General features: G+C 61.3%; 52 protein-coding genes (2 of these 52 only partly in view). 27 read left to right on the forward strand and 25 right to left on the reverse strand.

What is annotated here, in order from left to right:
- Both ubiX and ACV8MC_RS10095 read left to right on the forward strand, forming a co-directional pair.
- On the forward strand, positions 1 to 237 hold the 3' end of the coding sequence (gene ubiX / locus ACV8MC_RS10090) for a flavin prenyltransferase UbiX (RefSeq protein WP_110646092.1). It extends 411 nt beyond the left edge of the window; the window shows 237 of its 648 coding nt (coding positions 412–648); its start codon lies beyond the left edge, outside the window; its stop codon occupies positions 235 to 237.
- On the forward strand, positions 230 to 514 hold the full coding sequence (locus ACV8MC_RS10095; protein WP_122603834.1) for a YceK/YidQ family lipoprotein: 285 nt from the start codon (positions 230 to 232) through the stop codon (positions 512 to 514). The genes ubiX and ACV8MC_RS10095 overlap by 8 nt, the downstream gene beginning before the upstream one ends.
- A gap of 133 nt (positions 515 to 647) precedes the next feature.
- On the opposite strand, the gene ACV8MC_RS10100 is transcribed toward ACV8MC_RS10095, so the two are convergent.
- The 3 genes from ACV8MC_RS10100 to ACV8MC_RS10110 form a co-directional block, all read right to left on the reverse strand.
- A complete protein-coding gene (locus ACV8MC_RS10100) occupies positions 648 to 1,289 on the reverse strand; it encodes an oxidoreductase (RefSeq protein WP_016773010.1) in 642 nt (213 codons plus the stop codon).
- A gap of 27 nt (positions 1,290 to 1,316) precedes the next feature.
- Complete coding sequence (locus ACV8MC_RS10105; RefSeq protein ID WP_336342515.1) at positions 1,317 to 3,044, reverse strand: C13 family peptidase; 1,728 nt, start codon at positions 3,042 to 3,044, stop codon at positions 1,317 to 1,319.
- Positions 3,045 to 3,146: 102 nt separating this feature from the next.
- Complete coding sequence (locus ACV8MC_RS10110) at positions 3,147 to 3,602, reverse strand: MaoC family dehydratase (protein WP_016773011.1); 456 nt, start codon at positions 3,600 to 3,602, stop codon at positions 3,147 to 3,149.
- Positions 3,603 to 3,795: 193 nt separating this feature from the next.
- Here ACV8MC_RS10110 and ACV8MC_RS10115 point away from each other — a divergent pair, with 193 nt between their 5' ends.
- From ACV8MC_RS10115 to ACV8MC_RS10125, 3 genes are read left to right on the forward strand one after another with little or no spacing between them, the layout of a single operon-like run.
- A complete protein-coding gene (locus ACV8MC_RS10115; RefSeq protein ID WP_016773012.1) occupies positions 3,796 to 4,158 on the forward strand; it encodes a CidA/LrgA family protein in 363 nt (120 codons plus the stop codon).
- Positions 4,158 to 4,874: an LrgB family protein gene (locus ACV8MC_RS10120; RefSeq protein ID WP_016773013.1), complete on the forward strand. Its 717-nt coding sequence runs from the start codon at positions 4,158 to 4,160 to the stop codon at positions 4,872 to 4,874. Before ACV8MC_RS10115 ends, ACV8MC_RS10120 begins: the two co-directional genes overlap by 1 nt.
- Positions 4,875 to 4,884: 10 nt before the next feature.
- Entirely contained in the window at positions 4,885 to 5,475 is a 591-nt protein-coding gene (locus ACV8MC_RS10125; RefSeq protein WP_457265163.1) for an LON peptidase substrate-binding domain-containing protein, read from the forward strand.
- An 87-nt stretch (positions 5,476 to 5,562) separates the two neighbouring features.
- Here ACV8MC_RS10125 and ACV8MC_RS10130 read toward each other — a convergent pair whose 3' ends face one another.
- The 4 genes from ACV8MC_RS10130 to ACV8MC_RS10145 form a co-directional block, all read right to left on the reverse strand.
- Positions 5,563 to 9,033, reverse strand: a complete 3,471-nt coding sequence (locus tag ACV8MC_RS10130) for a calcium-binding protein (RefSeq protein ID WP_457265164.1) — start codon at positions 9,031 to 9,033, stop codon at positions 5,563 to 5,565.
- Between the two features lie 69 nt (positions 9,034 to 9,102).
- Positions 9,103 to 11,055 carry a hypothetical protein gene (locus ACV8MC_RS10135; protein WP_457265166.1) on the reverse strand — a complete coding sequence of 651 codons (1,953 nt, stop codon included), beginning with the start codon at positions 11,053 to 11,055 and terminating at the stop codon, positions 9,103 to 9,105.
- Between the two features lie 321 nt (positions 11,056 to 11,376).
- Complete coding sequence (locus ACV8MC_RS10140; RefSeq protein WP_252876959.1) at positions 11,377 to 12,693, reverse strand: bifunctional DedA family/phosphatase PAP2 family protein; 1,317 nt, start codon at positions 12,691 to 12,693, stop codon at positions 11,377 to 11,379.
- Positions 12,694 to 12,819: 126 nt separating this feature from the next.
- Positions 12,820 to 13,515, reverse strand: a complete 696-nt coding sequence (locus ACV8MC_RS10145; protein WP_457265168.1) for a DNA-3-methyladenine glycosylase — start codon at positions 13,513 to 13,515, stop codon at positions 12,820 to 12,822.
- A 177-nt stretch (positions 13,516 to 13,692) separates the two neighbouring features.
- Here ACV8MC_RS10145 and ACV8MC_RS10150 point away from each other — a divergent pair, with 177 nt between their 5' ends.
- From ACV8MC_RS10150 to ACV8MC_RS10210, 13 genes are all read left to right on the forward strand, one after another.
- A complete protein-coding gene (locus tag ACV8MC_RS10150) occupies positions 13,693 to 14,964 on the forward strand; it encodes a glutamate-5-semialdehyde dehydrogenase (RefSeq protein WP_252868345.1) in 1,272 nt (423 codons plus the stop codon).
- Positions 14,933 to 15,655 carry a nicotinate-nucleotide adenylyltransferase gene (gene nadD / locus ACV8MC_RS10155; protein ID WP_024014451.1) on the forward strand — a complete coding sequence of 241 codons (723 nt, stop codon included), beginning with the start codon at positions 14,933 to 14,935 and terminating at the stop codon, positions 15,653 to 15,655. Before ACV8MC_RS10150 ends, nadD begins: the two co-directional genes overlap by 32 nt.
- Before the next feature lie 72 nt (positions 15,656 to 15,727).
- Entirely contained in the window at positions 15,728 to 16,222 is a 495-nt protein-coding gene (gene rsfS / locus ACV8MC_RS10160) for a ribosome silencing factor (protein WP_016773024.1), read from the forward strand.
- Positions 16,223 to 16,231: 9 nt separating this feature from the next.
- The gene (rlmH, locus tag ACV8MC_RS10165) at positions 16,232 to 16,699 is read left to right on the forward strand and encodes a 23S rRNA (pseudouridine(1915)-N(3))-methyltransferase RlmH (protein WP_011063671.1); all 468 of its coding nucleotides are present in this window, start codon (positions 16,232 to 16,234) and stop codon (positions 16,697 to 16,699) included.
- A gap of 10 nt (positions 16,700 to 16,709) precedes the next feature.
- Positions 16,710 to 18,605 (forward strand): penicillin-binding protein 2, encoded by a 1,896-nt coding sequence (mrdA, locus tag ACV8MC_RS10170; RefSeq protein WP_071173699.1) that lies wholly within the window; start codon positions 16,710 to 16,712, stop codon positions 18,603 to 18,605.
- Between the two features lie 31 nt (positions 18,606 to 18,636).
- Positions 18,637 to 19,740, forward strand: coding sequence for a rod shape-determining protein RodA (gene rodA, locus ACV8MC_RS10175; protein WP_050977864.1), 1,104 nt, complete (start codon positions 18,637 to 18,639; stop codon positions 19,738 to 19,740).
- Positions 19,741 to 19,757: 17 nt separating this feature from the next.
- Positions 19,758 to 20,768: a lytic murein transglycosylase B gene (mltB, locus tag ACV8MC_RS10180; protein ID WP_041477722.1), complete on the forward strand. Its 1,011-nt coding sequence runs from the start codon at positions 19,758 to 19,760 to the stop codon at positions 20,766 to 20,768.
- On the forward strand, positions 20,768 to 21,778 hold the full coding sequence (locus tag ACV8MC_RS10185) for a septal ring lytic transglycosylase RlpA family protein (RefSeq protein WP_016773027.1): 1,011 nt from the start codon (positions 20,768 to 20,770) through the stop codon (positions 21,776 to 21,778). The genes mltB and ACV8MC_RS10185 overlap by 1 nt, the downstream gene beginning before the upstream one ends.
- A gap of 187 nt (positions 21,779 to 21,965) precedes the next feature.
- Positions 21,966 to 23,123, forward strand: a complete 1,158-nt coding sequence (locus ACV8MC_RS10190) for a D-alanyl-D-alanine carboxypeptidase family protein (RefSeq protein WP_016773028.1) — start codon at positions 21,966 to 21,968, stop codon at positions 23,121 to 23,123.
- 86 nt (positions 23,124 to 23,209) lie between these two features.
- Positions 23,210 to 23,485: a DUF493 domain-containing protein gene (locus ACV8MC_RS10195; RefSeq protein WP_024014446.1), complete on the forward strand. Its 276-nt coding sequence runs from the start codon at positions 23,210 to 23,212 to the stop codon at positions 23,483 to 23,485.
- On the forward strand, positions 23,485 to 24,132 hold the full coding sequence (gene lipB / locus ACV8MC_RS10200; protein ID WP_457265173.1) for a lipoyl(octanoyl) transferase LipB: 648 nt from the start codon (positions 23,485 to 23,487) through the stop codon (positions 24,130 to 24,132). The genes ACV8MC_RS10195 and lipB overlap by 1 nt, the downstream gene beginning before the upstream one ends.
- Positions 24,133 to 24,157: 25 nt before the next feature.
- Positions 24,158 to 25,156 (forward strand): lipoyl synthase, encoded by a 999-nt coding sequence (gene lipA / locus ACV8MC_RS10205; protein WP_160768663.1) that lies wholly within the window; start codon positions 24,158 to 24,160, stop codon positions 25,154 to 25,156.
- A gap of 132 nt (positions 25,157 to 25,288) precedes the next feature.
- Positions 25,289 to 26,236: a S66 peptidase family protein gene (locus ACV8MC_RS10210; RefSeq protein WP_406227567.1), complete on the forward strand. Its 948-nt coding sequence runs from the start codon at positions 25,289 to 25,291 to the stop codon at positions 26,234 to 26,236.
- A 96-nt stretch (positions 26,237 to 26,332) separates the two neighbouring features.
- Here the strand turns inward: ACV8MC_RS10210 and ACV8MC_RS10215 are convergent, their stop codons facing one another.
- The 5 genes from ACV8MC_RS10215 to leuS form a co-directional block, all read right to left on the reverse strand.
- Positions 26,333 to 27,655: a lytic murein transglycosylase gene (locus tag ACV8MC_RS10215; RefSeq protein ID WP_041477725.1), complete on the reverse strand. Its 1,323-nt coding sequence runs from the start codon at positions 27,653 to 27,655 to the stop codon at positions 26,333 to 26,335.
- Between the two features lie 61 nt (positions 27,656 to 27,716).
- Complete coding sequence (gene arfA / locus ACV8MC_RS10220) at positions 27,717 to 27,881, reverse strand: alternative ribosome rescue factor ArfA (RefSeq protein ID WP_016773035.1); 165 nt, start codon at positions 27,879 to 27,881, stop codon at positions 27,717 to 27,719.
- Positions 27,882 to 28,063: 182 nt separating this feature from the next.
- Positions 28,064 to 29,101, reverse strand: a complete 1,038-nt coding sequence (holA, locus tag ACV8MC_RS10225) for a DNA polymerase III subunit delta (protein WP_041477726.1) — start codon at positions 29,099 to 29,101, stop codon at positions 28,064 to 28,066.
- Between the two features lie 39 nt (positions 29,102 to 29,140).
- Positions 29,141 to 29,746, reverse strand: a complete 606-nt coding sequence (locus ACV8MC_RS10230; RefSeq protein WP_073475660.1) for an LPS-assembly lipoprotein LptE — start codon at positions 29,744 to 29,746, stop codon at positions 29,141 to 29,143.
- Positions 29,747 to 29,834: 88 nt separating this feature from the next.
- The gene (gene leuS, locus ACV8MC_RS10235) at positions 29,835 to 32,441 is read right to left on the reverse strand and encodes a leucine--tRNA ligase (RefSeq protein WP_041477728.1); all 2,607 of its coding nucleotides are present in this window, start codon (positions 32,439 to 32,441) and stop codon (positions 29,835 to 29,837) included.
- 255 nt (positions 32,442 to 32,696) lie between these two features.
- Between leuS and ACV8MC_RS10240 the strand changes: the two genes are divergently transcribed.
- Together ACV8MC_RS10240 and ACV8MC_RS10245 are read left to right on the forward strand one after the other, a co-directional pair.
- Positions 32,697 to 33,020 (forward strand): hypothetical protein, encoded by a 324-nt coding sequence (locus ACV8MC_RS10240; protein ID WP_024014441.1) that lies wholly within the window; start codon positions 32,697 to 32,699, stop codon positions 33,018 to 33,020.
- A 104-nt stretch (positions 33,021 to 33,124) separates the two neighbouring features.
- Positions 33,125 to 33,886: a YdcF family protein gene (locus ACV8MC_RS10245; protein WP_457265177.1), complete on the forward strand. Its 762-nt coding sequence runs from the start codon at positions 33,125 to 33,127 to the stop codon at positions 33,884 to 33,886.
- 116 nt (positions 33,887 to 34,002) lie between these two features.
- Here the strand turns inward: ACV8MC_RS10245 and lnt are convergent, their stop codons facing one another.
- The 5 genes from lnt to miaB all read right to left on the reverse strand — a co-directional run bounded on the left by lnt (position 34,003) and on the right by miaB (position 39,477).
- On the reverse strand, positions 34,003 to 35,526 hold the full coding sequence (gene lnt / locus ACV8MC_RS10250; protein WP_457265179.1) for an apolipoprotein N-acyltransferase: 1,524 nt from the start codon (positions 35,524 to 35,526) through the stop codon (positions 34,003 to 34,005).
- A gap of 14 nt (positions 35,527 to 35,540) precedes the next feature.
- Positions 35,541 to 36,380, reverse strand: coding sequence for an HlyC/CorC family transporter (locus tag ACV8MC_RS10255; protein WP_024014438.1), 840 nt, complete (start codon positions 36,378 to 36,380; stop codon positions 35,541 to 35,543).
- A gap of 5 nt (positions 36,381 to 36,385) precedes the next feature.
- Positions 36,386 to 36,880 (reverse strand): rRNA maturation RNase YbeY, encoded by a 495-nt coding sequence (gene ybeY / locus ACV8MC_RS10260; RefSeq protein WP_016773042.1) that lies wholly within the window; start codon positions 36,878 to 36,880, stop codon positions 36,386 to 36,388.
- The gene (locus ACV8MC_RS10265; protein ID WP_016773043.1) at positions 36,873 to 37,865 is read right to left on the reverse strand and encodes a PhoH family protein; all 993 of its coding nucleotides are present in this window, start codon (positions 37,863 to 37,865) and stop codon (positions 36,873 to 36,875) included. Before ACV8MC_RS10265 ends, ybeY begins: the two co-directional genes overlap by 8 nt.
- Positions 37,866 to 38,148: 283 nt before the next feature.
- Positions 38,149 to 39,477, reverse strand: a complete 1,329-nt coding sequence (gene miaB, locus ACV8MC_RS10270; protein ID WP_041477732.1) for a tRNA (N6-isopentenyl adenosine(37)-C2)-methylthiotransferase MiaB — start codon at positions 39,475 to 39,477, stop codon at positions 38,149 to 38,151.
- Between the two features lie 132 nt (positions 39,478 to 39,609).
- Here miaB and ACV8MC_RS10275 point away from each other — a divergent pair, with 132 nt between their 5' ends.
- Complete coding sequence (locus tag ACV8MC_RS10275; protein WP_016773045.1) at positions 39,610 to 39,939, forward strand: DUF1820 family protein; 330 nt, start codon at positions 39,610 to 39,612, stop codon at positions 39,937 to 39,939.
- A 175-nt stretch (positions 39,940 to 40,114) separates the two neighbouring features.
- Here ACV8MC_RS10275 and ACV8MC_RS10280 read toward each other — a convergent pair whose 3' ends face one another.
- The 4 genes from ACV8MC_RS10280 to ACV8MC_RS10295 all read right to left on the reverse strand — a co-directional run bounded on the left by ACV8MC_RS10280 (position 40,115) and on the right by ACV8MC_RS10295 (position 43,632).
- Complete coding sequence (locus ACV8MC_RS10280) at positions 40,115 to 40,669, reverse strand: tetratricopeptide repeat protein (protein ID WP_016773046.1); 555 nt, start codon at positions 40,667 to 40,669, stop codon at positions 40,115 to 40,117.
- Between the two features lie 224 nt (positions 40,670 to 40,893).
- A complete protein-coding gene (gene hemL / locus ACV8MC_RS10285; RefSeq protein WP_186568854.1) occupies positions 40,894 to 42,177 on the reverse strand; it encodes a glutamate-1-semialdehyde 2,1-aminomutase in 1,284 nt (427 codons plus the stop codon).
- A 15-nt stretch (positions 42,178 to 42,192) separates the two neighbouring features.
- Entirely contained in the window at positions 42,193 to 42,816 is a 624-nt protein-coding gene (thiE, locus tag ACV8MC_RS10290; protein WP_041477735.1) for a thiamine phosphate synthase, read from the reverse strand.
- A gap of 18 nt (positions 42,817 to 42,834) precedes the next feature.
- On the reverse strand, positions 42,835 to 43,632 hold the full coding sequence (locus tag ACV8MC_RS10295) for a hydroxymethylpyrimidine/phosphomethylpyrimidine kinase (RefSeq protein WP_007909650.1): 798 nt from the start codon (positions 43,630 to 43,632) through the stop codon (positions 42,835 to 42,837).
- A 475-nt stretch (positions 43,633 to 44,107) separates the two neighbouring features.
- Between ACV8MC_RS10295 and ACV8MC_RS10300 the strand changes: the two genes are divergently transcribed.
- From ACV8MC_RS10300 to ACV8MC_RS10315, 4 genes are all read left to right on the forward strand, one after another.
- A complete protein-coding gene (locus ACV8MC_RS10300) occupies positions 44,108 to 46,459 on the forward strand; it encodes a 7TM diverse intracellular signaling domain-containing protein (RefSeq protein WP_315435864.1) in 2,352 nt (783 codons plus the stop codon).
- 95 nt (positions 46,460 to 46,554) lie between these two features.
- Positions 46,555 to 48,204, forward strand: coding sequence for an acyl-CoA dehydrogenase family protein (locus tag ACV8MC_RS10305; protein ID WP_457265184.1), 1,650 nt, complete (start codon positions 46,555 to 46,557; stop codon positions 48,202 to 48,204).
- Between the two features lie 182 nt (positions 48,205 to 48,386).
- On the forward strand, positions 48,387 to 49,886 hold the full coding sequence (gene amn / locus ACV8MC_RS10310; RefSeq protein ID WP_016773051.1) for an AMP nucleosidase: 1,500 nt from the start codon (positions 48,387 to 48,389) through the stop codon (positions 49,884 to 49,886).
- 72 nt (positions 49,887 to 49,958) lie between these two features.
- Positions 49,959 to 50,594 (forward strand): pseudouridine synthase, encoded by a 636-nt coding sequence (locus ACV8MC_RS10315; RefSeq protein ID WP_056790617.1) that lies wholly within the window; start codon positions 49,959 to 49,961, stop codon positions 50,592 to 50,594.
- Here ACV8MC_RS10315 and ACV8MC_RS10320 read toward each other — a convergent pair.
- Together ACV8MC_RS10320 and ACV8MC_RS10325 are read right to left on the reverse strand one after the other, a co-directional pair.
- Positions 50,589 to 50,798, reverse strand: a complete 210-nt coding sequence (locus ACV8MC_RS10320; RefSeq protein ID WP_016773053.1) for a DUF2788 domain-containing protein — start codon at positions 50,796 to 50,798, stop codon at positions 50,589 to 50,591. The two genes, ACV8MC_RS10315 and ACV8MC_RS10320, sit on opposite strands and share 6 nt — an antisense overlap.
- An 804-nt stretch (positions 50,799 to 51,602) precedes the next feature.
- Positions 51,603 to 52,082: an Lrp/AsnC family transcriptional regulator gene (locus tag ACV8MC_RS10325; protein ID WP_007909658.1), complete on the reverse strand. Its 480-nt coding sequence runs from the start codon at positions 52,080 to 52,082 to the stop codon at positions 51,603 to 51,605.
- Between the two features lie 450 nt (positions 52,083 to 52,532).
- On the opposite strand from ACV8MC_RS10325, the gene ACV8MC_RS10330 reads away from it, so the two are divergent.
- The gene (locus ACV8MC_RS10330) at positions 52,533 to 53,471 is read left to right on the forward strand and encodes a DUF6515 family protein (protein ID WP_252876952.1); all 939 of its coding nucleotides are present in this window, start codon (positions 52,533 to 52,535) and stop codon (positions 53,469 to 53,471) included.
- Here ACV8MC_RS10330 and ACV8MC_RS10335 read toward each other — a convergent pair.
- Entirely contained in the window at positions 53,465 to 54,361 is an 897-nt protein-coding gene (locus ACV8MC_RS10335) for a cation diffusion facilitator family transporter (protein ID WP_457265187.1), read from the reverse strand. The two genes, ACV8MC_RS10330 and ACV8MC_RS10335, sit on opposite strands and share 7 nt — an antisense overlap.
- A gap of 13 nt (positions 54,362 to 54,374) precedes the next feature.
- Positions 54,375 to 54,794: a polyribonucleotide nucleotidyltransferase gene (locus ACV8MC_RS10340; protein ID WP_252876951.1), complete on the reverse strand. Its 420-nt coding sequence runs from the start codon at positions 54,792 to 54,794 to the stop codon at positions 54,375 to 54,377.
- 110 nt (positions 54,795 to 54,904) lie between these two features.
- Between ACV8MC_RS10340 and hrpB the strand changes: the two genes are divergently transcribed.
- Positions 54,905 to 56,713: the 5' portion of an ATP-dependent helicase HrpB gene (gene hrpB / locus ACV8MC_RS10345; protein ID WP_457265189.1), read on the forward strand. The gene runs 711 nt beyond the window's last position; 1,809 of the gene's 2,520 nt are visible here — the first part of the coding sequence; it begins with the start codon at positions 54,905 to 54,907; its stop codon lies off the right edge, out of view.

Below are 56,713 nucleotides of genomic sequence, written 5' to 3' on the forward strand. Positions count from 1 at the left end.
CGTCAGTTGATTCTGGTGCCGCGCGAGGCGCCGTACTCGAGCATTCATCTGGAGCACATGCTCAAACTGTCGAATATGGGCGTGACGATTCTGCCGGCCTCGCCGGGCTTCTATCACCAGCCGCAGACCATCGATGATCTGATCGACTTCGTTGTGGCGCGGATTCTCAACCTGCTCGGCATCCCTCAAGACATGCTGCCGCGCTGGGGCGAGCATCACCTGAGCAGCGATGAGTAAGCTGCTGTTGATTGTGCTGGCGCTGCAATTGGCTGGATGCGCTACCGTGCGCACGCTGGATGCAGCCAAACCCGGCGCACCGGTGGTGTACGCCGGGACGCGGCTGGATTTGTATGCGTTGAACGGCGGCTGCTGTGCGATGGACCGGTTCGGTGCCGAAGCGCCGAGCTATCCGGGCGTGGACCTGCCGGCCAGTGCGCTGCTCGATACGCTGTTGTTGCCGTTGTCGTTGCTCACCGTGATTGGCGTGGGCTTTCAGGCGACTGGTGGATTGTAGGGGGTCGCACAACCTCTGTGGCGAGGGGATTTATCCCCGCTGGGGTGCGAAGCGCCCCCCCAAAAAAATTGTAAAAGCGACGACTGCTGCGCAGCCGAACGGGGATAAATCCCCTCACCACAAAGTCCCGGCATTATTTGCCTAACTTGCGCAGCTCATCCGATTCAATCACCCGCACGCCATCCTGTTCTTCCAGCGCCAGGCGCCACATCGCTCGCGCCAACTGGCACGCTTCGATGCCGTGGTATTTGCCCGGAATCAGCTTCGACAACGGCCCGGCCAGTTGCTCGACCAGACGCGGTTCGGTGCGTTCGCCGAGTAACAGCGAAGGTCGGCAAATGGTCAGTTGCGGCCAGTTCTGCGCGCGCAGCGCCTGTTCCATTTCACCCTTGACCCGGTTGTAGAACACCGAGGAATTCGGATCGGCGCCAATCGCACTGATCACGATCAGGTGCCGCGCGCCCATCTCCCGGGCGCGCTTGGCGAACGCCACGACCATGTCCAGATCCACTGCGCGAAAGGCTTCTTCGGAGCCGGCCTGTTTGATCGTGGTACCGAGGCAGCAGTAGGCGATATCGACCCGGCCACTGAGCTGCGGCAGAAACGCCTGCGGGTCACCGACCGGGTTTTCCAGATGCGGATGCTCGGCCAGCGGCCGGCGTGAAGGGGCGAGGACACGGGTAATCGTTGGCTCGTTGAGCAAACGGTCGAGCAGATGTTCACCGGTCAGTCCGGTGGCTCCGGCAAGCAATACGTGCTGAGGCGTCAAGTACATAGTGTCTCTCCCTTGATACTGTTCAGCTTAGTTGCCTTTTTTCGCCGCGTCGTTCAATGCGCTGCTTTGCAAAGCTTTGCGTGCTTGCTGTTTTCGTAGCAGTTGCCAGTGCGACAGTACGGTTTTCGGCGCCCAGATCTGCGGCTCCGAGGCTTCGAAACCGTCGGCCAGCTCGCGTTCGGCAACGGTGGCCTTGGCCAGTTTGAATGCCTGCTCAAGGTCGTCGGTCTGGTTCAGTGCCTGGGCAAACAGCGCATCGCCGAAATAAGTGAAGTTGGCTTCTTCCGAGCAACCGAACGACACCCGATCGGCGCGCGAGGCAGTCATGATCAGCGTGCGTTCGTCTTTCAGCGCCGGGATGAAACCGCCGGAATAGCATGAGGAAATCACGATGACCTTGTCGCGATGCTTCAGCGGCGCGAGCACGGCGGCGAGTTCATCGGCCGGCAGATCGGCCAGTTCCATGCGCGGCTGATCGAGCACCAGTTCATGCTCGGCGGTGCCGTGGCTGGTCAGATAAATGAACAGCAGATCTTCCGGCCCGCTGCGTTCGGCAAGGGCTTGCGCGGCGCGGCGCAGATTTTCGCGGGTGGCCATCGGCCGGTCGCCGAGATGATCGCGATGATTGACCAGACGGATCTGGCCGAAGGCGCCGAAGCGCGTGTTGAGCATGTTGGCGACGTAGTCTGATTCACGCAGGAACACGCTTTGCTTGCCGTCGCCGCCAAGGGTCAGGGTGTACAACTCGACTGCCGGAGTCGAAGCGGGAATCGCCGCCAGTGCGTCGTTCAGCAACCGGCCTTGGGCGAGCAAACCGAGTTCGAGGGTGTCGGGGAGCAATTTGCCGTCGGCGTCGCGCACGCGTTGGCCGTTGATCCAGGTGCCACTGAGCACGCTGCCATCGGTCAGCACCAGAGTGCCGCGTCCTGAATAGCTGTCGTTGTCGAAGCCGCCGATGTAGAAGCTGCCATCGGCGAGGTTCAAACGGCCCTGGCCGGTGAAGCGCCAGTCATTGAACACACCGATGTAATGGCTGCCATCCGCGCCGATCAATTCGCCCTTGCCGGTCAGCGCGCCTTCCTTGAACTGGCCGAGCCAGACGTCGCCGTCGGCGTTCTCGTAGCGGCCCTTGCCGTGCAGTTGATTGTTCTTGAAACCGCCGACGTAGATATCGCCGTCGGCGCTATTGTAGGTGCCGTTGCCTTCCAGTTGGCCGTTGACGAAATGCCCGCTGAACGAATTGCCGCTGGCATCGCCGCGCTGGCCTTCGCCGTTGGGTTTGCCGTGGGCGAACTGGCCTTGATAGGAGCTGCCGTCGTCCATTTCCAGTCGGCCGAGGCCGGAATACTGGTCAGCCTTGAACTCGCCGCGATAGGTCATGCCGTTTTCTTTCAGCGTGCCTTCGCCATCGCGCCGGCCCTGCTTGAAGCCACCGGTGTAACTGCTGGCATTGGTGCTCAGGCTGCCCTGACCATCAAACAGCCCTTGCTGGAACTGGCCGCGATAGACCTCGCCGTTGCTGCCATGCCATTCGCCCTGCCCGTGCCACTGACCCTTGTCGAACTCCCCGGCGTACCAGCTGCCGTTGGGGTAGTCGACGCGGCCCTGACCTTGCAGCAAGCCGTCGACCAGTTCACCGCGATAGCGACCGCCATCGGGCAGGCGCGCATCCGGCGGCAACAGCGATTCGCCGTCGCCGCAAGCGGTGAGCATCAGGGTCAGGGCAAGGGGTGCAAGTCGAGCGATTGAGCGCATAGCGGGATCCGGGCAATTAGGCGACCGAGTATGCCGCAGCTATGCGTCGCATATATACAGACGTGACGCGAAACAGCGTGCGCTGCTTCGCATCCGGGATGATCAGACGAAGCAGAGTGACAGCGGCTCGGCGATGTAGGCCGGTTTGTCCGAGCCTTCTATCTCCAGTGTCGCGGTAGCCTTGAGCAACCACTGGCCGGGTTTTTTCTCGGTGACTTCGACCATGTCGACCTTCAGTCGGACTTTCGAGTTGACCTTGACCGGCTGGATGAAACGCACGCTGTCCAGGCCATAGTTGACGACCATCTTCACGCCTTCGGGCAGCACGAGGATGTCTTCCATCAATTTCGGCATCAGCGACAGCGACAGGAAACCATGGGCAATCGTGCTGCCAAACGGGGTTTGCGCGGCCTTGACCGGATCGACGTGAATGAACTGAAAATCACCGGTGGCTTCGGCGAACAGGTTGATGCGCTCCTGATCGATGGTGAGCCATTCGGAACGTCCAAGTTCCTTGCCGACATAATCTTTGAGCTCTGCAACGGGAACATAGGGCATTGAGACTCTCCTTGGGTTCATCGGTTTTATAGTTTTTCAGGGGGCGGATTTGACCGGCCTGCGAACCACTGTAGATCATCATGGCGATTTGCTCAGGTCAACCGACCATGCTTTTGGCGAATGCCGGTCCATAGCGCCGGCATGCTTATAATGCCGAGCCCCTGCTGGGTGAAATAGAAGACGGAGATGTCAGATGTTGTTACGTGGCCTGACCCTGCTGGTGCTGTTCCAACTGCTCGGCACGGCGCTCAATCATTTGCTGTTGCCGATATTGCCGGGGCCGATCATCGGGCTGCTGCTGTTGCTGGTGTTCCTGATCATTCGCGGTGAAGTCGGCGAGCCGCTGAATCAGGCGGCGGGCAGCCTGCTGCGTTATCTGCCGTTGCTGCTGGTGCCGCCAGCGGTGGGCGTGATGGTGTATGCCACGGCGATTGCCGCCGACTTCTGGGCGATCGTCGGCGCGCTGGTGGTCTCGCTGATCCTGTCGATGGCCTTTGCCGGCGTGCTCATGCAGCGGCTGGTCAAACGTCACGCGCCGCCGGCGGAGGAATCCTGATGCTGTTCGACTGGCAAGGCGCGTGGGCGTCGGTGATTCACCATCCGCTGTTCGGCATTGGCATCACCCTCGGTGCCTATCAACTGGTGCTGGCGGCGTTCGAGAAAACCCGCTGGATCTTTCTGCAACCGGTGCTGGTCTCCATGTTGTTGGTGATCGGTGTGCTGGTCGGCTGCGGCCTGACTTACGCGGAGTACCGCAAGAGCACCGAAATCCTCAGCATTCTGCTGGGGCCGGCCACGGTGGCGCTGGCGGTGCCGCTCTACCTGAATCTGCGCCGCATCCGGCAATTGTTCTGGCCGATTTTTACTACTCTGGTGATAGGCGGGGTGGTCGCAACGGGCATGGGCGTGGCGCTGGGCTGGTGGTTCGGTGCCGATCACATGATCCTGATGACCATGGCGCCTAAATCGGTGACGTCGCCGATCGCCATGCTGGTTGCCGAGCAGATCGGCGGTGTGGCGGCGCTGGCAGCGGTGTTTGTATTGATCACCGGGGTCATCGGCGCGATCTTCGGCCCGGCGCTGCTGACCCGCCTCGGCGTGCACAGCCCCGAAGCGCGCGGCATGGCGCTGGGCATGACCGCTCATGCGGTCGGCACGGCGGTGGCGATGCAGGAAAACGATGAGTGCGGCGCGTTCGCCGCGCTGGCAATGAGTCTGATGGGTGTGGCCACGGCGGTGTTCCTGCCGTTGGCGGTGTCGATGGTGGTGTAAGGAAATGTCTATGAGTCTGCCGCTTTTTCCGCTGAACACGGTGCTGTTCCCCGGCTGCAACCTCGATCTGCAGATCTTCGAGGCGCGCTACCTCGACATGATCGGCCGCTGCATGAAACAGGGCGTCGGTTTCGGTGTGGTGTGCATTCTGGAGGGCAACGAAGTCGGTGTGGCACCAGAAGGTTTTGCGTTGGTTGGCTGCGAAGCGCGGATCACCGATTTCCAGCAACAGGACAACGGCCTGCTCGGCATTCGTGTCCAGGGCGGGCGGCGTTTCACGGTGTTGCGCACCGAAGTGCAGCGCGACCAACTGATTCTGGCCGACGTCGAATGGCTGGACGATGAGCCCGAGCAACCGTTGCAGGACGAGGACGCCGATCTGGTCGCGCTGCTCAAGGCGCTGGCCGAACACCCGATGGTCGAAGCGTTGGACATGGGCACTGAAGCCGCCGGTCAACAGTCACTGGCCAATCAGCTTGCCTACCTGTTGCCGTTCGCCGAAGAAGACAAGATCGATCTGCTGCAACTCGACGACCCTCAGCAACGGCTGGATGCGATCCAGGCATTACTCGACGAGTTGCAGGGCGAACTGTTCGCCTAGTTTCACTTGCAGAACGCATGACTCAAGGCGCAAACGAAGATCAGCGCAGGCCCACCCTGACACGATGTTGAAACCGGCAGCGCACCGTCAGCTCATGTTGACCGGGATGAACAGACCTTCGCGGTCGACGCGCTCTTGCAGATCATTGAGCAGGCGCCATTGATTGCTCACCGAGTTGTAAACCAGCGTGCCCGCTGTCTCGGGTTTGTAGCCGATGTGGGTGACGTAGACCCGCGCGGCCAGTTCGTGGCGCTGTTTGTGCTTGTCGATATCCGTCAGCAATGCCTCGACACTGGCGTAGCCACGAGCATCGATCACATACAGCTGCAACACCTCAAACAACAGCGACACTTCATAAATGTTGCCGGCTGACGTCACCACACCGATGCACTCCACCGGAGTGTCATCCAAGATGTCCGGCAACTCCACCGTGACGCTGGCAATGCGCAGGCGGTTGCCCTGGAGCTGAATGTCGGCGCGCGTGACGGTTTCTGTCAGGGTACGGGTGAACAGATTCCATCTCGATGCATTGGCCGTTTTTGCCGCAGCGCCCGGTGTGGCCAGACGCAGGATGCTGTTGCTGGCGAGATAGACGTCGTAAGTCGCGCTTTTGCCTTCGAGCAGATAAATCCCGGTGTGCGGCCGCGATTCGATGACCACTTTGCTGTTCTGGGCGCCCAGTGATGGTTTCTCGCTGACCAGCGGACGGATGAATGGATATTTTCCGTTGCGCCGCTTCAACCAGCTCCGCGAGCTGAGCACACGGATGCCGGGATTTCTGGCGTCGTCCCGGTAATCGAACGCGGGCACCTGCACGCGGTATGAAACGTCATCCTGCATGACCAGCACGATGTCCCGGGCCAGAAGCGGTGTCGTGACTTTCAGGCTGTTTTGGCCACTGTAGCCCGTTGCGGCGGCAATCGTCTGGATCACGCCTTTGAAGGCCAGCACCTTGGATGGCAGCAGAATCGACAGGCTGATGTTGTTGTAGGTCAGGTGCGTATTGCCCGAAACACCCTGGCGCAATTCCACGCCATAGCTGACCACCACGTCGACGATCTCGCTGTCCTGGTAATCCAGGTAAATGGTGCGGGCGCCGGTAGCGTTGCCTGTGGCGACGAATTCGACCCTGTGCTCGGTACGTGCGACGAAGTGGCGCTGCACGCCCTGACCGTCCAGCGCCACCGTGCCACCGTTGACGATTGCCGGGGCGGGTGCTGGCCGTCCGCTGACAGTGACGGCAACCTCGATGTCCTGACTCAATGCTTCACCAGGTCGAGTGGGCAGTTGCGCGCGCAGTTCATAGCCATCGAGAGTGCGGAACACCCACCGAGCATTGTTCAATTGGCGCTGACCGTTGACCGTCTGGTAAACGTTTTCGAGGGTCAGCACATGGTCGGGGTCGCTGCCGTCCCTGCCGCGCAAAGAATTGACCACCAGTGAGGTGCCGATGATTTGCCAGCGTTGAATGACTGCCATCGGCCAGCCGAATTCGATCAGGCTCGAATGGTCGCCACACTCGATGATCGTTGTACGTGCATTGGTGTCGGCGATGTAATAGCGATCTTCGCCGCCGCCGCCCTCCACCGTGCACTCGGTACCAGAGATTGCGATCGTGTCGTTGCCGTCGCCGGCGCTGATGCGGTCGTAACCGTTGGCGGAAATCTGGTTGGGCTGTTCATTGCCCGTGATAGTGCTCGTGCCTTTGCGCAAGGTCGCAACGTTTTCAATGGAGGTCAGATGGGCGACTTCGAGGGTGTCGTTCGCAGAGTCCGGGCCGCGAAGTGAGACCTTGCCGGTTTGCAGGTTGACGTCGTGACCGATGTAACGCGTGTCGGTAATCGGGCGGACGCCTTCGAACGCAACCAGGTCGTTGCCCGAGCCGCCATCCAGCACATTGATGTGCGGCGGTTTGCTCGATCGATCCAGTTCCTGATCAGAGACTTCCTGGTAGAACGCATCATTTGTGTCGCCGCCCGTCAGTGCCTTATGGCCGTCGCGGTAGGTGAAGAGGTTGGGCCGCGCCTTGACGCCAACCACGCGGTCGTTGCCATCACCCAGGCGCCAGAACACGCCTTTGCCTTCGCCTGGGCTGCCGCTGACCATGCCTTTGAGGTTGTCGGGTAATCCGAGGCTTGCGTCGACTGCATCGTCGCCGCCGACGATCACCGCCTGGCTGTCGAGTCTGAACGGCAACTGCCCGGCGCTTTCGTCCCACTGGTAACGCCACAGTTCGACAGGGCGCAGTTCAGCGCGAAACGCGCCATTGACTACCTGTGCGATGGAGTCCTTGTAAGCACCGGCCAGCATGTCTTTCGCCGACAGTTCGAGCTGTTTTCCATAGTCACTGTAAAGCCTGGACAGTTTGAAGCGATCCATCACCTCGGTGTCCAGTTCCTTGCCGGTGAAGGCGAACCATCCCGAGCGCAGACGCTCGAGTGTCGTCAGTTCGATGTAGTCGTCGATATCGTCGACGACCCTGGCGGCCTGATAAATCATCGATCCGCCGATGAGCAGCGCAGCGGCCGCAAGGCCGAGCGGGCCGGCAACGCTGCCGAAGCCGGCCAGCGCGGCGACGCCCAGCACCAGGCTGATACCCGCGCCCGCTACACTCAGGGCACCGCTGAAATAATGATCCTGAGCTTGTTTGCCCGATGTTGCGGCGGCGGCGTTGAAGGATTTGATCGCGTCAACGATGTCGAACGGCAAGGTAATCGCGCTGGCGAACAGTCCCGCACCACGGCTCATGTATTTGCCGATTGAGGTCAGCGCAAAACCCCTCAGCACGTTGCTGCCCTGAGTCAGCATCGCCTGGCCTGTTCTGGTCAGGCCCTGCTCGATGATCAGCGAGCCGAGTTCTGCAGCGATGGATCCGCCGTAGTACAGCATTTCCAGTGCCTCGCCTTTCTTGATCGCATCGGTCAGCGCCATGTAGCTGCTGTAGATGCCGAAGGCTTGCATGCCGACTCCCGCGCCGCTCATCAAATAGCTTTTGCTCTTGTTGATCCAGCCCGGTGCGTTTTCAAACGCGTCCGCACGGTGGATTTCCAGCTTTTGCGCAGCCTTGCCCAGCTTGTTGAGGCGATCCATGGCGCTGCCGGAAACCAGCGGCGTATCACTGATGAACAGTGGGCCGGCATCCACCGAGCGCTTGCAGGCAATTTCGTAAAACAGCATTGCCGCCATGTCATTGTCGGGGAAATCCACGGCCTGCAAGCGCGACTGCACCTGCGCCGATTGAAAATTGAGTCCGTCGAGAAATGCCTGATCCACGCTCTTGATGTGGGCGTTCGCCGCACTGACCGGTTGACCGTCAATGGTCGCCCCCAGCGCTTGCAATTCGACCCGACTGATCATGATCTCACCGATGCGTAGCAGGCCCAGATGCTTGTCCAGGGCTTTGAGGGTTTTGCGAAGCGACGGATCAATGTCAGGCGCCTGCGTCTGATTGCGCATATGGGTGGGCGGCGCATGGGGATTCGCCGAGACGTCGATGGGGGTAACTTCAAGTGCGCGAACGTGGGCGATATGGGTCGCAGGGACGATGAGTTTCGACACGTATTAATCCTTTAATGGTGTGCATGAGGGGGCCGGTCTCCTCTCCGGCGTTGTATGGGCGTGCCCGGTTCAGGGCCAGGCGATGTCGTATGCAAACTCGTTCTTGTTGCCCGACAGCCTGAGGATTGGCAGTCCCGCCGCTTCCACTTTGTCGATCAGTCGGTCGTATTGGAATTTGTTGGCATGCCCGGCATGGGTCGCCGCCTCGATACGCTCAGCGTCCGCGCCGGCCTGTTCCTTGATGTCTGCGATCCTGGCGCCTTTGCTCAGGTCTGTGTTCAGTAACCAGATACGCTCGGCTGGAACTCCGCTGCGGGTGACTGAAATCAGCCCCTCGAAATCGTCGGAGGGAAACCAGGTCGGCGGGTTCTCACGCGCAGCGGAATTGAACGCCATGTTCTCTTCGTGCGGGACGACTTCCAGATTGCGCGTGTCGAGGGCGTACATGAACATTTCTGTCTGCCGCGTGCGTGAGGACCGATAACCCCGCTCGTGATCCCAGGCGACGGGACTCTCAGGATCAGACCAGTCGGATGAGGAACTGCTTGAATCATCGGCGTCGCTTGCGCCGCTGTCTGAGCTGCTGTCACCCGCGTCGCGTCCCGGATATTTATGGGTCTGGCTGTTGAAACGCAGGTATGCGGGATCGGGGGCGCTGGCATACATCTGGTCCTGCTCGAGACTGAACGTCGCGCTGATCGGCTTGTGCGTGGTGGCGCCGGGTTTGTGGTGGTAGCGGGGCAGCATGGTGCCGTCATTCGCCAGCTCGAACGGCGTGCGCTCGTCACCGCGAAACAGCGCCGGGACGTCCGTGCGATACAGGCAATTGTGCTTGTTACGCAGGTAACCGAGCTGTTTCAACAGCGCCTCGCGGACTTCGGGGGTCAGGCCTTGTTCGGCGTCGTACCAGTCGTGGCGGGCATTGTGCTTGAGGTTGAGCTGCTCGACCGCATCCTTGGCCAATTGCTCGAAGCGTCGCGGGTGGGTGACGTCATCCAACAGGCGCTTGTGCGCCAGTGCCCAGGCTGGAATCGCCAGATGGTCGCTCATCTCCTGCTGCAAGCGGGTCAATTGCCTGGGCAGCAGATTGAACGATTGCAGAAAGGCTTCACGCTCTGCACGGCTCATCTGCGGATGCAGCCAGCGCAGCGAGTCGCGCAGCAGATCGGTCAGCGGATTTCCGGTGGTTGTGGGATGTGCCCTCTGTGGCGGCATGCCGCTGGCCTGAGCTTCGACACGAAAGCGCGCGATGTCTTGGCCCTGCAAGCCATATAGCTGCCAGATCTCATGATCGGTCCACTGTTTGAGGTGGGTCGGCGACGCCGCGAATCCCCCCGACGGAGGATCTACCGGAATGAAATTGCCAAATGAATCCCTGAAGGCGAACAGGGGGGCGTCTGTGCGCGCTGCAAAAAGCGGATGCATTTCGTAGTAACCCTGAGCATCCGGCGAACGCCCCGATGGACTGTAACGGCTTTGATTGATGGGCGTTGTCGCGGGGGCGAGCCGCGCTCGCTTCGGCGCGGGTTGTTCAGTCAGGCGCCAGGTGGGGCTGTCTGCGTTTTTATACAAAAGCGGTCCGGAGGGCACGCGCTCGGTCAGCAACTTGCTGCGCCATGCGCCGGTTTCATCCACGCCGACGTGAGTGGTTTGCAAAGCGCCCTGATATTCGACGTCGACGAACTTTCTGCCAACGACCCAGCGAAATCCATCGGGGTCAGCGGGCTTCATCCCACGCAGAAAAGCCTCTGACAACCAGTAATCGTTTATTGAAGTGGAATGTTCCGAACGATAAGCGCCGTGTGTCGGTAACTGAAAGATTTCGATCGCCGGAAGTCTCGGGTTTGCATCGGCGAGGGGGCTGCCGGAAGTTGTTGTGGGCAGCGTCTGGTCGTGACCACCGGTCCTTCTTGATATTTCAACGGCGCTGGCATCGATCAAGGGGCGATGTGGTGCCTGTGCGTGCAGATCAGTTTGATGCGGCGTTGTAACAGGCGTCTTGCGGGGTATCTTTGGACTCATGAATAACTCGACAAAGAATGAATTGATAAATGCCTCGGCAGAACTTCAATGCCGGGTCCGGATAAATATTGATTGTTGGCAAGTGCTCAAGCCGGGCGGATTGAACTCACGGATTTTCTTTTGCGCGAAATACTTCGCCACCGTGTTCCGGCTGGACTATGTAACGCTAGTTTGGCGTCGATTGGGAATGCGGAAACGTCGGTTTTATAACCAGGAAAGTTAACCGCAGGAGGGGAAGTTTGCGTAGGTAATCAACGCCGCTCTTGTCGGAATATTCCAAAAGAGCGGCGTATAAAAAATCTGGCTTGTGAGTTGTCTGTTTTAGTAGGCGTAACGCAACAATGTATGTGGCAAGTGGCGCAGTACGAAGAAGCCGAACAGAGCAACCATCGATGGCAGGATCAGCCACCAGATCTTGAACGGCATTGCATTAAGGGACGCCTGCCGTTGGCTCAACCACAGCATCGCAGCACACACGCAACTGGCGAGCATCGCCCCGGCCAATATGTCGGTTGGCCAGTGCGCGCCCAGATACACCCGCGACAGGGCGATAGAGAGGGCCGGGATGCAGGCAATCAGCAGCCAGGTCAGGCGCATGCGCGGCGGCTGACCGCGTCCGGCGAGTACACCCAGCGTCAGGAACAGGGCGAATGCGCCAGAAGCGTGGCCGCTGGGCATGCTGTAGGTGGTCAATGGATCGCTGAGCACTTCCGGGCGCACCCTGGCGAAAAAATACTTGGTTCCGGTATTGGCCATTGCGGTGACCAACATGGTGGCGCCCGCGAACATTGCCTGGCGCCACTGCTTGCACAGCACCAGCAGAATGACGAGCAGGGCACTGAACAGCAGCATGTTGCGGAATTCGCCGATCAGGGTCAGCGTCACGGCGATTTCGTCCAGCGCTGGCTGGCGGTGCTCCTGCACCAGGGTCATCACGCCGTTGTCGAGCGCGGTGAGGTATGGATAGCCGATGAACAGACCGATCAGGATCAGCAGGCTCATGCTGCCAATCCAGATTGTCGCGCGACGATGGCGGCGCACGCTGCTGTTGACGCTCAGGCCGACCATCACCGCGATGCTGGCGGCGACAATCCCGGCCTCCAGCCAGAACCCTTCAGGCAATGGCAGACGGAACGCCGCGCCGGTGGCCCAGCCCGGCAGCAGATAAGCCAGGCTCCAGCCAGCAGCGGCCAACAGGCTGACGGCGAAAAAACGCGGGAAGGGCATGTCGCACATCCCGGCGACCATTGGCAGCATTGGTCGTAGCGGGCCGATGAAACGCCCGACCAGCAAGCTGGCGATGCCATAGCGCTGGAAGTACGACTCGGCGCCGGCCATCCATTCCGGGTGATGGCGCAGGCCCGGCAGGCGGCGGATGTTCTGATGGAAATGCCGCCCCAGGAAGTACGAGATCAAGTCGCCGAGGATGCCGCCGAGAAAGCCCAGCAGCAGCGTTTCGCTCAATGACAGCGCGCCACTGCCGGCCAGTACCGCCACGCCGAACAATAGCACCGTGCCCGGCACGATCAGCCCGGCGATCGCCAGACATTCCACGCACGCAACGATGAACACCGCTGCGGCCAACCATTGCGGATTGGCGCCGAGCCATCCAGTGATGCTATCGAGCCATGGGCCCATACAGAAAAACTCCAGACTATTGATGATTCCGGTAAGAGCTGCCGCAGGCTGCGATCTTTTGATCTTGTTTCTTTAAAGCAGAATCAAAAGATCGCAGCTTGCGGCAGCTCCTACAGGGGTAAGCGTTTACAGAAGGAAATAATCCCGGCCTTCGACCTGACCCCGTCGCAGCGGGTTCCGCGTGCACCATTGCGCATACGCAGCGTCAACGAAGCGATACATCAAGTGTTCATCACGGCCCAGCGGAATGCCCAACCGGGTGGTTTGAATGATCTGCGCGGGTGGCGGTCCCGGGTCCTCGACCAGCAACAGTTCATGATCGAAACGCTTGGCGTCCCACATCGGCACTTTCAAACCCAGCGCCTTGCACAGCAGGGTCTGTCCGGCGCAGAGCTTCTGTGTCGGACGCGGTCGGCCCTGGGCATCGGGATTGTTCAGCAGCATCTGCGCCAGACTCGCCGGACCGCTCACTTCATCGATCCACGGATAGGCGGATTTGATCAGCACCGCGTTGCCCGGCCCCTGCGCACTGAAGTTCAGCGAATCACCGCCGCGTGCGTAGTACATATAGATGTGGCCGCCATCCAGAAACAAAGCCTTACGCTTTTCTGTATAGCCGAGCGAGGCGTGGCTGCCTTTTTCCGCGCAGTAATAGGCTTCGGTTTCGATGATTCGCGCACTCAGCCACAGATCGCCGACGCGATGGCGGATGACTTTGCCGAGCAGCGCCTGCGCCAGCACCTGGGCGTCGCGGTCGAAAAAACTGTCCGGCAGGCCCACGGGCAGGCGCGCGGACTCGGGGCAAAGGGGCACGTTGGTCATGATGGGCAAGGTTGATCCAGGCTCAAGAGGTCGTGATGATAACAACGCTGAGCTTAATTACGTCTGAACGCCGGCCAAACGCAGCTCATTTCGACCATCCGCCCGTCACCGCTGTTAGTCCCGGGACGCGGCAGCTATAATCTGCCGCTTTCCTCTTTGCCAAGACCCCAGCAGACCATGACTGAGTCCGTTCTTGACTACATGACCCGATTGGGTCGCGCCGCCCGCGCTGCCTCCCGGGTCATCGGTCGCGCCAGCACCGCGCAGAAAAACCGCGCCTTGCAGGCTGCCGCCAATGCTCTGGACGCTGCGCGCGCCGAGCTGGCCGCCGCCAATGAGCTGGATCTGGCTGCCGGTCGCGCCAACGGTCTGGAGCCGGCGCTGCTGGAGCGTCTGGAACTGACCCCGGCACGCATCGACGGCATGATCGTCGGCTTGCGTCAGGTTGCTGCACTGGCGGATCCGGTCGGCGCGATTCGCGACATGAGCTTCCGTCCGTCGGGTATTCAGGTCGGCAAGATGCGCGTACCGCTGGGCGTGATCGGGATCATCTACGAATCCCGCCCGAACGTGACCATCGATGCCGCCAGCCTCTGCCTGAAGTCCGGCAACGCGACCATCCTGCGCGGTGGCTCCGAGGCAATTCATTCCAATCGCGCGATTGCCGCGTGCATTCAGCGCGGTCTGGCCGAGGCCGAACTGCCCGCCGCCGTGGTGCAAGTGGTGGAAACCACCGACCGTGCCGCCGTCGGCGCGCTGATCAGCATGCCGGAATACGTTGACGTCATCGTGCCCCGTGGTGGCCGTGGCCTGATCGAACGCATCAGCCGTGATGCCCGCGTGCCAGTAATTAAGCACCTGGACGGCATCTGCCACGTTTATGTCAGCGAACACGCCGATCTGGCCAAAGCCCAAAGCATCGCCTTCAACGCCAAGACCTACCGTTATGGCATCTGCGGCGCGATGGAAACCCTGCTGGTCGATCAGGCCGTTGCCAGGGATTTCCTGCCTTCGATGGCCGCGCAGTTCCGCGAAAAAGGCGTCGAGCTGCGCGGTTGCGAGCGCACCCGGGCGATCATCGAAGCGGTCGCGGCCAGCGAAGACGACTGGCACACCGAGTACCTGGCGCCGATTCTGTCGATCCGCGTGGTCGACGGTCTGGAGCAGGCGATCGAACACATCAACCATTACGGCTCCCATCACACCGACTCGATCGTCAGCGAAAACCTCGCTGACACCCGCCGGTTCGTGGCGGAAGTCGACTCGGCCTCGGTGATGATCAACACGCCGACCTGCTTTGCCGACGGATTTGAATACGGATTGGGTGCCGAGATCGGCATTTCTACTGATAAGCTGCACGCCCGCGGCCCGGTCGGGCTCGAGGGGCTGACCTGCGAGAAGTACATCGTGGTCGGCGATGGCCAGTTGCGCGGCCAGGCGACGGTCTGACTTGACCGACCTCGACCTGACAGCGCCGCACACCGGCAGCGAGTCGCGCCCGCAACGCATTGGCGTGCTGGGCGGTACGTTCGACCCGGTGCACATCGGCCATTTGCGTGGCGCGCTGGAAGTTGTCGAAGCGCTGGCGCTGGACGAGTTGCGCCTGATGCCGAACGCGCGGCCGCCACATCGCGGTACGCCGCAGGTGTCGGCGCAGGACCGGCTGGCGATGGTCGAGTGCGCGGTGGCCGGATTGCCGCCGTTGGTGGTGGACGCCCGCGAATTGCAGCGGGACAAACCGTCCTGGACCATCGATACCCTGGAGTCGCTGCGCGCAGAGATGCCCGCCGAGACCCAGGTTTTTCTGCTTTTGGGCTGGGACGCATTTTGCGGCCTGCCCACTTGGCACCGCTGGGAAGAGTTGCTCCAGCATTGCCACATCCTGGTGCTACAGCGCCCGGACGCCGACAGCGAACCGCCGGATGCCTTGCGCAACCTGCTGGCAGCGCGTTCGGTGAGCGACCCGCTGGCCCTGAAAGGGCCGAGCGGACAGATTGCATTCGTCTGGCAGACACCGCTCGCGGTTTCCGCCACCCAGATCCGTCAACTGCTGGCCAGCGGTAAGTCGGTACGTTTCCTGGTGCCCGACGCGGTCCTGGCCTACATCGATGCGCACGGTCTGTACCGTGCGTCGAACTGAACAAGGCGCGCTTCACCGATACGGATCACCGTATCCCCAAGCCGCCGAATACATGAGCAAAACGAGTTACATATGACTGATAAAGATCTACCGAAAGTAAAGCGCAAAGGCACGTTCAAGAGCGCACCACTGCCGGAAGCCGTCAACACCAACGAGCCGCTCAAGGGCGACGAACTGGTCAAGATTGCCGTCGCTGCGCTGGAAGACGTCAAGGCCCAGGACATCCAGATCATCGATGTGCGCGACAAGCAGAGCATCACTGACTACATGATCATCGCCACCGGTACCTCCAATCGCCAGATCAACGCGATGCTCGACAAGGTCCGCGAGGAAGTGAAAAAGCAGGGCGCCAAGCCGCTGGGCGAAGAAGGCAAGGGCGACAGCGATTGGGTACTGCTCGACCTCGATCTGGTGATCGTGCACATGATGACTGCCTCGGCGCGTCAGTTCTACGACCTGGAGCGCCTGTGGGCCGGTGCCGAGCAAAGCCGTGCGGCCGATGCCAAGCACCACAGCCCGGAAAACACCCACGAGCATTTCACCAAGCTCAACAAAGACCAGTTCTAAGGGATTGCTGTGCGACTGCGCCTGATCGCCGTCGGTTCACGCATGCCCAAGTGGGTGGAAGAAGGCTGGCATGAATATGCCAAGCGTCTTCCGTCCGAACTGGCGCTGGAACTGGTGGAAATTCCGCTCAACACCCGTGGCAAGAATGCCGACGTGGCCCGTTTCATCCGCCAGGAAGGCGAAGCCATGCTGGCCAAGGTCGGGCACAACGAGCGGATCGTCACGCTGGAGGTTCACGGCAAGCCGTGGAGCACCGAGCAACTGGCGGTCGAACTCGATCGCTGGCGCCTGGATTCGCGCACGGTCAACTTCATGGTCGGCGGCCCGGAAGGGCTGGCACCGGAAGTCTGTGCCCGCGCTGACCAGCGCTGGTCGTTGTCGCCGCTGACCTTGCCGCACCCGCTGGTGCGGATCCTGATCGGCGAACAGTTGTACCGTGCCTGGACCGTGTTGTCCGGCCACCCTTACCACAAGTAAGCCTGCCCTCATGTCTCAGCCGATCCGCATCAAGGACCACGAAAAGGACGCCCGTCTGGTGCGCAGCCGTGTCGTGTTCGGTGCGATCGTGATCGTGGCGCTGATCTGTGTGCTGATCGCGCGTCTGTATTACCTGCAGGTGATCCAGTACGAGTACCACTCGACCCTGTCGGAAAACAACCGCGTCCACGTGCAGCCGATTCCGCCGACGCGCGGGCTGATTTTCGATCGCAACGGCGTGGTCGTGGCCGACAACCGGCCGAGCTTCAGCCTGAGCATGACCCGCGAGCGCTCCGGCGACTGGCAACAGGTGCTCGACGTCATCGTCGAGGTGCTGGAGCTGACGCCCGAGGACCGGGTGATCTTCGAGAAACGCATGCGTCAGGGCCGTCGGCCGTTCGAGCCGGTGCCGATCCTGTTCGAGCTGACCGAAGAGCAGATCGCCCGCATTGCGGTGAACCAGTTCCGCCTGCCCGGGGTGGAAGTGGTCGCGCAACTGGTCCGGCATTACCCGCAGGGCGCGCATTTTGCGCATTCGGTGGGCTACATGGGGCGGATCAACGAGAAAGAGCTGAAGTCGCTGGATCCGGTCAACTACAGCGGCACCCACCACATCGGCAAGACCGGCATCGAGCGTTTCTACGAGCCGGAATTGCACGGTCAGGTCGGTTACGAGGAAGTCGAGACCAACGCCCGTGGCCGCGTATTGCGCGTGCTCAAGCGCACCGATCCGATTCCCGGCAAGGACATCGTCCTGAGCCTCGACATCAAGTTGCAGGAAGCCGCCGAGGCCGCGCTGGGCGGGCGACGTGGCGCGGTGGTGGCGCTCGATCCGAAAACCGGCGAAGTGCTGGCGATGGTCAGTCAGCCGAGTTTCGACCCCAACCTGTTCGTCACCGGCATCAGCTTCAAAGCCTACGCCGAGTTGCGCGATTCCATCGACCGGCCGTTGTTCAACCGCGTGCTGCGCGGTCTGTACCCGCCGGGCTCGACGATCAAACCGGCGGTGGCAATTGCCGGTCTCGACGCTGGCGTAGTCACGGCTTCGAGCCGGGTGTTCGACCCGGGCTATTACATGCTGCCCAACTACGACCACAAGTATCGCAACTGGAACCGTACCGGTGACGGCTTCGTCGACCTCGACACGGCGATCATGCGGTCCAACGACACCTACTTCTATGACCTGGCGCACAAGCTCGGCATCGATCGGCTGTCGACCTATATGAACAAGTTCGGCATCGGCCAGAAGGTCTCGCTGGACATGTTCGAAGAATCCCCGGGCCTGATGCCGTCGCGCGAATGGAAACGCGCGACGCGCAAACAGGCGTGGTTCCCCGGCGAAACCCTGATTCTCGGGATCGGCCAGGGCTACATGCAGTCGACGCCGCTGCAATTGGCCCAGGCCACGGCGCTGGTGGCCAACAAAGGCATCTGGAACCGTCCGCACCTGGCCAAGTCCCTCGACGGGGTGAAGCCGGTGGATGAAAACCCGATGCCGAACATCGTCCTGCGCGACCCGTCCGACTGGAACAAGGTCAACCATGGCATGCAGCAGGTGATGCACGGTGCCCGTGGTACCGCGCGCAAAGCGGCGATCGGCGCGCAATACCGCATCGCCGGCAAGTCCGGTACCGCGCAGGTGGTGGCGATCAAGCAGGGCGAGAAATACGACCGCTCCAAGGTCCAGGAACGCCACCGCGACCACGCGTTGTTTGTCGGCTTCGCCCCGGCCGATGATCCGAAAATCGTCGTGTCGGTGATGGTCGAGAACGGTGAGTCTGGTTCCGGCGTTGCCGCGCCCGTGGTGCGCCAGGTCATGGACGCCTGGTTGCTCGACCAGGACGGCCACCTGAAAGCCGAGTACGCCAGCCCTATCACTGCGGAGGCCCCGGCCCGTGATGAATAACTTCGATCGCATGCTCTCCAGCGAGGATGTGATGCGTCGCCGCGCGACGTTGCTGCAAAGACTGCATATCGATGGCCCGCTGTTGATCCTGCTGCTGATACTCGCCGCCGGCAGCCTGTTCGTGCTGTATTCGGCCAGCGGCAAGAGCTGGGATCTGCTCGGCAAGCAGGCCACATCTTTCGGCATCGGTCTGGTGGCAATGATCGTCATCGCCCAGTTCGAACCGCGTTTCATGGCGCGCTGGGTGCCGCTCGGTTACGTGATCGGCGTGATATTGCTGATCGTCGTCGACATCATGGGCCACAACGCCATGGGCGCCACGCGCTGGATCAACATCCCCGGGGTGATCCGCTTCCAGCCCTCGGAATTCATGAAGATCCTGATGCCGGCGACCATCGCCTGGTATCTGTCCAAACGCACCTTGCCGCCGCAGCTCAAGCACGTCGGCATCAGCCTGATGCTGATCGGCGTGCCGTTCATTCTGATCGTGCGCCAGCCGGATCTCGGTACCTCGTTGCTGATTCTTGCCGGTGGCGCCTTCGTCCTGTTCATGGGCGGCCTGCGCTGGCGCTGGATTCTCAGCGTATTGGCGGCGGCGGTGCCGGTGTCGGTGGCGATGTGGTTCTTCGTCATGCACGACTATCAGAAGCAGCGTGTCCTGACTTTCCTCGACCCGGAAAGCGATCCGCTCGGCACCGGCTGGAACATCATCCAGTCGAAAGCCGCGATCGGCTCCGGTGGCGTATTTGGCAAAGGCTGGCTGCTCGGCACCCAGTCACACCTGGACTTTCTCCCGGAAAGCCACACCGACTTCATCATTGCCGTGCTTGGCGAAGAGTTCGGTCTGGTGGGGATTTGCGCGCTGCTGCTGATCTATCTGTTGTTGATCGGTCGCGGGCTGGTGATCACCGCTCAGGCGCAAACGCTGTTCGGCAAATTGCTCGCCGGCGCGTTGACCATGACTTTTTTTGTTTACGTTTTCGTCAACATCGGTATGGTCAGTGGCCTGTTACCGGTCGTGGGGGTGCCGTTGCCGTTCATTAGCTACGGAGGAACTTCGCTGGTGACGCTGCTGTCAGCGTTTGGGGTTTTGATGTCGATCCATACCCATCGCAAGTGGATCGCACAGGTTTGAATAAGGTGAAGAGTGCAATGCAAGTAATGCGTGGCTGGGCGACTCGATGCGCGCCGCTGGTTGGCCTGGTGGGCCTGCTGGGGAGCGTGCAGGAAGCGCTGGCCGGCGACTATGAAGGCTCGCCGCAGGTGGCCGAATTCGTCGGCGAAATGACCCGCGACTACGGTTTCGCCGGTGAACAACTGATGGGTGTGTTCCGCGAGGCGCAACGCAAGCAGTCGATTCTCGACGCCATCTCCAGACCCGCCGAACGGGTCAAGCAGTGGAACGAATATCGTCCGATGTTCATCACCGACGCGCGCATCGCCCGTGGTGTCGACTTCTGGCGTCAGCACGAGGCGACCCTGGCCCGTGCCGAGCAGGAATACGGCGTGCCGGCACAAGTGATCGTGTCGATCATCGGCGTCGAGACCTTTTTCGGACGTAATACCGGTAATTTCCGCGTGATCGATGCTTTATCGACCCTCGGCTTCGACTATCCTCCCCGTGCCGAATTTTTCCGCAAGGAACTGCGTGAGTTCCTGCTGCTGGCCCGCGAAGAGCAGGTCGACCCGCTGACCCTGAAAGGCTCGTACGCCGGGGCCATGGGCCTGCCGCAGTTCATGCCGAGCAGCTTTCGCGCCTACGCGGTGGATTTCGACGGTGACGGCCACATCAATATCTGGAACAACCCGGACGATGCCATTGGCAGCGTCGCCAGCTACTTCAAGCGTCATGGCTGGGTCGCCGGCGAACCGGTGGTCAGCCGTGCCGATGTGCGCGGCGAGCAGGTTGATGAAGGCCTGACTACTGGTATCGAACCGGTGAAAACGGTCGCAGAGTTGCGGGCGCTGGGCTGGTCAAGTCATGATGCGCTGCGCGATGATATGCCGGTTACCGCATTTCGCCTCGAAGGCGACAACGGCCCTGAATACTGGATGGGCCTGCAGAATTTCTACGCGATCACGCGTTATAACCGCAGCGTGATGTACGCCATGGCCGTACATCAACTGTCTGAACAGCTGGTACAAGCACGGGGCGTCAAGTAATGCAGGCATTGCCTAACAATAAACCCCTGAAGCTGGTGGCTTTCGCTGCGTTGGCAGTCCTGGTCGCCAGTTGCACGACCAGCCGCACGCCGACGCAGAAAACCCCGTCCACCGCTGTCCGCGCCCAACCGGGCCTGGACATCAACCGCGCGCACAAAGACGGCGCGCCGTGGTGGGATGTCGATGTTTCGCGCATCCCGGATGCGACACCGACCCTGCACACCGGCCCGTACAAGGCCAACCCGTACACCGTGCTGGGCAAGACCTACTTTCCGTTGCAGGAATCCAAGACCTACGTGGCTTCGGGTACAGCGTCCTGGTACGGCACCAAGTTCCATGGCCAGAACACCGCCAACGGCGAAGTGTATGACCTGTACGGCATGAGTGCCGCGCACAAGACCTTGCCGCTGCCAAGTTACGTTCGGGTGACCAACCTGGACAACAACAAGACCGTGATCCTGCGCGTCAACGACCGTGGGCCGTTCTATTCCGATCGAATCATTGACTTGTCTTATGCTGCGGCGAAGAAGCTCGGCTATGCCGAAACCGGCACCGCACGGGTCAAGGTCGAAGGCATCGATCCGCAGCAGTGGTGGGCGGCCAAGGGCCGTCCGGCGCCGCTGATGCTCAATGAGCCGCAAGTGGCGCAGAATAGCGCCCCGGTCATCACCGCGTCGGCCGGTACCGTCGAGCAATGGACGCCGCCGCCGCAGCAACACGCCGCGGCCGTGGTGCCCGTGCAGATCGATGCAAAAAAAAACGCTTCTGCACCAGCGTCTGGCCAGTATCTGCAGGTGGGCGCGTTCGCCAACCCGGACGCTGCCGAGCTGCTGAGGTCGAAGCTCAGCGGGATGGTGAGCGCGCCGGTGTTCATCAGCTCGATCGTGCGCAATCAGCAGACCCTGCACCGGGTACGCCTGGGGCCGATCGGCTCGCCGGGTGAGATCGCCCAGGTGCAGAACAGTGTGCGGCTGGCCAATCTGGGTTCGCCCAGCGTGGTCACCGAGTAACACGTAGACCTTGATTGACGGTTCACTTGCGGTATTCGGGGGGTGAACCAGGTTGTTGGCTCGTCGAAGAACAAAAGCCCGGCAAGGGTGACTGGAGTGAGCAACTGAACACGCGATGGCCCGTTAGAAGGCTGTCTGAATAAGTTTTGCCTTCGGGCAAGTTTCCATTAGCGATTTCGAGAGACGGATGAACATCACCACCTTTGCCAAACGCCTGTGTCTGCTAGTCCCGCTGCTCCTCTCGCCAGCCGCCTTCGCGGCCGAGATGATGCCGTCGCCACCACAACTGGCCGCCAAGGCCTACGTTCTGATGGACGCCAGCAGCGGCAACGTGCTGGTCGAAAACAACGGCGACCAGCGTCTGCCACCGGCCAGCCTGACCAAGCTGATGACCGCGTACATCGCAACCCTGGAAATCCGTCGCGGTCAGATCGGTGAAAACGATCCGGTGACCGTCAGCGAAAACGCCTGGCGCACCGGCGGTTCGCGGATGTTCATCAAGGTCGGTTCGCAGGTCACTGTCAGCGACCTGCTGCACGGCATCATCATCCAGTCCGGTAACGACGCCAGCGTCGCCCTGGCCGAGCACATCGCCGGCAGCGAAGACGCGTTCGCCGATCTGATGAACAAGACCGTCACCGAACTGGGCATGACCAATACCCACTTCATGAACCCGACCGGTCTGCCAAACCCTGAGCACTACTCGTCGGCGCACGACATGGCGATCCTGGCCCGTGCGATCATCCACGAAGACCCGGCTCACTATGCGATCTACTCGCAGAAAGAGTTCTTCTGGAACGGCATCAAGCAGCCTAACCGCAACCTGCTGCTGTGGCGCGACAAGACCGTTGACGGTCTGAAAACCGGCCACACCGATGAAGCCGGCTACTGCATGGTGTCCTCGGCTGTACGTGATGGCCAGCGCCTGATTGCCGTGGTGTTCGGTACCAACAGCGAAGTGGCTCGCGCCGCTGAAACCCAGAAGTTGCTGACCTATGGTTTCCGCTTCTTCGAAACCCAGACCTTCTACCAGAAGGGCACTGAACTGGCGCAGGCGCCGGTATGGAAAGGCACCACCAGCCAGGTCAAGGCCGGTCTGGCGCAAGACCTGACCATGACTCTGCCAAAAGGCCAGCTGAAGAAGCTCGCTGCCAGCATGACCATGAACCCGCAACTGGTTGCGCCAATCGCCAAGGGCGACGTGATCGGTAAAGTCGAAGTCAAACTGGAAGACAAGGTGGTGCACAGCGCTGACCTGATCGCTCTGGACGGCGTCGAGGAGGGTGGTATCTTCCGCCGCATGTGGGATAGCATCCGTCTATTCTTCTACGGCTTGTTCAACTGATTTTGTGTTGACCTGCATGGCCCCGCCCCGATCCGGTGCGGGGCCATGTGCGTTACCACGGCTTGCGCTATAGAGGCCGTTACGCCATGACCGATACCGAAGTAAAGGCGCCAAAGATCGAATTTCCCCAGACCGATTATCCGATCAAGGTGATCAGTGATACGGGTGTTGGCAACAAGGACAAGATCATCGCGATCGTCCTGAAACACGCGACCATCAATGATGAGCGCATCGACGAGCGTCAAAGCAGCAACGGCAAATACACCACCATCCAGTTGCACATCGTCGCCACCGACCAGGATCAGCTGTACAACATCAACAGCGAACTGCGGGCTTCCGGCATCGTGCACATGGTGTTGTGATGCACGGCACGCTGGGCTTTCGCGAGCTGGGCCAGATGGCTTACGAGCCGGTCTGGCATGCCATGCAGCGCTTTACCAACGAACGCGGCAATGCTGCAGCCGACGAAATCTGGCTCGTCGAACACCCGCCGGTGTTCACTCAGGGCCAGGCCGGCAAGGCCGAGCATCTATTGCTGCCGGGTGATATTCCGGTGGTGCAGGTCGATCGTGGCGGCCAAGTGACTTATCATGGCCCCGGGCAACTGGTGGCCTATCTGTTACTGGATGTGCGCAAGCTGGGTTTCGGCGTGCGCGATCTGGTCAGCCGCATGGAAGCCTGCCTCATCGAACTGCTGGCCAGCTACGGCGTTAGCGCCACCGCCAAGCCAGATGCTCCCGGCGTATACGTCGATGGAGCGAAAATCGCTTCTCTGGGTTTGCGCATTCGCCACGGTTGTTCCTTTCATGGCCTGGCCCTGAACGTGGATATGAACCTGGAACCGTTTCGACGGATTAATCCCTGCGGCTACGCCGGGCTGGCCATGACCCAGCTGAGCGATCACGCAGGATCGATTGAATTTGCCGAGGTAAGTGCCCGGCTGCGCGCGCAGCTCGTCAAACACCTCGACTATGCTGAGCAGACGACCCTCACGGGCGGAATCGACTGATATGACTACTGATGCAGTGCAAACCATGATCCCGACGCTCGACGTGACCGAGCGCCCGGCCCCGCGTCCCAAGGTTGAAGCCGGCGTCAAGCTGCGCGGCGCCGAGAAGGTTGCACGCATCCCGGTCAAGATCATCCCGACTACCGAACTGCCGAAGAAACCCGACTGGATCCGCGTGCGCATCCCGGTTTCGCCGGAAGTCGACCGCATCAAGAGCCTGCTGCGCAAGCACAAGCTGCACAGTGTCTGCGAAGAAGCGTCCTGCCCGAACCTCGGCGAATGCTTCTCCGGCGGTACTGCGACCTTCATGATCATGGGCGACATCTGCACCCGTCGTTGCCCGTTCTGCGACGTTGGCCACGGTCGTCCGAAGCCACTGGACGTCAACGAGCCGGAAAGCCTGGCCATCGCCATCGCCGACCTCAAGCTCAAGTACGTGGTGATCACTTCGGTGGACCGCGACGACCTGCGTGATGGCGGTGCCCAGCACTTCGCCGACTGCATCCGCGAAATCCGCAAATTGTCGCCGAACGTGCAGCTCGAGACCCTGGTCCCGGACTACCGTGGCCGCATGGACATCGCCCTGGAAATCACCGCCGCCGAGCCGCCGGATGTGTTCAACCACAACCTGGAAACCGTGCCGCGCCTGTACAAGGCTGCGCGTCCGGGTTCGGACTACCAGTGGTCGCTGACCCTGCTGCAACGCTTCAAGCAGATGATGCCGCATATCCCGACCAAATCCGGCCTGATGCTGGGTCTGGGCGAGACTGACGAAGAAGTCATCGAAGTCATGAAGCGCATGCGCGAACACGACATCGACATGCTGACCCTCGGTCAATACCTGCAACCGTCGCGCAGCCACTTGCCGGTGCAGCGTTTCGTGCACCCGGACACCTTCGCCTGGTTCGCCGAAGAAGGCTACAAGATGGGCTTCAAGAACGTTGCGTCTGGCCCGCTGGTACGTTCCTCGTACCACGCCGACGAGCAGGCGAAGCTGGTCAAGGCCGAGCTGCTGGGTTCCTGATTCACTGCTGATGTAAAAATGCCCGCCGAGGATGGTTCCTCGGCGGGCATTTTTTTGCCTGAGACAAGGGCCTTTTGTTTGCCTCTTTAGCTGACTACTGTGTGTGCATGACTTTACCGATGGAGCCCAAGGATGACCGTTCGACCAAGCCACACCCTCGTTGCCCACCGACCCGTACCGGCACTGCCCGCTGAGGGGACGATCGGCGTCATCGCGCCTGCCGGTCCCGGCACTCTCGATACTGAGAAAGCGCTGCAATGGATGCGCGCGCGCGGCTATGGGCTGAAGGTGTTTCCCGGTGTCTATGAGAAGGACGGCTATCTGGCGGGCAGTGACGACGTACGCCTGCGCGATCTGCACGCGGCATTCGCTGATCCTGAAGTCGACGCGATCATTTGCCTGCGCGGCGGCTACGGCACGCCGCGCCTGCTGGACCGAATCGATTACGACCTGCTCAGCCGGCACGCCAAACCCTTTATCGGCTACAGCGATATCACCGCGCTGCACCTGGCCATCAGTCGCTACGCCGGGTTTGTGACCTTTCACGGGCCGCTGCTCAACGCCGACCTGCTGGGCGACAAGGAGCCGCCGACCGTCACGTCATTCTTCGCCATGCTGCGCGGGCAAATGAAGTCAGGGAGTGTGCTGAGCCATCCGGCGGCTTATCCATTATCAACCGTCGAACCGGGCATCGCTCACGGGCGGTTGCTTGGCGGCAATCTGGCGATGATTGCTGCAACCCTCGGCACGCCCTACGAGATTGATGTCGAAGGGGTGATTCTGTTTATCGAAGACATCAACGAGCCGCTGTATCGGATTGATCGGCTGCTGACCCAGATGCGTCTGGCCGGCAAGCTGGCCAGACTGCGCGGTGTGCTGGTCGGTGATATCGCCGGGGTGGAGGTCGACGCGCTGAATCGCCTGCTCAAGCAAACCTTTGAGCCGTTGCGGATTCCGGTGCTGTCGGGTTGGCGCAGTGGCCATTGCGACCCGAACCTGACACTGCCGTTGGGCGCGCTGGTGCGCCTGGATGCAGGGAAGCAGGAGTTGCTGCTGGAGCAGGATGTGGTCATCCGATAATTCGGGAGGCAAAAGATCGCAGCCTTCGGCAGCTCCTACATGGGATTGATGATCGTCCTGTAGGAGCTGCCGAAGGCTGCGATCTTTTGATTTGCTCTATTGGGCGCGCAGGCTCTCAAGCAACTTGTGCGTCGGATACCCGTCCGCCGGCCAGCCCAGCGCCTGCTGGGCACTGCGAATCGCTTTGCGCGTATTGGCGCCGATAATCCCGTCCGCCGTGCCAGCGTCGTAATTACGCGCGCTCAATAGCGTCTGCAGTTCGATGCGTTCGGTGCGGCTCAGCGGCAGATCATCTTTGGGCCAACTGCCATTGATCAGGCCCGCTCCTTCGAAACGCTCGGACAACAGGCTCACCGCCAGCGCATACGACGACGAATTGTTGTACTTGAGAATCGCCCGGAAGTTGTCGAGGATCAGGAACGCCGGGCCGCGATAACCGGCTGGCAGCAGCAGGGCAGCGGACAGTTGTTCGGAACCGGCTGGCACCTGCGCACCATTGGGCAGGTTCACACCCAGTTGCCGCCATTCGGCGACGCTTTTGCGAATCGCGCCATCGGCCAGGGTGTAGTTGAAGCCGCTCGGCAATTGCACTTCGAAACCCCACGGCTGGCCGCGTTGCCAGCCCGAGCTTTGCAGGTAATGCGCAGTCGAAGCCAACGCGTCGGCCGGGCTGCCCCAGATGTCGCGGCGGCCGTCACCGTCAAAGTCCACGGCGTGGGTGTTGTAGGTGGTCGGAATGAATTGGGTCTGGCCCATCGCGCCGGCCCAGGAACCGAGCATCTTCTCCGGGGTGATATCGCCCTGTTGCAGAATCTGCAGGGCGGCAATCAGTTGCGCGTGAGCAAAGCCCGGACGACGCCCCTCGTAGGCGAGGGTTGCCAGCGAATTGATCACCGACTTGCTGCCCTGGAACTGGCCGAAATTGCTTTCCATGCCCCACACCGACACCAGCGCCTGGCGATCAACGCCATAGCGCTGCTCGATGCTTTGCAGAATGTCGGCGTACTGGTTGATCAACGCCTGGCCTTTGCGTACGCGCAGCGGCGACAGTGCGCCGTCGAGGTATTCCCACACCGGCCGGGAAAACTCCGGCTGACTGCGGTCGGCGCGAATCACGCTGGCATCGAAGCTGATATTGGCAAATGCCTGATCGAACAGCTCGGGGCGAATCCCGGCGGCGAGGGCGTCCTTGCGGAAACCCGCCTGCCATTCGGCAAAGGTCTGGGTCGGTTGAATATCGAGCGGGTCGGCGGACGGCACTACCGGCGGAATGATCGCTGGGGCCGTGGTGACCGGGGCGGCTTGAAGCGGTTGTGCATCGGCGGCGGTGGGTTTTTCCGCGCAGGCGACAAGCAGAATGAAGCTGGAGGCAGCGATCAATTGGCGCACGGGCCAACGACGGGAAAGACTTGGGGGCATGCACAGTTCCAGGGGAAACGAATCAGGTGCAGACCTTAACATGAGCGAGGGGTAGTGCGCTTCAGGCAGCCAGAAAGTAAAAAGCCTCCCGGTTGTCAGACCGGAAGGCTTCGCGGCGGTAGCTGCCTTTGCCCTTGGCTGGTCGTTCCTGGCGGCTGCGGAACAATGGCTGGGCGACGATGGATTTGGCCTTGTTGGGGCCATGCTTTGCTGGCTTTTTGCTCATGAGGGTTCTCTCGGCGTGGTGGGTTTTGCGCCGGGAATAATCTGCCGATGTGGAGCATCTGTCCAGTAGCTCATACGTAGGAATATTCTGGCGCTTTCGCGAGCAGGCTCGCTCCCACATTGGTACGCGGTCACCTGTGGGAGCGAGCCTGCTCGCGAATGGGCGCTACCCGATTGAATGCCTTACTCGGCAGGCAAAGACAGTCGCTGGCCAGCCATCAACAGCGCCAACCGACTCAGGCTCATCCACGGTGAACCCGCCGCCTGGCCCTTGATCTGCGCATCGATGCGCTGCGCTTCGAGCAGCAACTGTGCCCAGCGTTGCGCCGAGTAACGTTGCAGCGCCTTGCTCATCAGCGGCTTGCGCTTGTCCCAGACCGGCGGTTTCGACTGGCTGAAGCATTTGTCCAGTGGCGTGCCCTGGCTGTATTGCAGGGAGATGTTGGCCAGCAGGCGCAACTCCCGCGCCAATGCCCAGAGAATCACTGGCGGCTCGACGCCTTCGCCGCGCAGGCCCTCAAGCATGCGCAACGCGTGCGCCGGTTCGCCGTTGAGCACCGCGTCGGTCAGGCCGAACACGTCAAACCGGGCACTGTCGGCCACGGCGGCCTGCACGGTTTCGACGGTGATCTGCCCACCTTCGGCCATCAACTTGAGCTTTTCGATTTCCTGTGCGGCGGCGAGCAGGTTGCCTTCGACACGCGCGGCAATCAATTCGACGGCGTCCTGACTGGCCGACAGACCTGCCTGGGACAGGCGCTGACGAATCCAGCTCGGCAGCTGATTGGCATCCACCGGCCAGATCTGCACGAACTGGGTTTGCTGGCCTTCGACCAGTGCCTTGCCCCACTTGGTTTTCTGCGCGCTGCCATCGAGCTTCGGCAAGCTGATCAGCAGAACCGTGTCTTCCGCAGGACGCGAGCAGTATTCGATCAGCGCGGCGGCGCCTTTATCGCCAGGCTTACCGGACGGCAGGCGCAGTTCCAACAGGCGTTTTTCGGCGAACAGCGACATGCTTGCGCCGGCCTGCAGCAACGTACCCCAATCGAAATTGGCGTCGGCGGCGAAGACCTGACGTTCGTCGAAACCTTGCTGGCGAGCAGCGGTGCGGATGGCGTCGGCGGCTTCCTGACACAGCAACGGATCATCGCCGCTGATGATGTAGACCGGCGCAAGTGCGCCTTGCAGGTGTTTGCCGAGTTGCGCGGGAGCGAGCTTCATAAGGAAGGGCGAGCGGGGCGCCTGAGCGCCCCGGCCGTCTTACTGCTGCGGGATTTCGAGCGGCGACTGACGCGGAGTTTCCGCCTCAGCCTTCTGCGCCGCTTCCAGCGCATCGGCTTCAGCCTTGGCGCGGTCGTTGGCGGTTTGCTGCAGTTGCTGCAACTGGCCCGGGGTCAGCTGCGACAGGCGCAGCATCATGCGCTGCACCAGCTCGCGACGGATTTCATGACGGGCGTCGTTGGCTTCCTGATCGGAGCCGACGAGGTTGTTGCCGTCGTGAATGAACACCTTCTGCACTTCGAGCTTATCGCTAAGCAGGGACAGGTCTTTGTCGCCGCGGATGTCATAGCTCAGCACAGTGTTGACCTGATACTCGCCTGTGCGCCCGGCACCGGCATAGCTGAGGATGCGCTGGCTTTCCTGCTCGTCAGCCAGATACAGCTTGTACGGCGCGCCGCTGTAAACCTTGACGCCGCTGGACTCCAGCGTCTGACGCAGCTGTCTTACGGTTTCGCCATAAGCGTTACGCGCGCTCAGGTCGATTTCCTTGATCGACAGTTCGTTGGTGCCGGTACCACGCAACTGGAAACCGCAGGCGCTCAGCAGAACGGCGAGGCCCATCACCAGCAGATTGCGTTTGATCATTGTGTTGCTCCCCTTGAAACCAGGTGAGCCGACTCTGCGGCCCGAAAGGTTTTACTGGGTGCCAGGCGAGCCCGGCACCCGATCCAATTTAGCTGGCGACGATGTTGACCAGTTTGCCCGGCACCACGATCACTTTGCGAATGGTCAGGCCATCGACGAAACGCAGCACGTTCTCGTTGATGCGCGCGGCGGCTTCGATCTCTTCGCGAGTGGCACTGGCCGGCATTTCGATCTGCCCGCGCAGCTTGCCGTTGACCTGAATGACCAGGGTCAGGTTGTCCTGCACCAAGGCACTTTCGTCCACGGCCGGCCAGCCTGCATCGATCACCGCATCGGCGTGACCCAACTGCTTCCACAGTTCATGGCTGATGTGCGGGGTGATCGGCGCCAGCAGCAGGGTCACCGCTTCCAGACCTTCGTGCAGCAGCGCGCGGTCCTGTTCGGTGCCTTGGGCGGCTTTTTCCAGCACGTTCATCAGCGTCATTACCTGGGCGATGGCGGTGTTGAATTTGTGGTTCTGGCCGACGTCATGGCTGGCCTGCTTGATCGCCAGGTGAATCGCACGACGCACGGTTTTCTGCTCGTCGCTCAGCGCGGCGATATCCAGTTTGCCCGGCAGGCCTTGGGTAACGTGCGCTTGCGCCAGGCGCCAGACACGCTTGAGGAAACGGTGCGAACCTTCAACGCCGGAATCGGACCATTCCGCGCTCATGTCAGGCGGCGAGGCGAACATCATGAACAGACGGCAGGTGTCGGCACCGAACTGGTCGATCATCGACTGCGGGTCGACGCCGTTGTTCTTCGACTTGGCCATCTTCTCGGTACCGCCGATTTCCACCGGCAGGCCGTCGGATTTCAGCTTGGCGCTAATCACCTTGGCTTTGCTGTCACGCTCCAGTTCCACGTCTGCCGGGTTGAACCAGGTGTAAGCGCCATTGGCTTCGCGACGATAGTAAGTCTCGGCGATCACCATGCCCTGGGTCAGCAGGTTCTTGAACGGCTCATTGGAGCTGACCAGACCTTCGTCACGCATCAGCTTGTGGAAGAAGCGCGCGTAAAGCAGGTGGAGAATGGCGTGTTCGATACCACCGATGTACTGATCCACCGGCAGCCAGTGATCGGCTGCGGATTTTTCTACCAGGCCACCTTCAAAATGCGGCGAGGCGTAACGGGCGTAGTACCACGACGACTCGACGAAGGTGTCCATCGTGTCGGTTTCACGCTTGGCCGGCGCGCCGCATTTCGGGCAGCTGCATTCGTAGAACTCGGGCATGCGCGCCAGCGGCGAACCGGCGCCGTCCGGCACCACGTCTTCCGGCAGAACGACAGGCAGTTGATCTTCCGGCACCGGCACGTCGCCGCACGCGGCGCAATGGATGATCGGGATCGGGCAGCCCCAGTATCGCTGGCGGCTGATGCCCCAGTCGCGCAGGCGGAACTGGGTGCGCGAGGCGCCCAGTTGTTTCTTGATCAGGGCCACTTCCATGGCGTCGAACGCGCCGGCGAAGTCCAGGCCGTCGAACTCGCCGGAGTTGATCAGCGTGCCGTGCTCGCCATAGGCGTCCTGCCACGGCGCCGGGTTGGTATCACCGGAGCTGGTGCGCACCACCGATTTCACCGGCAGGTTGTACTTGTGAGCGAATTCGAAATCGCGCTCGTCGTGCGCCGGAACCGCCATGACTGCGCCGTCGCCGTAATGCATCAGCACGTAGTTGGCGACCCACACCGGCAGCTTTTCGCCGGTCAGCGGGTGCTCGACGAACAGGCCGGTCGGCAGGCCTTTCTTTTCCTGGGTGGCGACATCGGCTTCAGCGACGCTGCCGCCCTTGCATTCAGCGATGAACGCTTGCAGCTCAGGATTGTTCTGCGCGGCCAGGGTGGCCAGCGGGTGCTCGGCAGCGACGGCGACGTAGGTCGCGCCCATCAGGGTGTCCGGACGGGTGGTGAAGACTTTCAGGGTGCCGGCTTCGCCGATCGAATCGACGTTGTACGGGAACTGCACTTCCATGCCACGGGACTTGCCGATCCAGTTGCGCTGCATGGTCTTGACCTGTTCAGGCCAGCCAGTCAGTTCGTCGAGGCTTTCCAGCAGCTCGTCGGCGTAAGCGGTGATCTTGAAGTAGTACATCGGGATTTCGCGCTTTTCGATCAGCGCGCCGGAGCGCCAGCCACGGCCGTCGATGACTTGCTCGTTGGCCAGAACGGTCTGGTCGACCGGGTCCCAGTTCACGGTGCCGTTCTTGCGGTAGATCACGCCTTTTTCGAACAGGCGCGTGAACAGCCATTGTTCCCAACGGTAGTAGTCCGGCTTGCAGGTGGTCACTTCACGGGACCAGTCCACCGCGAGGCCGAGGCTGCGCAGCTGCGACTTCATGTAGGCGATGTTCTCGTAGGTCCACTTGGCGGGCGCTACGTTGTTTTTCATTGCGGCGTTTTCCGCCGGCATGCCGAACGCATCCCAGCCCATTGGCTGCAGAACATTCTTGCCCTGCATGCGCTGGTAGCGCGAGATCACATCGCCAATGGTGTAGTTGCGCACGTGGCCCATGTGCAGCTTGCCGCTGGGGTAAGGGAACATCGACAGGCAGTAGTAGGTTTCCTTGCCTGGCTGTTCACTGACTTCAAAGGACTTTTGCTCATCCCAGAACGACTGGGCGGCGGCTTCGATCTCACGTGGCTGATATTGTTCGTGCATGGCTACTTTTGTACTGGATAGGGGTGGCCTAATCCTCTTCGACGGCAGCATCCGGGATGGCCCGGGTGCGCTGGAAGTGGAATGACAGGAAGCGCCGTAGCATACATGACCGCGCTTGGCCGAGGGAAACCCTGATTACAGCTGTTTGCCCGACCTTTTGGACGACGAGGGCCGTTGGTCGCGGCGTGTAGCCGGTTCGTGCAGCGAAGCTAAGCTCTAATTGGGGAGTGAGTCTTATCTTCAATGAGGTGAGGGATGGTGGAGCAACGGAAAAAGAACGTAACGAAACCCGAGTTGTACGAAAGGTTGATCGATCGTCTGGGCATGGCGCTGGACGCCGTGAAAACCGCTGACCGGCTGCGCGACGAGCGCCCCCTGGAACTGGAATTGCGTGGCTTGAGCCCCGCCGAGTTCAAACTGGTCAAGGCCTATCTGGATCGCAGTGAACGTGAAACGCAGGGGTGCCTGTCTCAAGCAGTGAAGCAACTCGATGCAGCACATTCGGCCAAGGTCATCTGGCTCAAGGACAAGGCGCCGCGCAGAGACACCGGCAAGGTGCGCTCTGTACAGGCCAAGTAAGCACATGGCAGGTCAGGAAACGGATCTTTTGCAACAGGATCCCGCCTAATGGTTGTAACGCGTAATCAACACTTTTAGGCTTCGGGCATCTTTGGAGATGCCCGATGCCCTTTCGCTATTTCATCAAACAACTTTTATTGCCGCCCGGCATTCTTTTGCTGCTGTTGCTGGCTGCCTGGTGGCTGCGCCGCTCACGGCCACGCCTGGCTGGCGTGTGTTTTGCCCTTGGCTTTGGTGGCCTGCTGCTGATGAGCCTGCCGGTGGTCGTGCAGTGGAGCGCCAAGGCGCTGGAGCGTGAGCCGCCGCTGGCGCGGTCAGAGTGGACGACCCTGGCGCAACGTGCCGATGCGATTGTGGTGCTGGGCTCGGGACGCGAGCGCGGTGACATCGCCTGGGGCGAAGACCAGCCGACCGGCATCGGACTGGAGCGGCAGCGTTACGCGGCGCGCCTGGCCAAGGCCTCGGGCCTGCCGATTCTGACCAGCGGTGGCCTGCACTACGGCACGCCGCCGACCGAAGCGAAATTGATGGCAGATTCGTTGCGTGATGATTTCGACGTAACGGTGCGCTGGCAGGAAGGCGAGAGTCGTACCACATGGGAGAACGCGAAGATGACGGCAGATATCCTCTTGCCGCAGGGGATCAAGCGGGTCGTCGTGGTGACGCAGGCGTGGCACATGCCGCGCGCGGTGTGGAGCTTTGAGCAGGCGGGTTTCGAGGTGGTGCCGGCGCCGGTGGGTTTCCTCGGTACGGATAACGCCCGGCCGTTTGGCGGCTGGTTGCCGGAATTCAAGTCGATCTGGCAGAGCGGGCAATTGCTCAATGAAGCGGTGGGGCAGGTGGGGTACTCGTTGTTTTACCGCTGAAGATCATTGTGGCGAGGGGATTTATCCCCGACGGGGCGCGTAGCGATCCCTCTCTTACCTTCAGAAGAGGGGACTGCTGCGCACTCCAGCGGGGATAAATCCCCTTGTCACATTTCTCAGAGGGTCTTCGACATCCGGCTGGCCATCAGCGCCCAGCCAAACAGCAGCAGGCACAACGCGATCAACGGCCACGAGCGCCATTGCAGATACGGCGTCAGATCGTGCATCGGTACCACTTCGCCGTACAGCACGCCTTGTTCGAACTGCGGAATCTGTTCGGTGATCTGCCCGAACGGGTTGATCAGGCCGGTGACGCCGTTGTTGGTCGCGCGGATCATCCAGCGTCCGGCTTCCAGCGCGCGCATCTGCGCCATCTGCAGATGTTGCAGCGGGCCGATGGACGTGCCGAACCAGGTGTCGTTGCTGATGGTCAGCAGCAGATCACTGCGTGCCGACAGGCCGGCGGCGAATTCCGGATAGACCACCTCGTAGCAGATGAACGGTGCAATCTGGTAACCCTTGGCTTGCAAGAGCGCTTGATCGGACGGGCCGCGAGCGAAGTCCGACATCGGCAGGTCGAAGAACGCGATCAAGCCGCGCAACACGTCCTGCAACGGCACGTACTCGCCGAACGGCACCAGTTTCTGCTTCAGGTAAGTGCCGTCGCCTTCGCCGACCACGGTGATGCCGTTGAAGAAGCGCCGTTCGTGATGCACGGTCTGGCGGATCGGCACACCGGTGATCAGCGCTGATTTACGCTCGGCGGCGAAGTTGCCGATCATCGTCAGGTAGCCCTCGGCGGACTCCTTCAACACCGGCACGGCGGTTTCCGGCCAGATCAGCAGATCGACCGGTTTGGAGCGGAAGCTCAGATCACGGTACAGCGCCAGTTGCGCGTTGAGCTCGGCCGGGTCCCATTTCATGCTCTGCGCGACGTTGCCCTGAATTGCGGCCACGGTCAGCGGTGCGCCGGACGGGCTGGTCCACGCGTGGCCTTTGAGGGCGATGCCTGCTACCCATGGCCCCGCCAGAAGTACCACACCGGCCGCGATAAAACCCTTGCGGCGCGCCTGCAACAAGCGCGGCGCGTTGTAGATCAGCGCTGCGGTCAGTGCCAGAACAAACGAGACCAGCCACATGCCGCCCACCGGCGCGAGCCCGGCCAGCGGGCCGTCGAGCTGGCTATAACCGGAATACAGCCACGGGAAACCGGTAAGGAACCAGCCACGAAACGCTTCCTGGCCGACCCACAGCGCTGCAAAGGCCAAGGCATCCGCCAGCGGTGCTTCGTTACGCCGCAACCAGCGCGCCCACAGCCACGCGGGCAGGGCGAAGAACCAGGCAATCGCCGCGGTGAACAGCAGCATCAGGAACCCGGCGAGCAACACCGAAGCGCCACCAAAGTGGTGAATGCTGTAATAGATCCAACTGGTGCCGGCACCGAACAGGCCGAAGCCGAAGCACCAGCCACGGCCGAGCGCCTGACGCGGGCTCAGCTCACGCAAACCGGCATAGAACAGACCAACCGCCAGCAATGCCAGCGGCCAGATGTCGAACGGTGCGAGAGCGAATGTGGTGATTGCACCGGCCGCCACGGCCAGCAGGTTACCGGGCCAGCCGGGGCGGGTTGTCCAGCGCATTTCAGTCCTTAGAATTAACGAGCGATAGGCGTCAGTCGCAGCAAGTGAATCCGACGGCTGTCGGCGTTCAGGATGCGGAAACGATAAGCGCCGATTTCAGTGGTTTCGTTGCGTTTTGGCAAGTGCCCGAACGCGCTCATCACCAGGCCGCCGACGGTGTCGAATTCGTCGTCGGAGAACTCGCTGTCGAAGAACTCATTGAAGTTCTCGATCGGCGTCAGCGCCTTGATCAGGAAATCACCGCTGGGCAGCGGCTTGATGTAGCTGTCTTCTTCGACGTCGTGCTCGTCCTCGATGTCGCCGACGATCTGCTCGAGCACGTCTTCGATTGTCACCAGACCGGCCACACCGCCGTATTCGTCGATGACGATGGCCATGTGGTTGTGGTTGGCGCGGAACTCACGCAGCAACACGTTCAGACGCTTGGACTCCGGCACGAAGGTGGCCGGGCGCAGCAGGTCCTTGATGTTGAAGCTGTCGCCGTTCTCCTTGAGGATCAGCGGCAGCAGATCCTTGGCCAGCAGTACGCCCATCACGTCGTCATGGCTTTCGCCGATGACCGGATAGCGCGAGTGGGCCGAGTCGACTACGGCGGGGAGGAATTCGCGGGGTGTCTGGGTCGCCTTGATGCTGACCATCTGCGAGCGCGGCACCATGATGTCGCGCACTTGCAGGTCAGCCACCTGGATGGCGCCTTCGACGATGGCCAGCGCTTCGCTGTCCAGCAGTTTGTTCTGATGTGCATCACGCAGCAGCTCGAGGAGCTCCTGACGGTTCTTCGGCTCGTGGGCAAAAGCCTGGGTCAGTTTACCCAGCCATGACTTCTGCCCGTTGCTCGATCGATCTTCGCTCATAGCGATTACTCTGAATCCTTTGTTGTAACGATGGGGGAGTGTTCGGTTTCGTCGTCCGCGTACGGATCGGGATAGCCCAGTTCAGCAAGCAACTCGCGTTCCAGCGCTTCCATTTCTTCGGCTTCGTCGTCATCTATATGGTCGTAACCCAGCAGATGCAAGCAGCCGTGAATGACCAGATGTGCCCAGTGGGCCTTTAGTTCCTTGCCCTGCTCGGCGGCTTCGCGTTCGACCACGGCCACGCAGATGACCAGATCGCCGAGCAGCGGGATATCGAGAAACTCGTCAGGCACTTCCGCCGGGAACGACAACACGTTGGTCGCGTAATCCTTGTGGCGCCAGGTGTGATTGAGCTCGCGGCCCTCTTCCTCGTCGACCAGACGAATGGTCATTTCCGAATCAGCGCTGCGCTGGCGCAGGGCCAGTTCGCACCACTGGCGGAACTCGGCTTCACTCGGCGCGCTGGCCTCGGTGGCGATTTGCAGATCCAGCTCAAGCATCGCGCGAGGCTTCCTTCGCGGCTTCGGCACGGGTTTCGAAGCGCTCGTAGGCCTCGACAATCCGCTGCACCAACGGGTGGCGCACGACGTCCTTGGGCTGGAAGTGGGTGAAGCTGATGCCCGGCACGTCTTTGAGCACTTCGATCACATGGTGCAGCCCGGACTTGGTGCCGCGCGGCAGGTCGACCTGGGTGATGTCGCCGGTGATCACGGCGGTGGAGCCGAAGCCGATGCGCGTGAGGAACATCTTCATCTGCTCGACGGTGGTGTTCTGGCTTTCGTCGAGAATGATGAAGCTGTTGTTCAGCGTACGACCGCGCATGTAGGCCAGCGGCGCGACTTCGATCACCTGTTTCTCGATCAGCTTGGCGACGTATTCGAAACCGAGCATTTCGTACAGCGCGTCGTAGAGCGGGCGCAGGTACGGGTCGATCTTCTGCGACAGATCGCCGGGCAGGAAGCCGAGCTTTTCTCCCGCTTCGACTGCCGGACGCACCAGCAGGATGCGGCGGATCTGCTCGCGCTCCAGCGCATCCACCGCGCAGGCCACGGCCAGATAGGTCTTGCCGGTACCGGCCGGGCCGATGCCGAAGTTGATGTCGTTGCCGAGGATTTCCTTCACATAGCGCTGCTGATTCAAGCCGCGCGGGCGAATCATGCCTTTCTTGGTGCGCAGGGCGACGGTCGCTTCGGCAGGGGCCGGGTTGTCGATATCTGCTGATTCCTGAATGAACAGGTGCACCAGGTCTGGCGACAGCTCGGTACCCTTGGTTTCCCGGTACAGGCGGCGCAGCAGGTTTTCCGCGGACGTGGTGAGTTTTGGATCGCCAATCAACTCGAACTGGTTTCCGCGATTGCGGATCTCGATGGCCAGGCGCTGTTCGATCAAGCGCAAATGCTCGTCGAATTGCCCGCACAGATTGGCGAAGCGGCGAGCCTCAAAAGGCTCGAGGAGAAAACGATGTGGTTCGATGGGTGCGTTCAAGGTCGTATTTAGCCGCCCTGGGGCAATTAGGATGAAATCAAGGATAACGCCAGTGGCCTGGGTGCGAAAGCTCTTAAATATCGACGCTGCTTTCGAACCCATTCTCTGTGGCTGGCGGGGTCATTTGTGGTGAGGGGATTTATCCCCGATGGGGCGCGAAGCGGCCCTGAAACCATTATCAGAGGTGTATCAGATCACCCGGATTGCAGGTTTTGGGTCGGCTGCGCCAACCATCGGGGATAAATCCCCTCACCACAGAAGCCCCATCCACAATGCGATGGTGTTATTGAACCAGCGAACCACGCAGCGAGTGCGGTTGCGCGGCGTCGATGTGCACATCGGCGAACTGGCCGATCAGGGTGGGATTGTCGCAGCGGAAGTTGACGATACGATTATTCTCGGTGCGGCCCTGGAGCTCGCCCGGGTCTTTCTTCGAATAATCGGTCACCAGAATGCGCTGGATCGAGCCGACCATTTGTCGGCTGATCTCGAAGCCCTGCTGATTCAGACGATGTTGCAGCGCGTTCAGACGTTCTTTCTTCAATTCTTCCGGCGTGTCATCTGCCAGATCGGCAGCGGGCGTGCCCGGGCGCTGGCTGTAGACGAACGAGTAGGAGAAATCGAAGCCGACATCGGCAATCAGCTTCATGGTCTGTTCGAAGTCTTTCTCGGTTTCACCGGGGAAGCCGACGATGAAGTCCGAACTGATGCAGATCCCCGGCACGGCAGCGCGCAATTTGCGCAGCTTGGATTTGTACTCCAGCGCCGTGTGGTTGCGCTTCATCGCCGCGAGAATCCGGTCGGAGCCCGACTGCACCGGCAAGTGCAAGTGCTTGACCAGTTCCGGCACTTCGGCGTGGGCCTGGATCAGGCTGTCGGAAAACTCCAGCGGGTGCGACGTGGTGTAGCGGATGCGATCGATGCCATCGACAGCGGCGACCACGCGGATCAGCTCGGCCAGATCGGCCAGGCGACCGTCGTGGGTCTGGCCGCGATAGCCGTTGACGTTCTGCCCGAGCAACGTCACTTCACGCACGCCGTGTTCGGCAAGGTGAATGATTTCCGCGATCACGTCGTCGAACGGCCGGCTGACTTCTTCACCACGGGTATACGGCACCACGCAGAACGTGCAGTACTTGCTGCAACCTTCCATCACTGACACATAAGCGCTCGGGCCGTCGATACGCGGCTCGGGCAGGTGGTCGAATTTTTCGATTTCCGGAAACGACACGTCGACCTGCGGCAGCTTGCTGCTGCGCGCGGCGTCGATCATTTCCGGCAGACGGTGCAGGGTCTGCGGGCCGAACACCACGTCGACGTACGGAGCGCGATCGCGAATCGCTGCGCCTTCCTGACTGGCCACGCAACCGCCGACGGCGATGACCATGTCGGGGTTGGCCAGCTTCAGTTCGCGCCAGCGGCCGAGCTGCGAATACACGCGATCCTGGGCGCGTTCGCGGATCGAACAGGTGTTGAGCAGAATCACGTCGGCATCTTCCGCGCGGGCGGTGACTTCCAGGGCCTGATGTTCGCCCAGCAGATCGACCATGCGCGAGCTGTCGTACTCGTTCATCTGGCAACCGTGGGTTTCGATGTAAAGCTTCTTGGCCATGGATTCGGGTCGTCACGTGATTCAAAGAACCGCGCATTATAGGGAACAAGCCGTCAGGTTCCTACCGCTGTGCGTCCGGTGGCTATGCTATAGTTCGCGCCCTCATTTTTACCCCGATGTTATCCGCCCGCCATGACCAAACGCGAAGCTCCAATCTACAAGGTGATTTTCCTCAACCAGGGCCAGGTGTTCGAAATGTACGCCAAGCAGATCTATCAAAGTGATCTGTGGGGTTTCCTGGAAGTTGAAGAATTCGTCTTTGGCGAGCGTACGCAAATGGTCGTCGATCCGAGCGAAGAAAAGCTCAAGGCGCAATTCGAAGGCGTGGTGCGCAGCTTTGTGCCGATGCATTCGATCGTGCGCATCGATGAAGTCGAACGTCTGGGTACACCGAAAATCAGCGAAGCCCGTGGCGCGGTCGGCAATGTCATGCCGTTTCCGATGCCGATGCCTGAGAAGTAAGCACAGCTTTGGATTTGGAATGATGTTGTGGCGAGGGGATTTATCCCCGCTCGGCTGCGAAGCAGTCGCAATCCATCCCGCAATATGTGTCAGACAGAACCGGGTTGCAGGGTTTGGGGCTGCTTCGCAGCCCAACGGGGATAAATCCCCTCGCCACAGGTAATCTCCGCAGCCTTTAGGGCAATGGTGAGAATGGCGTACGCCCATCGGCGTTCTGCAGTTCCATCAGGTATTTGCGGAAAATCTGCCCGAGCACCTGAGTGGCGGTTTCGAGATCTTCGCGGGACATCTTTTCCGAGACTTCGTCGGCCGTGTCCAGCGCCTCTTCGGCACCGTTGACCGCTGCCATCTTCAGCACGATGTAGGCCTGGATATTGTTGGCCTGCACGCCTTCACCGTGGAAGAACATGCTGCCGAGCTTGAATTGCGCCTGGGCGTGGCCTTGCAGCGAGGCCTTTTCGAAATAGCTCAGGGCTTGATTGAGGTCGCGCGGCGCGTTCTTGCCGTCGTAGTAGAACTCACCCAACTCGTATTGCGCTTGCGCGTCCCCTTCGTCCGCCGCTTTCTGGCAGGCGGCCAGTGCCTGCGTGACATCTTGCGGCTGAGTATTGAGGGTGCAACGACCCATCGCCGGGATCAACAACGAGTTGCCGCCTGCTTGTGCATGCGCGAGCAGGGGCTGAAGGAGCAACAGGCAGCCCAATGCAAGGGTGCGGCCGGTGCGGTTCATGGGAATCGACTTACCTCTGAAGGGCACGCGGACCCGTCGAGGGATCCAATAAGCGCGCATTATGAAATAAGCAGGGCCAACCTTACAAAGTCTTTACTCGTTTTTCTGCTGCGTGGGGAATATATCGCCCGATTCGGGCAGGATTTTCGCAGGCATGTCGGAAAAACCGAGCGGATGTAGGCGAAAGCTGACGCTGGCCATAGCCAACGTCAGCGGTACGGCGATTATTTCAATGCGGCGAAGGCGCGCTCGGCAGCGTCCAGCGTCAGTTGCAACTCGGCTTCGCCATGGGCGATCGAGGTGAAACCGGCTTCGAACGCACTCGGCGCCAGGTACACGCCACCTTCCAGCATCAGGTGGAAGAAGCGACCGAACATTGCTGCGTCGCTGGCCATCACGTCGTCGAAGGTGACGATGTCGTCGGCGCCGCTGAAGTACAGACCGAACATGCCGCCGGCCTGAGTGGTCACGAACGGGATGCCGGCGGCATCGGCGCGCTGTTGCAGACCGTCGAGCATGCGCGCGGTGTAGTCGGTCAATTCGGCGTGGAAACCCGGGCGGCTGATCAGACGCAAGGTCGTCAGGCCGGCAGCCATCGCCAGCGGATTACCCGACAACGTACCGGCCTGATACACCGGACCGAGCGGGGCGATGCGCTGCATGATTTCGCGTTTGCCACCGAAGCAGCCCACCGGCATGCCGCCGCCGATGATCTTGCCGAACGTGGTCAGGTCCGGCGTCACGCCGTAGTGCGCCTGGGCACCGCCGAGGGCGACGCGGAAACCGGTCATCACTTCGTCGAAAATCAACACCACGCCGTGCTTATCACACAGCGAACGCAGGCCTTCGAGGAAGCCCGGCGCTGGCGGCACGCAGTTCATGTTGCCGGCGACCGGTTCGACGATGATGCACGCCACGTCCTCGCCCACTTCGGCGAGCATCGTTTCAACTGCGTCGATGTCGTTGAACGGCAGGGTCAGGGTGTGTTTGGCAAATGCCGCTGGCACGCCGGCCGAGCTCGGTACGCCCTGGGTCAGAGCGCCGGAACCGGCCTTGACCAGCAGGCTGTCGGAGTGGCCGTGGTAGCAGCCTTCGAATTTGATGATGCTGTCGCGACCGGTGTAACCACGGGCCAGACGGATCGCGCTCATGGTCGCTTCGGTGCCGGAGCTGACCATGCGCACCATGTCCATCGACGGCACAAGCGAGCAGACCAGATCGGCCATCTCGGTTTCCATCGACGTCGGTGCGCCGTAGGACAGGCCGTGTTGCAGCTGATTGCGCACCGCGTCGAGCACGTCCGGATGGCTGTGGCCGAGGATCATCGGCCCCCACGAACCCACGTAATCGACATAGCGCTTGTCATCTTCGTCGGTGACGTAAGCGCCTTCGGCGTGTTTGAAGAACAGCGGGGTGCCGCCAACGCTCTTGAACGCGCGCACCGGCGAGTTGACGCCGCCGGGAATGTGTTTCTGAGCATTGGCAAACAGGGTTTCGGAACGAGACATGATCGGGCTCTCAAATCAGATTTTCAGAAGTTCGTTGAAGGCGCGGGCGCGGCGGGTCACTTCGGCGCTGCTCTCGGCGCCGAACAAACCGTGGATCACGGCGAGCAGATCGACACCGTGCTCGACCAGTGGCGCGGCGTTATCGAGGGTGATCCCGCCAATCGCGCAGACCGGCAAGTGCAGCGTGCGCTTGGCTTCGTCGAGCAAGTCGAGGCTGCAGCTTGGTGCACCGGGTTTGGTGGTGGAATTGAAGAAGCGGCCGAAGGCGACATAACTCGCACCTTCTTTAGCGGCTTGCTCGGCCAGGGCGATTTGCCCGTGACAAGTCGAACCGATGATCGCTTTCGAGCCGAGCAGCGCGCGGGTCGGCGACAGCGGGCCGTCGGTCTGGCCCAAGTGCACGCCGACGTTGAGGCGCGCGGCCAGTTCGGCGTCATCGTTGATGATCAGCTGCGTCTTGTAGCGCTCGCACAAGTTGCGCAGCGTTTCGGCCTCGCGCAGACGGCGGGCCTCGTCGCTGCTCTTGTCGCGGTATTGCAGCAGGGTGACGCCGCCGTCGAGCGCCGCCTCCACGTAAGACAGAAACTTGCCGGCCAGCAACTGGCTGTCGGTAATGGCATACAGGCCACGTAGTTTCATCGGGCAGACCTCACGACGTTACGAGCAGAAATCCAGCGGCAGGCGACGCGGCACGAACTGGCCTTTGCCCAGTTGTTCGGCATCGCGCAAAGTGCGCCAGGTGTAATCCAGCGCACTGCGCACGGCACTGGCCAGGTGTTCGCCCTGAGCCAGGCGACCGGCGAGGGCGCTGGCCAGCGTACAACCGGAGCCGTGATAGCTGCCCGGCAGGCGCTGGCAGATAAAGGTTTCGCGCAGGCCGTCGCGGCTGTACACGCGGTTGTGGATTTCAGTTTCGTCGCCATGGCCGCCGGTGATCAGCAGGTTTTTGACGAATGGCAGGAGTTTTTCTGCGCACTCGTCGGCTGTGCCTTCAGGCAGTTCGGCGAGGATGCGCGCTTCAGGAAGATTGGGCGTGGCAATGATCGACAGCGGCAGCAGACGCTCGCGCATCGCATAGCCGACCTCGTCCTTGCCCAGGCGTCCGCCGCCGCCGGCACGCAGCACCGGGTCGCAGACCACCGGCAGATGCGGGTGCGCCGAGAGCAGTTCGACGACCGTGTCGACCATCTCCAGCGAACCGAGCATGCCCAGTTTCACTGCGGCGACTTCGGAGTCGTTGAGCACGGCGTTGGCCTGGGCCAGTACCCATTCACGGTCGAGGACGCGGAAGTCAGTGACGTTGACGGTGTCTTGCACGGTCAGGGCGGTGACGGCCGGAGCCGCATGGCAACCCTGCGCGAGCAAGGCTTCGATATCTGCCTGCAAGCCGGCGCCCCCACTGGGGTCGTGGCCGGAGAGACAGAGGACAACGGGGCGGGAGCTGTAGATATTCATGGTGCGCGAGCTTACCACCAAAGCTGATTTTGGGGTTCAGTACTCACGGTGTTTGCGAGCAGATTGTCGGACAACCCCGCAGTCTTTATTTGGAGCACATTTGTGGCGAGGGGATTTATCCCCGTTGGGCTGCGAAGCGGCCCCAAACCCTGCAATCCGGTTCTTTCTGACACACCTCGCTGGATGGACTTGCGACTGCTTCGCAGCCGAACGGGGATAAATCCCCTCGCCACAATTGGTCATCTATCAAGGAGGCTGTCGTCGCGAGTTGACCAACCCAACAGCTCTATCTCGGTGCTTTGCCCTGGAACGCCCGTTCTAGAGCCGTTGTAGGAAAAATTTCCATGGTGCTCAATGGCCATCAACGGCTATGCTAGGCTGGATCCAAACAATCACAGGTAATACCGGTTTTACGTCTACTCAAAGGGAATGGGGGGCTTCCTGACACAACCGGACGAGCCACGCTGGGGCTTCAATGCGCTATTTGCTGATGTTGCTGTTCTGCTTGCCCCTCATGGCGAGCGCTGTCGAATTCGACGAATTCACCCAAAGCCTGCCACTGGGCCGATCGCTGCAAGTGTTCGAAGACCCGAGCGGTCAGGCGACGATTGCCGACGTCCGCGCGCAAGACGCCGCCGGCCAGTTCAAAGCCCACGACAAAGCCACGCTCAACGCCGGTTACTCGCGTTCGGCGTTCTGGCTGAAGATCGACCTGCATTACCGCCCGAGCAACCCGGCCGCCCAGCGCACCTGGTTGCTGGAACTGGCGTATCCGCCGCTTGATCACCTCGACCTGTACTTGCCTGACACCAGCGGCGAATACCGACTGGTGCGCCAGACCGGCGATGCCTTGCCTTTCGCCAGTCGCGAGATCCGCCAGAACAACTACCTGTTCGACCTTCCCTTCAAACCGGATCAACAGCAGACGCTGTACCTGCGCCTGGCCAGCGAAGGCTCGATCCAGGCGCCGGTGACGTTGTGGTCGAGCAGCGCATACCTCGAAGACCAGCCGGTGCGCCTGTACGTACTCGGCATCATTTATGGCGTGCTGCTGGGGATGCTGGTCTACAACCTGTTCATCTACCTGAGCGTGCGCGACACCAGTTACCTCTATTACATCTTCTATATCGGCTCGTTCGGCCTCTATCAATTGTCGGTCAATGGCGCGGCGGTCGAGTATTTCTGGCCGGACAACCCATGGTGGGCAAACGCCGCGACACCGTTCTTCATCGGTTGCGCCGGACTGTTCGGCAGCCAGTTCGCTCGTAGTTTCCTGCAGACCAAGACCCACAGCCCCTGGCTGGATCGCTTGCTGATCGGCCTGATTGCCTTCAGTGCGCTGGTGATCGGCCTGTCGCTGATGACCAGTTACGCCCTGGCCCTGCGCCTGGCGACCACACTGGCGCTGACCTTCACCGTGGTGATCTTTGCCGCCGGGATTCTTGCCTGGTGGCGCGGCCTGCGTGTGGCGCGTTACTTCATCATCGCCTGGTCGGCATTCCTGCTCGGCGGCATCGTCAATACGCTGATGGTGCTGGGCCTGCTGCCCAACGTGTTCCTGACCATGTACGCCAGCCAGATCGGCTCGGCCATCGAGGTGGCGCTGCTGTCGCTGGCGCTGGCCGATCGCATCAACGCCATGCGCGAACAACAGGCGCAGACCTTGTTCGACGCCGGGCAGAAACTCGAAGTGCTCAACCAGCAACTGGCCCACAGCAACAAGCTCAAGGACGAATTCCTCGCCACGCTGACCCACGAACTGCGCACGCCGATGAATGGGGTGATCGGTTCGCTGGAGCTGATGCAGACCGTCGACCTCGATCCCGAGCTTGAGCAATATCAACAAACCGCCGCCGGTTCTGCTCGCGACATGATGCGCATGGTCAATGGCATCCTCACGCTCACTGAATTGCAGGCCGGCAAACTCAAGGCGACGCCGGGCAGTTTCAGCCTGCGCGCAGTGGTCGAGGCGTTGCGCGTGCAGTTCGAAGGTAATGCAGCGAGCAAGTCGCTGGACTTCAAGGTCGAGGTGCTGCCGACCCTGCCGGATCGCTTGCTCGGCGACAGCGCGAAACTGGCGCAGTGCCTGGAATGCCTGCTGGACAATGCGATCAAGTTCACCCGCGTCGGCGGGCTGGCGTTGCGCGTTACAGGGCGGCCGTCGGCGGATGAGCGCATGGGGCTATCGTTCGCGGTGATCGACACCGGTATCGGTTTCACTGATCTGGGCGAGGCGACCCTGTATCAGCGTTTCTTCCAGCTCGATGGTTCGATGACTCGCGAATACGGCGGCCTGGGGGTGGGGCTGGCGATCTGTCGGCAGCTGGTCGAATTGCTCGGCGGCAAACTCACCCATCGTTCCGAGCCGGGACGCGGCAGCCGCTTCCAGCTCGATGTCGAATTCGAACTGCCGGTGATCGAAGCGCCTGCGGATCAGCCGACCCGCGATTGCATTCGTGCGCCGCAGGACTGCACGGTGCTGCTGGTGGACGACAACAGCGTCAATCAACTGGTCATGCGTGGCATGTTGCTCAAGCTCGGTTTCCGCGTGCGCAGCGCTGACAACGGCGCCGCCGCGCTGGACTGCCTGCAACGGGAAAGCTTCGATGCGGTGCTGATCGATTGCCAGTTGCCCCGCCACGAAGGCGCATCGCTGTGCTGCCAGATCCATGCATTGCCGGGCTGTGCGCACTTGCCGGTATTCATGCTGGCGCTGGGTGCGGATCGCGAGCAATGCGCCCCGGGCGCGCCTATCGACTATCTGCACAAACCGGTCAAATTCGAGGATCTGCAGGCTGCATTACAGCGCCGCGTGCTCAGTTGCTGATGGGGTAAAAGCGCCGCAAAAACGGCGTCTATGACACTTTGTTCAAAAAAGCACCAGTGCTTAACTGGTGCCATTGCTGAACACGGAGCGCCGTCATGAACCTGCATCAGTTCGCCGAAACCCACGAAGTCACCAATCAGCCGCCGTCGCTGGATGGCACCAACCTGTACCGCATCGACCTGCCGCTGCAAGAGTGGTCGCGGCGTTTTGGCGCCGATTGGGCCGAGTCGCGCATCGATGCCTATGGCGCACTCGCGGGTGGGCCTTTGATGGAAGCGGGGTTTCTCGCCAACCAGAACAAACCGGTGTTTGCCAGCCATGATCGCTACGGTCACCGCATCGATCTGGTCGAATTTCACCCTGCCTACCACGAGCTGATGCGCACGGCGATCGAGCATGGCCTGACCTCGCTGCCGTGGGCGCACCCGCAGGACGGCGCACATGTCGCCCGCGCGTCGATGACCTATCTGCACAGCCAGGCCGAGGCCGGCAGCGGTTGCCCGTTGACCATGACCTTCGCCAGCGTGCCGGCCCTGCGCTTGCAGCCGGAGCTGGCCGAACAGTGGCTGCCGAAAGTCCTCGCCACCGAATACGATCCGCGCAACGTCGGCATGGCGCACAAGGCTGGCGTGATCATCGGTATGGCGATGACCGAGAAGCAGGGCGGCACCGATGTCCGCGCCAACACCACCAAGGCTTATCCGGTCGGCGCCAGCGGCCCGGGTCAGGCCTATGAACTGGTCGGGCACAAGTGGTTCTGCTCGGCGCCGATGTGCGACGCCTTCCTGACATTGGCGCAAACCGACAAGGGCTTGAGTTGCTTCCTGCTGCCGCGCCATCGCCCGGACGACACGCGCAATCAGTTCTACATCCAGCGTCTGAAAAACAAACTCGGCAACCAGTCCAACGCCTCCAGCGAAGTGGAGTTTCGTGGCGCACTGGCATGGATGATCGGCGAAGAAGGGCGCGGCGTGCCAACCATTATCGAGATGGTCGCCATGACCCGTTTCGATTGCATGGTCGGCTCCAGCTCGCTGATGCGCCAGGCGCTGACCCAGGCCAGTCATCACTGCGCGCACCGCAAGGTCGGCGGCAAATTGCTCAGCGAGCAGCCGCTGATGCAAAACGTGCTGGCCGATCTGGCGCTGGAGAGCGAAGCGGCGCTGGCCCTGAGTCTGCGCATGGGCAAGGCGCTCGATCATCTGGATGATCGCCACGAAGCGCAATTCGCGCGGCTGGTGACGGCGGTGGGCAAATACTGGATCTGCAAACGTGCGCCAGGAATGATCAACGAAGCCGCCGAATGCATGGGCGGCGCCGGTTATGTCGAAGACAGCATCCTGCCGCGTCTGTACCGCGAAGCGCCGGTGAATTCGACGTGGGAAGGGTCGGGGAATGTGCAATGTCTCGACGTGCTGCGCGCATTGTCAAAAGAACCGGGCGTGCTCGATGTGCTGTTCAGCGAACTGGGCGACGGCCATGGCGACAAGCGTCTGGCTGCGCATATCCAGCAGTTGCAGGCGCAGTTCAAGGACACCAGTGATATTCAGTATCGGGCGCGGCAACTGACTGAAGACATCGCGCTTGGGTTGCAGGCCAAGCTTCTGTTGGAGGCGGGGAATTCAGCCGTAAGCGATGCTTTCATTGCCAGCCGTCTGAGCGGTGGCGGTGGCGTCTACGGCGGGTTGCCGCGTGGGCTGGACGTTGAAGCGATCGTCGCACGCTCGACCCCTCAGCTTTTCTGACCCACGTCATATCCCCCCTGTGGGAGCGAGCCTGCTCGCGAAAGCGGTGTGTCAGTCGACATCTTTATTGGATGATCCACCGCATTCGCGAGCAGGCTCGCTCCCACAGAGGACATCATTGGTCTGCAGATTTAAGTGTCGCCACAACGCCACTGTTCCCGTGCGTCCACGATGCAGGCAAGATGAAGCTCTGCAAGTCAGAACACAGGAAGCTGATCGTGACCGAAGCGTTTATTGTCGTTCAAACCGCCGAACAAGCCGTGGATCGTCTGGCCGAGCTGCATGAGCGGGCCACCACTGCGCTGAATTCTGCCCTCAAGCGTTACCTCAAGGACCGCGTCGAGCCCGACGCCGAACAGCGTGCCCTGTTTCGTTATCCCGAACTGCGTCTGACCTACCACTGCCAGGGCGAAGTGCCGCAGACCACCCGCGCTTACGCCAAGGTGCAGTTGCCCGGTACTTACAGCGTCACCGTCACCCACCCGGCGGCGTTTCGCAAATACCTGCTTGAACAACTGACGCCGTTGATGCACGACTTCACCGTGACCGTCGAAGTCGGCGTCAGCCAGCAGAACATTCCGTATCCGTACGTGGTCGAGCAGGGCGATGAACTGGCCGGTTCCGGCGTCACTGCGGCGGTGCTGGCGCGGGTGTTCCCGAGTACCGATCTGTCCGCCGCTACCGATGGCATTGCCGACGGTCTCTACGACTGGGAAAACACCGATCCGCTGCCACTGGCACTGTTCGATGCGGCGCGCGTGGACTTCTCGCTGCGCCGTCTGGTGCATTACACCGGCAGTGACTGGCGCCATGTGCAGCCGTGGATTCTGCTGACCAACTATCACCGCTACGTCGACCAGTTCATCGTTCATGGTCTGGAGCAGTTGCGCCGCGACCCGCGTTTCGTGCGCATGGTCCTGCCGGGCAACGTGATCATCGAGAAGAGCATGGACCACGGCGAAGCCTCGGCGATTGCCGCCGGTGTGGTCTGGCACCGTTACCAGATGCCGGCCTATCACCTGATCGCCAGCGACGGCCACGGCGTCACGCTGGTGAACATCGGTGTCGGCCCTTCCAACGCCAAGAACATCACCGATCACCTGGCGGTGCTGCGTCCGCATTGCTGGCTGATGATCGGCCACTGCGGTGGCCTGCGTCAGTCGCAGACCATCGGCGATTACGTGCTGGCCCACGCCTACATGCGCCGCGACGGCATTCTTGATCGTGTGGTGCCGCCGAATATTCCCATCCCGGCACTGGCCGAAGTGCAGCTTGCTCTGCAGCAGGCGGCGGCGAATGTCACCGGCGAGAAGGGCGACGACCTGAAAAAACGCCTGCGCACCGGCACGGTCCTGACCTACGACGACCGCAACTGGGAACTGCGCTGGGCTCAGGAGCGGCCGCTGATCAACCTGTCCCGCGCGGTTGCGGTGGACATGGAAAGCGGCACGATTGCAGCGCAGGGTTATCGCTTGCGGGTGCCGTACGGCACGCTGCTCTGTGTCTCGGACAAACCGCTGCACAGCGAAATCAAACTGCCGGGCTCGGCCAACGCCTTCTATGAGCGCGCGGTCAGCCAGCATTTGAAAATCGGCATCGAAGCGGTGGATCTGCTGCGTACCGAACTCAACTCGCTGCACTCGCGCAAGTTGCGCAGCTTCGACGAGCCACCATTCCGTTAACGGTTAGTCGTGGTCATTTGGCGGTCGGGGCACTAGCATTGTCAGCCCTGATCGCTAAATGTTCTGTCTCTTATGTCCCGTCCCCCGCGTCCACCTTCCCGCCGTCCCGGTGTGAAACCTCAGTCTTCTGCCCCGCGCCGTGTTGCCAAGGCACCACCGGCCGAGCCGAAACTGATCCTGTTCAACAAACCCTTCGATGTGCTGACGCAGTTCAGCGACGGTGAAGGGCGGGCGACACTCAAGGATTACATCGATGTGCCAGGGATTTACCCGGCCGGACGTCTGGATCGCGACAGCGAAGGTTTGTTGCTGCTGACCAACGACGGCCAGTTGCAGGCGCGCATCGCCGATCCGAAACACAAACTGGCGAAGACCTATTGGGTGCAGGTGGAGGGCGAGCCGACGGCTGAGCAGTTGCAGCGCCTGCGTGATGGCGTCGAGCTGAATGACGGCATGACTCTGCCCGCCCAAGCGCGGCAACTGGCTGAGCCGCAGTTGTGGCCGCGCAATCCGCCTGTACGCTTTCGCGCGACCATACCGACTTCATGGCTGGAACTGGTGATTCGCGAAGGGCGCAACCGTCAGGTGCGGCGCATGACGGCGGCCGTCGGGCTGCCGACGTTGCGTCTGGTGCGAGTCAGGATTGGTGACTGGACCCTTGAAGGGCTGGATCAGGGCCAGTGGCGGGAAGTGCCGGCGCGCTTATAAGGCGCCGGATTCGATCAGGCCGATCACCACACTCTTGATGATGAACGCGGCCACGCCCAGGCCCAGCACGAAAAACAGAATGAACGAGCCGAACCGCCCGGCCTTGGACTTCTTCGCCAGATCCCAGACGATGAAACCCATGAAAATGATCAGGATGCTGACCAGACCGGTCATCATCCACTCTTCGAACAGTGCTGGATCCATTGGCGATCTCCGGCGCGGACAGGGCTGAAAGGGCGGCGGCGAGTATACGCCATGGTCGGTGGGGTGGCATTGATCTGGGTCTGATCCGCAATTGTTGCCCTCACCCTAACCCTCTCCCGGAGGGAGAGGGGACTGACCGAGGTGTCTGGCGTCTTACATCGACCTGAAATATCGAGTCGCTTATGGATTCACAACAGAACTTTCAGGTCGGCGTACTTCTAGAGCATCTCTAGGTCGGCTCCCTCTCCCTCCGGGAGAGGGGATTGACCGAGGTGTCTGGCGTCTTACATCGACCTGAAATATCGAGTCGATTATGGATTCACAACAGAACTTTCAGGTCGGCGTACTTCTAGAGCATCTCTAGGTCGGCTCCCTCTCCCTCCGGGAGAGGGGACTGACCGAGGTGTCTGGCGTCTTACATCGACCTGAAATATCGAGTCGATTATGGATTCACAACAGAACTTTCAGGTCGGCGTACTTCTAGAGCATCTCTCGGTCGGCTCCCTCTCCCTCCGGGAGAGGGGACTGACCGAGGCGTCTGGCGTCTTACATCGACCTGAAATATCGAGTCGATTATGGATTCACAACAGAACTTTCAGGTCGGCGTACTTCTAGAGCATCTCTAGGTCGGCTCCCTCTCCCTCCGGGAGAGGGGACTGACCGAGGTGTCTGGCGTCTTACATCGACCTGAATATCGAGTCGATTATGGATTCACAACAGAACTTTCAGGTCGGCGTGCTTCTAGAACATCTCTCGGCCGGCTCCCTCTCCCTCCGGGAGAGGGCTGGGGTGAGGGGCTTTTGCTTAGCTACGCAAATGAGTCAGCGGCAATTCAGTACTGTTCAAAACCTGATTCAGCACAAAACTCGACCGCACGCTGGTGACCCCCTCGATCCGGGTCAGATGCCCCAACAGCAACTTTTGATAGTGATCCATATCCGGCACCACCACTTTCAACTGGTAGTCGGCATCCACTCCGGTCACCAGACTGCATTCCAGCACTTGCGGCAACGTGCGGATTGCCGCCTCGAAATTCTCGAAGCGCTCGGGGGTGTGCCGGTCCATGCCGATCAGTACATACGCCGTCAGGCTCAAGCCGAGCATCTTGCGATCGAGCAGCGCCACCTGGCGCGAGATATAGCCATCGTCTTCCAGCTGCTTGACCCGGCGCGAGCAAGGCGAGGGCGACAGACCGATGCGTTCGGCCAGTTCCTGGTTGGAGATACGGGCGTCGCGCTGCAATTCCGCCAAAATACTCAGGTCATACCGGTCAAGTTTGCTCATCAATCTGTCCTTGGTCGTAACTATTGCGGCAGATTATCTATCCAGGGTTAAAAATTGCGCAAGCGGTGTTTAATTGAGCAATTTTCGCAATCCTGTGTCGCAGCCTCAGGCTTATTCTTAACACCAGAATCACTGCTCGGTAACACAGTCCACGCGGCCCGCCCAATCAGGCCCGCCGAGGCCGCCACCCCCACCGGGGATGTGCCGGCCCCCGAGCTGCACACTGCCCAGAAGACAGCGTGAGGTGAGCCGACGTCAAAAGCGTCGAGCCAGGACGAAGTTCTCCAGAAGGGAGGCCGACGGGTCTCCCTTTTTTCTTGCCTGCGATTTCATGTTGGCGCCTCAATAAATAAGTCGCGCGACTGATAACCTGTTGCAGAACCCGATGGGGCTGTTTCGAGTCTCAGCAACAAGCCCTGCCAACGACAGGCTCCCACAGTGAGGAAAAGCATGAATTCGCGCATCTGGCGTCTGGCCGGTGTTGGTTTGCTGTGTGTGGGTGTCAGTGCGCAAGCGCTGGCCGATGAGCCGCAGAATCGCGGGCCGGGCAACGGGCCGCAGAACGACGGGATTATCCGTGGCGACAACAGCCGTCAGTTCGAGCACAACGGCCAGCCGCATAACAATGACGGTCAATGGCAGAACCGCAACCGTGTCGATGATCGTCCAGAACCGCCTCGCCAGCCGGGCAACAACCTGCCGATCCAGCCGCGACCCGACGCCGTGCACCAGACTCAGGAGCCGCGTCAGGGTTACTACCGCGACGAGCGCCCGCAGAACGGTTACCACAATCAGCAATGGCAGACGCGGCCACGTCCCGATGACAACCGCTGGCCGGGACGGCCGAACGGTCATGGCAATGGCTGGGGGCCTGGCCCACAATATCGTCCGGGCCATGTGATCGATCGTTTCCCGGATCGTGATTACCGCGTGCCGTATCGCGGTCAGGATTACTTCTATTCCGGCGGCTACTGGTATCGCCCGCAAGGCCCGCGTTACATCGTCGTGCAGCCGCCGCGCGGGATCCGCATCCAGTATTTGCCGGATTACGCCCGTGAAGTGTGGATCGGCGGCTCGCTGCTGTTCCTCGCCGCCGGCTCGTATTACGCCTATCAAGAGGCAACGCAGGATTACGTGGTCGTCGAGCCGCCGCTGCAGCAACCGCCGCAACCGCAATCTCAAGGCTATGACGTCGAAGCCTACCCGGCCAACGGCCAGTCACCGCAGCAGGTGCAGCAGGACGGTTACCAGTGCTCGCAGTACGCTGTGCAGCAAAGCGGTTTCGACCCGCGCACCGCGACCTACCAACCGGCGCCCGAGGTGGTTCAGGCTTATCGCCAGGCGCAGGGCAACTGCCTGAGCAGTCGCGGTTACCAAGTCAATTATTGAGTGCGGGCGGCGAGCACCACTTCCTGTGGGTCGGCGTGCACCAGCACTTCGGCCTTCGGATAAGCCCTGTGAATCGCCGCCGCCGCTTGATCGCTGATGCCATGGGCGACTGACAGGGTCAGTTCGCCCGGCAATTCCAGGTGCAATTGCACGAACCAGTGGTTGCCCGAGATCCGCGTGCGCAAGTCATGCGCACCGAGCACCCCCGGCACGCTGCACGCCAGCTCAAGCATGTGCTGGCTGACATCGGTCGGCAACTCCTCGTCCATCAACACCGAAAAACTTTCCCGGGCGATCTGGATCGCACTCCAGAAAATGTACACGGCGATTCCCAGCCCGAACCACGCGTCCAGTTGTGCAAAACCCATCCCGGCCAACACCAGCGCGATCAGGATGCTGCCGTTGAGCAGCAGGTCCGAACGGTAATGCAGCGAGTCGGCACGCACGGCGTTGGAGCCGGTCTGCTTGATCACCCGGTGCTGCAACATCAGCAGCGCCGCGGTCAGCAGCAGGGAAAAAACGATCACACCGATGCTCAGCCACGGCGCGCCAAGCGGCTCTGGTTTCTGCAAGCGCTCGTAGGCCTGAAACGCGATCAACACCGCGCTGCCACCAATGAACAACGCCTGGGCCATGCCCGCCAACGATTCGGCTTTGCCGTGGCCATAACGGTGATCGTCATCCGCCGGGCGCAAGGCGTAATGCACCGCCAGCAGATTGAGCATCGAGGTGACGCCATCCAGCGCCGAGTCGGTGAGGCCGGCGAGCATGCTCACCGATCCGCTGAGCCACCAGGCAATCGCTTTGGCGATGATCAGCGTGCACGCGACCGCCACCGAGGCGCGGGTCGCCAGCCGCAGCAGGCGGGCGTGTTCGGGGCTGGAGGTCATTGAACGTCCTTATTCAAGCGGCGGGTTGCAGGCCGAACATCGCCAGTTGCTGAGTGCTGCCCTTGTGCTGGATCAGGCGCGGGTCGTCGAGAGGAAAGTCTTTACCCAGTTCGCTCTCGAGAATCGCCTGCAACTTGTGATTGTCGACCTGACCGTCCGGGCCGATGGCTTGCTTGAGCTTGGCCGGATCGATCTGCGCGGTGTGGCCCGGTTCGAAATAGATCGCCCCAGTGGCGAAGTCGACGGCAAACGCGATCAGCCCGGGAATGATGTAGAACAGCAGGCCGACGGCATCGAGCACGGCAATCGCCGGGTCGATCTTGCCGTCGATCTGGCCACGGCGGTCCGGGTAGAAAATCGAACCGCACGCCGTGAGTTGCGTGAGCAGAGTGGTGACCAGAACACCGCCGATCAGGCGAGAGGGTAAGCGCATGGAAATGTCTCCTGAGTCATCAAATAACGAAGCTTCGTCTTGTGAAGTTAAGACCCTGACGAACGTCAGACAGTTCGTCGTTATACTCGCCGCTCTGTTTGGGAGCCAGCATGATTTCTTTGCCGATCGACGATGTTTTACCCGCCCTGCGTGAAGCCCTTGCGTCACGCAACGAAGCCGTGCTCGAAGCACCGCCCGGCGCCGGTAAGACCACCCGCGTGCCCTTGGCCTTGCTCAACGAAGCCTGGCTGGCCGGGCAGACCATCGTCATGCTCGAACCACGGCGTCTGGCCGCGCGCGCAGCGGCGGAACGTTTGGCCAGCGAGCTCGGCGAGCAGGTCGGTGAAACCGTCGGCTATCGCATCCGCCTCGACAGCAAAGTCGGCCCGAAGACGCGTATCGAAGTGGTCACCGAAGGCATTCTCACCCGGCGCTTGCAGGACGACCCGGCGCTGGAGGGTGTGGGCTTACTGATCTTCGACGAATTTCATGAACGCAGTCTCGACGCCGATCTGGCGCTGGCCCTCAGTCTGAACGGTCGCGAGCTGTTTCGCGCTGAACAGCCGCTGAAGATTCTGCTGATGTCGGCCACCCTCGAAGGCGAGCGCCTGGCGGGCTTGCTCGATGACGCGCCGATCCTGCGCAGCGAAGGCCGCATGTACCCGGTGACGATGCGCTGGGGCCGGCCGTTTCAGCCAGGCGAATACATCGACCAGCGCGTTACCCAAACCGTGCTCGAAGCGCTGCACGACGAGACCGGCAGCCTGTTGGTGTTCTTGCCGGGACAGGCGGAGATCCGTCGCGTGCATCAGCAATTGGCCGACGCAATCGGCGAGCGCAAAGACGTTTTGCTGTGCCCGTTGCACGGTGAACTCGACCTCAATGCGCAACGCGCGGCAATCGATCCGGCGCCGCCCGGTCAGCGCAAAGTGGTGCTGGCAACCAACATCGCCGAGACCAGCCTGACCATCAACGGCGTGCGCGTGGTCATCGATGCCGGGCTGGCGCGGGTGCCGCGTTTCGACCCGGGCAGCGGCATGACCCGCCTTGACACTCAACGCATCTCCAAGGCCAGCGCCACCCAGCGTGCCGGCCGCGCCGGGCGATTGGAGCCGGGCGTGTGTTATCGCCTGTGGTCACAGGATCAGCACGAACAGCTGGCGGCCTATGGCAGCGCGGAAATTCTCTCGGCGGATCTGGCCAGCCTCGCTTTGCAGCTGGGGCGCTGGGGCGTGACCCCGGGCGAACTGGTCTGGCTGGATGTGCCGCCAGCGGCCGCGTATGCGCAAGCGCAGGATCTGCTGCAACGGCTCGGCGCCTTGCACGGCGACACGCTGACGGCCCACGGCCAGGCGATGGCTGAATTGCCGGCGCATCCGCGCATTGCGCATTTGCTGTTGCGCGGTCAGGCATTGGGGCTGGCGGCGATGGCCTGCGATGTGGCGGCGCTGCTCGGCGAGCGCGATATCCTGCGCGGCGCTGGCGCGGATCTGCACAGCCGATTGGTCCTGCTTTCTGGCCAAGAACGTGCCGGTCGTGGGGCGCAGGGCGGGGTGCAACGTGCCCGGCAATTGGCTCGGCAATATCGCGGCTATCTGCGCGGCAAGCCGAGCGAACCGGTAAACGATCCCGAGCATCCACGCTGGCTCGGCGCGCTATTGGCGCTGGCCTACCCGGATCGCGTCGCCCAGCAACGGCGTGCCGGGGGGGCCGAATACCGCTTGGCCAGCGGTCGCGCCGCGCTGTTCGCTGAGGCCGACAGCTTGATGAAGCATGAGTGGATTGTCATCGCCGACCTCGGCAGCCGTCAGGGCCAGCGCGAAGAACGCATCTATCTGGCGGCGGATTTCGATCCGGCGCTGTTCGATTCGGTGCTCGCCGAGCAAGTGCGCAGCGTCGACCAACTCGATTGGGATGAA

The sequence above is a fragment of the Pseudomonas sp. PK-RTE-24 genome (assembly GCF_054052265.1).

Bases quoted from the DNA above. Each gene is read 5' to 3' on its own strand.
- amn (WP_016773051.1), top strand. From the start codon at position 48,387: ATGAAGCTCTGCAAGTCAGAACACAGGAAGCTGATCGTGACCGAAGCG.
- rsfS (WP_016773024.1), top strand. From the start codon at position 15,728: ATGACTGATAAAGATCTACCGAAAGTAAAGCGCAAAGGCACGTTCAAG.
- ACV8MC_RS10215 (WP_041477725.1), bottom strand. From the start codon at position 27,655: ATGCCCCCAAGTCTTTCCCGTCGTTGGCCCGTGCGCCAATTGATCGCT.
- ACV8MC_RS10195 (WP_024014446.1), top strand. From the start codon at position 23,210: ATGACCGATACCGAAGTAAAGGCGCCAAAGATCGAATTTCCCCAGACC.
- ACV8MC_RS10110 (WP_016773011.1), bottom strand. From the start codon at position 3,602: ATGCCCTATGTTCCCGTTGCAGAGCTCAAAGATTATGTCGGCAAGGAA.
- leuS (WP_041477728.1), bottom strand. From the start codon at position 32,441: ATGCACGAACAATATCAGCCACGTGAGATCGAAGCCGCCGCCCAGTCG.
- arfA (WP_016773035.1), bottom strand. From the start codon at position 27,881: ATGAGCAAAAAGCCAGCAAAGCATGGCCCCAACAAGGCCAAATCCATC.
- ACV8MC_RS10335 (WP_457265187.1), bottom strand. From the start codon at position 54,361: ATGACCTCCAGCCCCGAACACGCCCGCCTGCTGCGGCTGGCGACCCGC.
- ACV8MC_RS10120 (WP_016773013.1), top strand. From the start codon at position 4,158: ATGCTGTTCGACTGGCAAGGCGCGTGGGCGTCGGTGATTCACCATCCG.
- lnt (WP_457265179.1), bottom strand. From the start codon at position 35,526: ATGCGCTGGACAACCCGCCCCGGCTGGCCCGGTAACCTGCTGGCCGTG.
- ACV8MC_RS10315 (WP_056790617.1), top strand. From the start codon at position 49,959: ATGTCCCGTCCCCCGCGTCCACCTTCCCGCCGTCCCGGTGTGAAACCT.
- ACV8MC_RS10255 (WP_024014438.1), bottom strand. From the start codon at position 36,380: ATGAGCGAAGATCGATCGAGCAACGGGCAGAAGTCATGGCTGGGTAAA.
- ACV8MC_RS10185 (WP_016773027.1), top strand. From the start codon at position 20,768: ATGCAGGCATTGCCTAACAATAAACCCCTGAAGCTGGTGGCTTTCGCT.
- ACV8MC_RS10280 (WP_016773046.1), bottom strand. From the start codon at position 40,669: ATGAACCGCACCGGCCGCACCCTTGCATTGGGCTGCCTGTTGCTCCTT.
- ACV8MC_RS10330 (WP_252876952.1), top strand. From the start codon at position 52,533: ATGAATTCGCGCATCTGGCGTCTGGCCGGTGTTGGTTTGCTGTGTGTG.
- miaB (WP_041477732.1), bottom strand. From the start codon at position 39,477: ATGGCCAAGAAGCTTTACATCGAAACCCACGGTTGCCAGATGAACGAG.
- ACV8MC_RS10320 (WP_016773053.1), bottom strand. From the start codon at position 50,798: ATGGATCCAGCACTGTTCGAAGAGTGGATGATGACCGGTCTGGTCAGC.
- ACV8MC_RS10150 (WP_252868345.1), top strand. From the start codon at position 13,693: ATGACTGAGTCCGTTCTTGACTACATGACCCGATTGGGTCGCGCCGCC.
- ACV8MC_RS10125 (WP_457265163.1), top strand. From the start codon at position 4,885: ATGAGTCTGCCGCTTTTTCCGCTGAACACGGTGCTGTTCCCCGGCTGC.
- ybeY (WP_016773042.1), bottom strand. From the start codon at position 36,880: ATGCTTGAGCTGGATCTGCAAATCGCCACCGAGGCCAGCGCGCCGAGT.
- mltB (WP_041477722.1), top strand. From the start codon at position 19,758: ATGCAAGTAATGCGTGGCTGGGCGACTCGATGCGCGCCGCTGGTTGGC.
- ACV8MC_RS10340 (WP_252876951.1), bottom strand. From the start codon at position 54,794: ATGCGCTTACCCTCTCGCCTGATCGGCGGTGTTCTGGTCACCACTCTG.
- ACV8MC_RS10295 (WP_007909650.1), bottom strand. From the start codon at position 43,632: ATGAATATCTACAGCTCCCGCCCCGTTGTCCTCTGTCTCTCCGGCCAC.
- ACV8MC_RS10245 (WP_457265177.1), top strand. From the start codon at position 33,125: ATGCCCTTTCGCTATTTCATCAAACAACTTTTATTGCCGCCCGGCATT.
- lipB (WP_457265173.1), top strand. From the start codon at position 23,485: ATGCACGGCACGCTGGGCTTTCGCGAGCTGGGCCAGATGGCTTACGAG.
- thiE (WP_041477735.1), bottom strand. From the start codon at position 42,816: ATGAAACTACGTGGCCTGTATGCCATTACCGACAGCCAGTTGCTGGCC.
- rodA (WP_050977864.1), top strand. From the start codon at position 18,637: ATGCGTCGCCGCGCGACGTTGCTGCAAAGACTGCATATCGATGGCCCG.
- ACV8MC_RS10275 (WP_016773045.1), top strand. From the start codon at position 39,610: ATGACCAAACGCGAAGCTCCAATCTACAAGGTGATTTTCCTCAACCAG.
- ACV8MC_RS10210 (WP_406227567.1), top strand. From the start codon at position 25,289: ATGACCGTTCGACCAAGCCACACCCTCGTTGCCCACCGACCCGTACCG.
- ACV8MC_RS10140 (WP_252876959.1), bottom strand. From the start codon at position 12,693: ATGGGCCCATGGCTCGATAGCATCACTGGATGGCTCGGCGCCAATCCG.
- ACV8MC_RS10190 (WP_016773028.1), top strand. From the start codon at position 21,966: ATGAACATCACCACCTTTGCCAAACGCCTGTGTCTGCTAGTCCCGCTG.
- lipA (WP_160768663.1), top strand. From the start codon at position 24,158: ATGATCCCGACGCTCGACGTGACCGAGCGCCCGGCCCCGCGTCCCAAG.
- ACV8MC_RS10135 (WP_457265166.1), bottom strand. From the start codon at position 11,055: ATGAGTCCAAAGATACCCCGCAAGACGCCTGTTACAACGCCGCATCAA.
- holA (WP_041477726.1), bottom strand. From the start codon at position 29,101: ATGAAGCTCGCTCCCGCGCAACTCGGCAAACACCTGCAAGGCGCACTT.
- nadD (WP_024014451.1), top strand. From the start codon at position 14,933: ATGGCCAGTTGCGCGGCCAGGCGACGGTCTGACTTGACCGACCTCGAC.
- ACV8MC_RS10095 (WP_122603834.1), top strand. From the start codon at position 230: ATGAGTAAGCTGCTGTTGATTGTGCTGGCGCTGCAATTGGCTGGATGC.
- ACV8MC_RS10105 (WP_336342515.1), bottom strand. From the start codon at position 3,044: ATGCGCTCAATCGCTCGACTTGCACCCCTTGCCCTGACCCTGATGCTC.
- ACV8MC_RS10100 (WP_016773010.1), bottom strand. From the start codon at position 1,289: ATGTACTTGACGCCTCAGCACGTATTGCTTGCCGGAGCCACCGGACTG.
- hemL (WP_186568854.1), bottom strand. From the start codon at position 42,177: ATGTCTCGTTCCGAAACCCTGTTTGCCAATGCTCAGAAACACATTCCC.
- mrdA (WP_071173699.1), top strand. From the start codon at position 16,710: ATGTCTCAGCCGATCCGCATCAAGGACCACGAAAAGGACGCCCGTCTG.
- ACV8MC_RS10230 (WP_073475660.1), bottom strand. From the start codon at position 29,746: ATGATCAAACGCAATCTGCTGGTGATGGGCCTCGCCGTTCTGCTGAGC.
- ACV8MC_RS10115 (WP_016773012.1), top strand. From the start codon at position 3,796: ATGTTGTTACGTGGCCTGACCCTGCTGGTGCTGTTCCAACTGCTCGGC.
- ACV8MC_RS10145 (WP_457265168.1), bottom strand. From the start codon at position 13,515: ATGACCAACGTGCCCCTTTGCCCCGAGTCCGCGCGCCTGCCCGTGGGC.
- ACV8MC_RS10240 (WP_024014441.1), top strand. From the start codon at position 32,697: ATGGTGGAGCAACGGAAAAAGAACGTAACGAAACCCGAGTTGTACGAA.
- ACV8MC_RS10325 (WP_007909658.1), bottom strand. From the start codon at position 52,082: ATGAGCAAACTTGACCGGTATGACCTGAGTATTTTGGCGGAATTGCAG.
- ACV8MC_RS10305 (WP_457265184.1), top strand. From the start codon at position 46,555: ATGAACCTGCATCAGTTCGCCGAAACCCACGAAGTCACCAATCAGCCG.
- ACV8MC_RS10300 (WP_315435864.1), top strand. From the start codon at position 44,108: ATGCGCTATTTGCTGATGTTGCTGTTCTGCTTGCCCCTCATGGCGAGC.